Origin of the sequence: Methylobacterium marchantiae (assembly GCF_042679825.1) — a bacterium.
GTDB classification, from domain to species: domain Bacteria; phylum Pseudomonadota; class Alphaproteobacteria; order Rhizobiales; family Beijerinckiaceae; genus Methylobacterium; species Methylobacterium marchantiae.
The window spans coordinates 1-55,624 of record NZ_JBHTND010000021.1; the positions used below are offsets into that span (position 1 = coordinate 1).

General features: G+C 67.8%; 52 protein-coding genes and 2 pseudogenes (1 of these 54 cut by a window edge). 30 read left to right on the forward strand and 24 right to left on the reverse strand.

All coding sequences use genetic code 11. From position 1 onward, the window contains the following. Window positions 1-410: methyl-accepting chemotaxis protein (locus ACFQ4G_RS15165; RefSeq protein WP_379040506.1), on the forward strand; the 410-nt coding region annotated here is incomplete at its 5' end. Window positions 411-414: 4 nt separating this feature from the next. Here the strand turns inward: ACFQ4G_RS15165 and ACFQ4G_RS15170 are convergent. The 3 genes and pseudogenes from ACFQ4G_RS15170 to ACFQ4G_RS15180 all read right to left on the reverse strand — a co-directional run. After that, entirely contained in the window at window positions 415-1,083 is a 669-nt protein-coding gene (locus ACFQ4G_RS15170; protein ID WP_238205596.1) for a GntR family transcriptional regulator, read from the reverse strand. Window positions 1,084-1,237: 154 nt separating this feature from the next. After that, window positions 1,238-1,516 (reverse strand): annotated as a pseudogene (locus ACFQ4G_RS15175) (malonate transporter subunit MadM); the annotation flags it as partial. Further along, a pseudogene (locus ACFQ4G_RS15180) lies at window positions 1,513-1,611 on the reverse strand (malonate transporter subunit MadL); the annotation flags it as partial. The pseudogenes ACFQ4G_RS15180 and ACFQ4G_RS15175, both read right to left, overlap by 4 nt. Window positions 1,612-1,851: 240 nt before the next feature. On the opposite strand from ACFQ4G_RS15180, the gene mdcA reads away from it, so the two are divergent. The 10 genes from mdcA (at window position 1,852) to ACFQ4G_RS15230 (ending at window position 9,378) form a co-directional block, all read left to right on the forward strand. Further along, the gene (gene mdcA, locus ACFQ4G_RS15185; RefSeq protein ID WP_238205598.1) at window positions 1,852-3,498 is read left to right on the forward strand and encodes a malonate decarboxylase subunit alpha; all 1,647 of its coding nucleotides are present in this window, start codon (window positions 1,852-1,854) and stop codon (window positions 3,496-3,498) included. Window positions 3,499-3,512: 14 nt separating this feature from the next. Continuing rightward, complete coding sequence (gene mdcC / locus ACFQ4G_RS15190) at window positions 3,513-3,824, forward strand: malonate decarboxylase acyl carrier protein (protein WP_238205600.1); 312 nt, start codon at window positions 3,513-3,515, stop codon at window positions 3,822-3,824. Next, window positions 3,824-4,756, forward strand: a complete 933-nt coding sequence (locus ACFQ4G_RS15195) for a biotin-independent malonate decarboxylase subunit beta (RefSeq protein ID WP_238205609.1) — start codon at window positions 3,824-3,826, stop codon at window positions 4,754-4,756. The genes mdcC and ACFQ4G_RS15195 overlap by 1 nt, the downstream gene beginning before the upstream one ends. Next, the gene (gene mdcE / locus ACFQ4G_RS15200) at window positions 4,743-5,459 is read left to right on the forward strand and encodes a biotin-independent malonate decarboxylase subunit gamma (protein ID WP_238205611.1); all 717 of its coding nucleotides are present in this window, start codon (window positions 4,743-4,745) and stop codon (window positions 5,457-5,459) included. Before ACFQ4G_RS15195 ends, mdcE begins: the two co-directional genes overlap by 14 nt. Further along, window positions 5,452-6,123 (forward strand): malonate decarboxylase holo-[acyl-carrier-protein] synthase, encoded by a 672-nt coding sequence (gene mdcG / locus ACFQ4G_RS15205; protein ID WP_238205613.1) that lies wholly within the window; start codon window positions 5,452-5,454, stop codon window positions 6,121-6,123. Before mdcE ends, mdcG begins: the two co-directional genes overlap by 8 nt. A gap of 56 nt (window positions 6,124-6,179) precedes the next feature. Then, complete coding sequence (gene mdcB / locus ACFQ4G_RS15210; RefSeq protein ID WP_238205783.1) at window positions 6,180-6,998, forward strand: triphosphoribosyl-dephospho-CoA synthase MdcB; 819 nt, start codon at window positions 6,180-6,182, stop codon at window positions 6,996-6,998. Further along, on the forward strand, window positions 6,995-7,948 hold the full coding sequence (locus tag ACFQ4G_RS15215) for an acyl transferase (RefSeq protein ID WP_238205616.1): 954 nt from the start codon (window positions 6,995-6,997) through the stop codon (window positions 7,946-7,948). The genes mdcB and ACFQ4G_RS15215 overlap by 4 nt, the downstream gene beginning before the upstream one ends. An 87-nt stretch (window positions 7,949-8,035) precedes the next feature. Continuing rightward, window positions 8,036-8,287, forward strand: coding sequence for a hypothetical protein (locus ACFQ4G_RS15220; RefSeq protein ID WP_238205618.1), 252 nt, complete (start codon window positions 8,036-8,038; stop codon window positions 8,285-8,287). 260 nt (window positions 8,288-8,547) lie between these two features. Further along, window positions 8,548-8,997, forward strand: a complete 450-nt coding sequence (locus ACFQ4G_RS15225; protein ID WP_238205620.1) for a GNAT family N-acetyltransferase — start codon at window positions 8,548-8,550, stop codon at window positions 8,995-8,997. 87 nt (window positions 8,998-9,084) lie between these two features. Then, window positions 9,085-9,378, forward strand: a complete 294-nt coding sequence (locus ACFQ4G_RS15230) for a hypothetical protein (RefSeq protein ID WP_238205622.1) — start codon at window positions 9,085-9,087, stop codon at window positions 9,376-9,378. A 28-nt stretch (window positions 9,379-9,406) separates the two neighbouring features. On the opposite strand, the gene ACFQ4G_RS15235 is transcribed toward ACFQ4G_RS15230, so the two are convergent. Both ACFQ4G_RS15235 and ACFQ4G_RS15240 read right to left on the reverse strand, forming a co-directional pair. Next, window positions 9,407-10,636: an App1 family protein gene (locus tag ACFQ4G_RS15235; RefSeq protein WP_238205624.1), complete on the reverse strand. Its 1,230-nt coding sequence runs from the start codon at window positions 10,634-10,636 to the stop codon at window positions 9,407-9,409. Between the two features lie 102 nt (window positions 10,637-10,738). Further along, complete coding sequence (locus tag ACFQ4G_RS15240) at window positions 10,739-11,728, reverse strand: Ldh family oxidoreductase (protein ID WP_238205626.1); 990 nt, start codon at window positions 11,726-11,728, stop codon at window positions 10,739-10,741. Window positions 11,729-11,988: 260 nt separating this feature from the next. Between ACFQ4G_RS15240 and ACFQ4G_RS15245 the strand changes: the two genes are divergently transcribed. The 3 genes from ACFQ4G_RS15245 to ACFQ4G_RS15255 all read left to right on the forward strand — a co-directional run bounded on the left by ACFQ4G_RS15245 (window position 11,989) and on the right by ACFQ4G_RS15255 (window position 15,452). After that, complete coding sequence (locus ACFQ4G_RS15245) at window positions 11,989-12,291, forward strand: hypothetical protein (RefSeq protein ID WP_238205628.1); 303 nt, start codon at window positions 11,989-11,991, stop codon at window positions 12,289-12,291. Window positions 12,292-12,658: 367 nt separating this feature from the next. Next, the gene (locus ACFQ4G_RS15250; RefSeq protein ID WP_238205630.1) at window positions 12,659-13,744 is read left to right on the forward strand and encodes a tlde1 domain-containing protein; all 1,086 of its coding nucleotides are present in this window, start codon (window positions 12,659-12,661) and stop codon (window positions 13,742-13,744) included. A 535-nt stretch (window positions 13,745-14,279) separates the two neighbouring features. After that, entirely contained in the window at window positions 14,280-15,452 is a 1,173-nt protein-coding gene (locus tag ACFQ4G_RS15255; protein ID WP_238205631.1) for a zinc-dependent alcohol dehydrogenase, read from the forward strand. Window positions 15,453-15,514: 62 nt separating this feature from the next. Here ACFQ4G_RS15255 and ACFQ4G_RS15260 read toward each other — a convergent pair whose 3' ends face one another. Then, window positions 15,515-16,804, reverse strand: coding sequence for a D-serine ammonia-lyase (locus tag ACFQ4G_RS15260; RefSeq protein ID WP_238205633.1), 1,290 nt, complete (start codon window positions 16,802-16,804; stop codon window positions 15,515-15,517). A gap of 96 nt (window positions 16,805-16,900) precedes the next feature. Beyond that, window positions 16,901-17,365 (reverse strand): Lrp/AsnC family transcriptional regulator, encoded by a 465-nt coding sequence (locus tag ACFQ4G_RS15265; RefSeq protein WP_238205636.1) that lies wholly within the window; start codon window positions 17,363-17,365, stop codon window positions 16,901-16,903. Window positions 17,366-17,523: 158 nt separating this feature from the next. Here ACFQ4G_RS15265 and ACFQ4G_RS15270 point away from each other — a divergent pair, with 158 nt between their 5' ends. Further along, window positions 17,524-18,534: a 1-aminocyclopropane-1-carboxylate deaminase gene (locus ACFQ4G_RS15270; RefSeq protein WP_238205638.1), complete on the forward strand. Its 1,011-nt coding sequence runs from the start codon at window positions 17,524-17,526 to the stop codon at window positions 18,532-18,534. Between the two features lie 10 nt (window positions 18,535-18,544). On the opposite strand, the gene ACFQ4G_RS15275 is transcribed toward ACFQ4G_RS15270, so the two are convergent. Beyond that, window positions 18,545-19,453, reverse strand: a complete 909-nt coding sequence (locus ACFQ4G_RS15275; RefSeq protein WP_238205640.1) for a LysR family transcriptional regulator — start codon at window positions 19,451-19,453, stop codon at window positions 18,545-18,547. Between the two features lie 178 nt (window positions 19,454-19,631). Here ACFQ4G_RS15275 and ACFQ4G_RS15280 point away from each other — a divergent pair, with 178 nt between their 5' ends. The 5 genes from ACFQ4G_RS15280 to ACFQ4G_RS15300 all read left to right on the forward strand — a co-directional run bounded on the left by ACFQ4G_RS15280 (window position 19,632) and on the right by ACFQ4G_RS15300 (window position 26,430). Further along, window positions 19,632-21,158: an ABC transporter substrate-binding protein gene (locus ACFQ4G_RS15280; RefSeq protein ID WP_238205642.1), complete on the forward strand. Its 1,527-nt coding sequence runs from the start codon at window positions 19,632-19,634 to the stop codon at window positions 21,156-21,158. A gap of 191 nt (window positions 21,159-21,349) precedes the next feature. Beyond that, the gene (locus ACFQ4G_RS15285; RefSeq protein ID WP_238205644.1) at window positions 21,350-22,264 is read left to right on the forward strand and encodes an ABC transporter permease; all 915 of its coding nucleotides are present in this window, start codon (window positions 21,350-21,352) and stop codon (window positions 22,262-22,264) included. Further along, window positions 22,261-23,214, forward strand: a complete 954-nt coding sequence (locus tag ACFQ4G_RS15290; RefSeq protein WP_238205645.1) for an ABC transporter permease — start codon at window positions 22,261-22,263, stop codon at window positions 23,212-23,214. The genes ACFQ4G_RS15285 and ACFQ4G_RS15290 overlap by 4 nt, the downstream gene beginning before the upstream one ends. A 94-nt stretch (window positions 23,215-23,308) precedes the next feature. Continuing rightward, entirely contained in the window at window positions 23,309-24,736 is a 1,428-nt protein-coding gene (locus ACFQ4G_RS15295) for a M20 family metallopeptidase (protein WP_238205647.1), read from the forward strand. Continuing rightward, on the forward strand, window positions 24,733-26,430 hold the full coding sequence (locus ACFQ4G_RS15300) for an ABC transporter ATP-binding protein (RefSeq protein ID WP_238205649.1): 1,698 nt from the start codon (window positions 24,733-24,735) through the stop codon (window positions 26,428-26,430). Before ACFQ4G_RS15295 ends, ACFQ4G_RS15300 begins: the two co-directional genes overlap by 4 nt. Here the strand turns inward: ACFQ4G_RS15300 and ACFQ4G_RS15305 are convergent. Then, window positions 26,382-26,795, reverse strand: coding sequence for a hypothetical protein (locus ACFQ4G_RS15305; RefSeq protein WP_238205651.1), 414 nt, complete (start codon window positions 26,793-26,795; stop codon window positions 26,382-26,384). The two genes, ACFQ4G_RS15300 and ACFQ4G_RS15305, sit on opposite strands and share 49 nt — an antisense overlap. Then, window positions 26,785-26,964, reverse strand: a complete 180-nt coding sequence (locus tag ACFQ4G_RS15310; RefSeq protein ID WP_238205653.1) for a hypothetical protein — start codon at window positions 26,962-26,964, stop codon at window positions 26,785-26,787. Before ACFQ4G_RS15310 ends, ACFQ4G_RS15305 begins: the two co-directional genes overlap by 11 nt. Before the next feature lie 172 nt (window positions 26,965-27,136). Between ACFQ4G_RS15310 and ACFQ4G_RS15315 the strand changes: the two genes are divergently transcribed. After that, the gene (locus ACFQ4G_RS15315; RefSeq protein WP_238205654.1) at window positions 27,137-27,505 is read left to right on the forward strand and encodes a hypothetical protein; all 369 of its coding nucleotides are present in this window, start codon (window positions 27,137-27,139) and stop codon (window positions 27,503-27,505) included. Window positions 27,506-27,518: 13 nt separating this feature from the next. Here the strand turns inward: ACFQ4G_RS15315 and ACFQ4G_RS15320 are convergent, their stop codons facing one another. From ACFQ4G_RS15320 to ACFQ4G_RS15345, 6 genes are all read right to left on the reverse strand, one after another. Next, window positions 27,519-28,190 carry a biliverdin-producing heme oxygenase gene (locus ACFQ4G_RS15320; protein ID WP_238205656.1) on the reverse strand — a complete coding sequence of 224 codons (672 nt, stop codon included), beginning with the start codon at window positions 28,188-28,190 and terminating at the stop codon, window positions 27,519-27,521. Beyond that, a complete protein-coding gene (locus ACFQ4G_RS15325; RefSeq protein ID WP_238205658.1) occupies window positions 28,187-30,385 on the reverse strand; it encodes a histidine kinase dimerization/phosphoacceptor domain -containing protein in 2,199 nt (732 codons plus the stop codon). Before ACFQ4G_RS15325 ends, ACFQ4G_RS15320 begins: the two co-directional genes overlap by 4 nt. Window positions 30,386-30,768: 383 nt before the next feature. After that, window positions 30,769-31,695 carry a histone deacetylase family protein gene (locus ACFQ4G_RS15330; protein WP_238205660.1) on the reverse strand — a complete coding sequence of 309 codons (927 nt, stop codon included), beginning with the start codon at window positions 31,693-31,695 and terminating at the stop codon, window positions 30,769-30,771. A 203-nt stretch (window positions 31,696-31,898) separates the two neighbouring features. Next, complete coding sequence (locus ACFQ4G_RS15335; protein WP_238205661.1) at window positions 31,899-32,792, reverse strand: type II secretion system minor pseudopilin; 894 nt, start codon at window positions 32,790-32,792, stop codon at window positions 31,899-31,901. 489 nt (window positions 32,793-33,281) lie between these two features. Further along, entirely contained in the window at window positions 33,282-34,487 is a 1,206-nt protein-coding gene (locus ACFQ4G_RS15340; RefSeq protein WP_238205663.1) for an SGNH/GDSL hydrolase family protein, read from the reverse strand. Window positions 34,488-35,084: 597 nt separating this feature from the next. After that, window positions 35,085-35,495: a DUF2934 domain-containing protein gene (locus tag ACFQ4G_RS15345; protein WP_379040518.1), complete on the reverse strand. Its 411-nt coding sequence runs from the start codon at window positions 35,493-35,495 to the stop codon at window positions 35,085-35,087. A gap of 488 nt (window positions 35,496-35,983) precedes the next feature. On the opposite strand from ACFQ4G_RS15345, the gene ACFQ4G_RS15350 reads away from it, so the two are divergent. Then, window positions 35,984-36,388, forward strand: a complete 405-nt coding sequence (locus ACFQ4G_RS15350) for a hypothetical protein (protein ID WP_238205665.1) — start codon at window positions 35,984-35,986, stop codon at window positions 36,386-36,388. 480 nt (window positions 36,389-36,868) lie between these two features. Here ACFQ4G_RS15350 and ACFQ4G_RS15355 read toward each other — a convergent pair whose 3' ends face one another. Further along, window positions 36,869-37,156 carry a hypothetical protein gene (locus ACFQ4G_RS15355; RefSeq protein ID WP_238205668.1) on the reverse strand — a complete coding sequence of 96 codons (288 nt, stop codon included), beginning with the start codon at window positions 37,154-37,156 and terminating at the stop codon, window positions 36,869-36,871. A gap of 469 nt (window positions 37,157-37,625) precedes the next feature. On the opposite strand from ACFQ4G_RS15355, the gene ACFQ4G_RS15360 reads away from it, so the two are divergent. Then, entirely contained in the window at window positions 37,626-37,859 is a 234-nt protein-coding gene (locus ACFQ4G_RS15360) for a hypothetical protein (RefSeq protein WP_238205670.1), read from the forward strand. Window positions 37,860-37,889: 30 nt separating this feature from the next. Here the strand turns inward: ACFQ4G_RS15360 and ACFQ4G_RS15365 are convergent, their stop codons facing one another. From ACFQ4G_RS15365 to ACFQ4G_RS15385, 5 genes are all read right to left on the reverse strand, one after another. Further along, entirely contained in the window at window positions 37,890-39,134 is a 1,245-nt protein-coding gene (locus tag ACFQ4G_RS15365; RefSeq protein WP_238205672.1) for an MFS transporter, read from the reverse strand. Beyond that, entirely contained in the window at window positions 39,131-41,020 is a 1,890-nt protein-coding gene (locus ACFQ4G_RS15370; protein WP_238205673.1) for a glycoside hydrolase family 15 protein, read from the reverse strand. Before ACFQ4G_RS15370 ends, ACFQ4G_RS15365 begins: the two co-directional genes overlap by 4 nt. A gap of 63 nt (window positions 41,021-41,083) precedes the next feature. Further along, window positions 41,084-42,241, reverse strand: a complete 1,158-nt coding sequence (locus tag ACFQ4G_RS15375) for a Gfo/Idh/MocA family protein (protein ID WP_238205675.1) — start codon at window positions 42,239-42,241, stop codon at window positions 41,084-41,086. Window positions 42,242-42,490: 249 nt separating this feature from the next. Continuing rightward, window positions 42,491-44,896, reverse strand: a complete 2,406-nt coding sequence (locus ACFQ4G_RS15380) for a PAS domain S-box protein (protein ID WP_238205677.1) — start codon at window positions 44,894-44,896, stop codon at window positions 42,491-42,493. 143 nt (window positions 44,897-45,039) lie between these two features. Next, a complete protein-coding gene (locus tag ACFQ4G_RS15385) occupies window positions 45,040-45,189 on the reverse strand; it encodes a hypothetical protein (RefSeq protein WP_238205679.1) in 150 nt (49 codons plus the stop codon). Window positions 45,190-45,377: 188 nt separating this feature from the next. On the opposite strand from ACFQ4G_RS15385, the gene ACFQ4G_RS15390 reads away from it, so the two are divergent. Further along, complete coding sequence (locus ACFQ4G_RS15390; RefSeq protein WP_238205681.1) at window positions 45,378-45,521, forward strand: hypothetical protein; 144 nt, start codon at window positions 45,378-45,380, stop codon at window positions 45,519-45,521. 50 nt (window positions 45,522-45,571) lie between these two features. Here the strand turns inward: ACFQ4G_RS15390 and ACFQ4G_RS15395 are convergent, their stop codons facing one another. Further along, on the reverse strand, window positions 45,572-46,975 hold the full coding sequence (locus tag ACFQ4G_RS15395; protein WP_238205785.1) for a phosphatase PAP2 family protein: 1,404 nt from the start codon (window positions 46,973-46,975) through the stop codon (window positions 45,572-45,574). A 350-nt stretch (window positions 46,976-47,325) separates the two neighbouring features. Between ACFQ4G_RS15395 and ACFQ4G_RS15400 the strand changes: the two genes are divergently transcribed. Further along, complete coding sequence (locus tag ACFQ4G_RS15400; RefSeq protein WP_238205683.1) at window positions 47,326-50,010, forward strand: MGH1-like glycoside hydrolase domain-containing protein; 2,685 nt, start codon at window positions 47,326-47,328, stop codon at window positions 50,008-50,010. Between the two features lie 47 nt (window positions 50,011-50,057). Here ACFQ4G_RS15400 and ACFQ4G_RS15405 read toward each other — a convergent pair whose 3' ends face one another. Beyond that, complete coding sequence (locus tag ACFQ4G_RS15405; protein ID WP_238205685.1) at window positions 50,058-50,957, reverse strand: LysR family transcriptional regulator; 900 nt, start codon at window positions 50,955-50,957, stop codon at window positions 50,058-50,060. Between the two features lie 205 nt (window positions 50,958-51,162). On the opposite strand from ACFQ4G_RS15405, the gene ACFQ4G_RS15410 reads away from it, so the two are divergent. The 5 genes from ACFQ4G_RS15410 to ACFQ4G_RS15430 all read left to right on the forward strand — a co-directional run. Further along, complete coding sequence (locus ACFQ4G_RS15410; RefSeq protein WP_238205687.1) at window positions 51,163-52,473, forward strand: dicarboxylate/amino acid:cation symporter; 1,311 nt, start codon at window positions 51,163-51,165, stop codon at window positions 52,471-52,473. 118 nt (window positions 52,474-52,591) lie between these two features. After that, window positions 52,592-53,431, forward strand: a complete 840-nt coding sequence (locus ACFQ4G_RS15415) for a bifunctional allantoicase/(S)-ureidoglycine aminohydrolase (protein WP_238205688.1) — start codon at window positions 52,592-52,594, stop codon at window positions 53,429-53,431. Then, window positions 53,428-53,940 carry an ureidoglycolate lyase gene (locus ACFQ4G_RS15420; protein ID WP_238205690.1) on the forward strand — a complete coding sequence of 171 codons (513 nt, stop codon included), beginning with the start codon at window positions 53,428-53,430 and terminating at the stop codon, window positions 53,938-53,940. Before ACFQ4G_RS15415 ends, ACFQ4G_RS15420 begins: the two co-directional genes overlap by 4 nt. A gap of 141 nt (window positions 53,941-54,081) precedes the next feature. Beyond that, a complete protein-coding gene (gene nhaA / locus ACFQ4G_RS15425; protein ID WP_238205692.1) occupies window positions 54,082-55,281 on the forward strand; it encodes a Na+/H+ antiporter NhaA in 1,200 nt (399 codons plus the stop codon). Window positions 55,282-55,361: 80 nt separating this feature from the next. Continuing rightward, window positions 55,362-55,624, forward strand: the 5' end (the start) of a protein-coding gene (locus tag ACFQ4G_RS15430; protein WP_238205694.1) for a cytochrome-c peroxidase. Its footprint extends 787 nt past the window's final position; the window shows 263 of its 1,050 coding nt (coding positions 1-263); its start codon is at window positions 55,362-55,364; the stop codon falls past the right edge of the window.

Sequence of the window (55,624 nt, forward strand, 5' to 3'; positions counted from 1 at the left end):
AGACCAACCTGCTGGCGCTGAACGCCACCATCGAGGCGGCGCGGGCCGGCGAGGCGGGGCGGGGCTTCGCCGTGGTCGCCACCGAGGTCAAGGCGCTGGCCGCCCAGACCTCGAAGGCCACCGAGCAGATCAGCACCCAGATCCTCTCGACCCAGCAGGCGACCCAGCAGGCAGTGGGCGCGATCTCCTCGATCCAGAGCACGATCATGACCCTCAACGAGGTCGCCAGCGCCATCTCGGCCGCCGTGGAGGAGCAGACCGCCGTCACCCGCGAGATGTCTTCCAGCATGCAGACCGCCTCCAACGGCGTCTCCCTCATCACCGGAAGCCTCGACGAGATCGCCCGGTCCACCGAAGAGGTCGACACCGCAACCCAGAAGGTCAGAATCGCGTCGCAGGCCGCAGCCTGAGGCGTCACCCGCCGGCATGCTCGGCGATGTAATGGCCGATGGCGCTCGCCGCGTTGAGCATGTGGGCGCGCATCCGGCGTGCGGCGGCGTCGCCGTCGCCCTCTGCGATGGCGGTCAGGATCTCGCCGTGCTCGGCGCGCGAGATCCTGACCCGTTCGCCCTGGCGCAATTGCGTGCGGCGAAATCCCGACAGCCGTGTGCGCAGGGCGAGCGCCTGTTCCAGCAGGAAGCCGTTATGGGTGGCGCCGTAGAGCGCCTCGTGGAAATTGCGGTTCATCGTGTCGTAGGCATCGACGTCGCCCGCCTCCACCATCGCCTCCGATCGGGCATGCAGGTCCATGAGATGGCTGCGCTCGAGCGGCGTCATCCGATAGGTGGCGAGCCGGACGCACATCGCCTCGAACTCGGCGGTGGCCTCGAACATGTCCATGATCCGTTCCGGCGTCATCCGGGTGACGACGACGCCCCGGCGCGGACGCAGCTCCACGAGCCCGTTGAAGGCGAGTTGCCGCAACGCCTCCCGCACCGGCGTGCGCGACGCGCCGAAGCGATCCGCGAGGTCCTGCTCGTCCAGGGCCGTGCCGGCGCTCAGAGTGCCGGCCGCGATCTCGTCCGTCAGGGCGTTGCGGATCAGGTCGGAGAGAAGCCCGCGCTCCTCGGCGATGCCCTCCATGGTCTTCGTCCCCTTCCCGTCCACACCGCACCCATACGAGGCCTCGAAGAGTGTGACTCGTCGAGGCCTGCCCGCGCGACTGCGCGGCGGCGGCCGTCCGCCGGACCTCAGGGATCCCGAACCATGGGTCGCTGAGACTTGGTTGTAAGTCTTGTCATCCCACGATGGCCCGGATGGTCAAGTAGAAGATCGACGGACCGCCGAGGCAGCCGATGCCGGTATGGAAGGTGGCGGTGAGAGCGCCGTAGGGCACGAGCTTCGGATCGGTGGCGGCCAAGCCCCCGGAGACCCCGCTGACGATGCCCATCAATCCGCCGAAGGCCATGGCGGAACGAGGGTTGTCGAGGCCGATGAGCCGCGCCACCAGGGGCGTTCCCACCATCACCGCCTTGGTGACGCCGGTGGCGATGGACAGGGCCGTGACGGCCGAATCATTGCGAGGCCGACGCCTCCGACATTGGCCTTCACGCCGAGGAACACCCCGATCAAGGTGCAGAGCGCGAGGAGCGCGACGCCGAAGATGGTCATGCGACTCCTCCTCGATTCTCGTTGAAAGGTGCGTCGCCCCGCGCTGCGTATTCCCAGACCATGGTTTCCTCTCTATCCCGTATTTGTTGATTCGGCGATCATTCGATTTAGTATACATTCAATTGACTTTTGCGTAATTCGGGATACGCTGGCCTACAATTCGACGGTCTGCGGATGTGGAGCCGGGCGATTCCACGGGCTTCCGCATACGCGAGCCCCGGACGACGAAAGGCGGATCGGATGACCGATTGGCGAAGGCAGCGGAGTGCCAGGGACGAGCGGATCGAGCGCGGTCGCGCCCATGCGCAGGGCAAGGTCGTGGCCGCGGCGTCGGTCGTCGATCTGCTCGAGGCGGTGCTGCTGCCCGGCGACCGGGTCTGTCTCGAAGGCGACAACCAGAAGCAGGCCGATTGCCTGGCCAGAGGCTTGAGCGCCTGCGATCCGGCGCGGGTCCACGACCTGCACATGGTGCAGTCGGGAGTCGTGCTGCCAGAGCATCTCGACATCTTCGAGCAGGGGATCGCCCGGCGCCTGGACTATTCGTATTCGGGGCCGCAGGGCGCGCGCATCGCCCGGATGCTCTATGGCGGCCAGATCGCCCTCGGCGCGGTGCACACCTATCTCGAGCTCTTCGCCCGTTACTTCATCGACCTGACGCCCAACGTCGCCTTGATCGCCGGCGTCTCGGCGGACCGCGACGGCAATCTCTATACCGGTCCCAACACCGAGGACACGCCCACCGTGGTGGAAGCGACCGCCTTCAAGAACGGCGTCGTGATCGCGCAGGTGAACGAGATCGTCGACACGGTGCCACGGGTCGACATCCCGGGTGACCGGGTGGATTTCGTGGTCGAGGCCGACCGGCCGTTCTACGTGGAGCCGCTCTTCACCCGCGACCCGGCGGCGGTCACCGAGACGCAGATCCTGATGGCCATGATGGCGATCAAGGGCATCTATGCGGAATACGGCATCCGCCGCCTCAACCACGGCATCGGCTTCGGCACGGCGGCGATCGAATTGCTGCTGCCGACCTTCGCCGAGCGGCTCGGCCTGAAGGGCCGGATCGCCACCCATTGGGCGCTCAACCCGCATCCGAGCCTGATTCCCGCCATCGAATCGGGCTGGGTCGAGCAGATCCACTGCTTCGGCTCCGAGGTCGGGATGGATCGCTACATCCGAGAGCGGCCGGACGTGTTCTTCACCGGTTCCGACGGCTCGCTCCGATCCAACCGCGCCTTCTGCCAGACGGCGGGGCTCTATGCCTGCGACCTGTTCATCGGCTCGACCCTTCAGATCGATCTCCAGGGCAATTCCTCCACCGTCACCGCCAACCGGGTGGCGGGGTTCGGCGGCGCGCCGAACATGGGCTCGGATCCACATGGACGGCGCCACCCCTCCGATCCCTGGATGAAGGCCGGCGAGGAGGCCGGCGGCACGGGCGATCCCGCCCTGCGAAGGGGGCGCAAGCTCGTGGTCCAACTGGTCGAGACCTTCGGCGACAAGCTGGTCCCGGCCTTCGTCGAGAGGCTCGACGCCCTCGAACTGGCGCGCAAGCTCGATCTCGAACTGGCTCCGGTGATGGTCTACGCCGACGACGTGACCCACATCGTCACCGAAGAGGGCATCGCCAACCTGCTCCTGTGCCGGACGCTGGACGAGCGTGAGCAGGCGATCCGCGGAGTCGCCGGCTATACCGATATCGGACGCGGGCGCGATCACGCCATGGTCGAGACGCTGCGGTCTCGCGGCATCATCCGACGGCCGGAGGATCTCGGCATCGATCCCCTCGACGCCGACCGTTCGCTGCTGGCGGCGCGGTCGATCAAGGACCTCGTGCACTGGTCGGGCGGGCTCTACGAGCCGCCGGCCAAGTTCCGGAACTGGTGAGGGAGCGCCGTCCCATGGAAAAGCTGACCTTCCGCCACACCACGAACCGATCGCTCGCCGGCACGAAGGCCCAGGCGATCACCGGCGTGGTCGCCTCGGGCAACCTCGAAGTGCTGATGGAGCGCAGCCTCGCGCCGGACCAATGCACCGTCGAGATCGATACCGCGATCAACGGCTACGGCGACGTCTGGGAGGCCGTCATCTCCGACTTCGTGGCACGGCGCCAGCCCGGCGGGCTGCGCATCACCATCAATGACGGCGGGGCCCGGCCCGATACCGTCACCCTGCGCCTGCTCCAGGGTACCCGCCTGATGGAGGCCGTGTGATGGCGATGGTTCCCGTCTCCCTCTCGGCGGATCCCCTCGACCAGAGCTGGTACGAGGCCAGCGCCCGCGCGCGCCTCGACGGCCTCGTCGATCCCGGCACGTTCGAGGAGTTCATCGGCCCCGAACAGCGGGTGATGAGCCCGCACCTGCCCGCCTTCGACCTGCCGCGCGCCTTCGACGACGGCATCGTCGTCGGACGCGGTCGCCTCGATGGATCGATCGTCCTCGTGGCCGCCCAGGAGGGCCGCTTCATGGGGGGGGCCTTCGGCGAGATCCACGGCGCCAAGCTCGTCGGCCTGCTGCGCGCGGCCCTCGTGGCGAAGCCGGCGGCGGTGCTGATCCTGTTCGATACCGGCGGCGTCCGCCTGCAGGAAGCCAATGCCGGCGAGACCGCCATCGCCGAGATCATGCGCGCCATCGTCGAAGCGCGCATGGCGGGTGTGCCGGTGGTCGGGCTGATCGGTGGCCGTGCCGGCTGTTACGGCGGCGGCGGCCTCATCGCCGGCACCTGTTCGCGACTCGTGGTCTCGGAAGTCGGGCGCATCAGCGTCTCCGGACCGGAAGTGATCGAGACCAACAGGGGCGCGGAGGAATTCGATTCCCGCGACCGGGCCCTGGTGTGGCGCACCATGGGCGGCAAGCACCGGCGGCTGATCGGGGGAGCCGACGCCTTCGCGGACGACACGATCCGGGCGTTCCGCGACGCGGCACTCGACCAGATCGGCAGGGCTCCCGCCTTCGACCTCGCCACCTTGGAGGCAGAACAGGCCCGCCTCGAAACCCGCCTCGACCGGTTCGGCGATGCCCGGGACGCCACCGAGATCTGGGGCCGCCTCGGTTTGAACGACCCTGCCGCCGTGCCGGGCCTGGACACGGAGACGTTCGACGCCCTTCTCGTCCGCCTGCCGGAGGCGCCCCGTGACGCTCGCTGAGATCCTTCACTCGCTGTTCCCCGGAGGGCACGGCGTCGCGGTGACCGATGGGCTGATCGGCGGCGACGGCCCGCTCGGGACGGGCCGTCTCGCGGTGGTCGGGATCGACGGGAACACTCCGCTCGGGATCGAGGGGGCCTGCCTGCTCGCCGGGCGCGTGCTCGATGTGGTGCGCCGGGGCGGCGATACGCCGATCCTCGTAGCCATCGATTCCGACAGTCAGCGCATGAGCCGCCGCGACGAGCTTCTGGGCCTCAACGAGTATCTCGCCCATCTCGCCAAGGCACTGCTCCTCGCCGATGCGAGCGGCCATCCCACCATCGGCCTCGTCTACGGCCACACGGCGGCCGGCGCCTTCATCGCCACGGCCCTGGCGACGCGGGTGCTCGCCGCCCTGCCCGGCGCCCATCCGAGCGTGATGGACCTGCCCTCCGTGGCGCGCGTCACCAAGCTGCCCCTCGAGCGCCTGGAGGAGATGGCGAAATCCACCTCCGTCTTCGCGCCCGGCCTCGACAACATGGTCGCGGCCGGTGCGGTCCATGCGGTGCTCGATCCGGCACGACCGCTGGGTCCCCAGATCGAGGCCCTGATCGCCGGGAGTTCCCGGAAGGATGGTCGCGACGATCTCGGGCGGTCGCGCGGCGGCCGGCTCGTGGCTCACGACATCGCCGCGCGGGTGGTCCGGGCCGCCACCGGTGACTGACCAGGAGGCGGCCGGTCTCGCCCGCCACGATCTTCTCCGCGTGGATCCGGAGGCCTGGGCCGCCTGCCTCGCCGTGCGGCGCGACCTCGACAATGTCCCGCACCTCGCCGATTGGGCGCGCGTCGGGTGGCCGGTCATCGTCCGCCGTCGTGACCACGGGGAGTCTTCGGACGGCATCCCCGTCGGCCTGCCGCTGCCGCCCTCCGCCGGCAAACGAAGGATCGGGTTCACCCTGTCGCCCGCCGCCGTGAGCCGTCATCCGCCGGTCACGCTCGAACAGGCGCGAGAGACCGCTCCACCGGCATGGCGACCGAGCCTCGAAGCCCTGCTCGCCCTCGGCAGCGAGCACGGCTCCGTGCCGCGCGTATTCGGAAGTCTCCTTTGGCAGGCGCTGACCGACCTCCCCTATCTCGGGCCCGGCTCGGACCTCGATCTCCTCTGGCTGGCGACGGGCCGCGTCGATCGCCCGTTCCTGCAGTCCCTCGCACGGATCGAGGCGGGTGCAACGATGCGCATCGACGGCGACATCCTCCTGCCCGACGGGACCGGCATCAACTGGCGCGAGCTTCTGGACGCGCCTGCGGACGGGACCATCCTGTGCAAGGCGCGCGAGAGCCTCACCCTGCGTCCCGCGGGCCATTTCCTGTCGGAGGCATCCTCATGATCGCCCTCGCCCGACCTCATGGATCGAACGAACGGGCTTCGTTCTTCGTCGACCGGATGGCGGATCGTGTCTCCGGCCTCGCCGTCGAGGCCCTGAGACTCGAAGTCGAGACCTATCCCAAGCCCGGTCTCGTCAGCCACGTGGATAGCGGCAGCCATTCCGACATGGATGCCGGCACTTTTCGCGCGAGCGCGGTGGCCCTGGCGCCCTATTTCGCCGACCTCGCTCGTGCCGGAGCCGACGGTGCCGGGATGTCGGCCCTGCGCCGGATCGGCATCGAGGCCGAGGCGGCGATGCGGCGGGCGACGGGCGGGGTGAACACCCATCGCGGTGCCATTTTCGGCCTCGGCCTCCTCGCTGCCGCCGCAGGCGCCCTTTCCGACGGCACCGGCGGCCTCAAGGCGGGAGCGCTCGGGCGCCACGTCCGCGAGTGCTACGGCGATGCGATCCTGGCCGGCCCCGTCCTGCTCCACGCGCCGGGGGCGGTGGCACGGCGGCGCTACGGCGTCGGCGGTGCCCCGGCCGAGGCGGCTGCCGGTTTTCCGATTCTCTACGCGATCGGGCTTCCCGCCCTGCATCGGGCACGGCGGATCCGGCCGTGCGACGGGGAGGCCGCGCGCGTGGAAGCGTGCTTCGCTCTGATCGCGTATCTGGAGGACACCAACCTGCTCCATCGCGGCGGCGAGGAGGGATATGACTGGGCCCGCGCCTCGGCCGCCGGATTCCTCACCGAGGGTGGCGTCGCGCGGGACGATTGGCTGGCGCGTGCGGAGGCGATCCACCGCTCGTTCGTCGCCCGTCGCCTCAGCCCCGGCGGCAGTGCCGATCTCCTCGCGATGACGCTGTTCGTCGACGCCCTGGAGACGTCACGATGACCCTCGCTGTCCTGCTTTCGGGCCAGGGCGGCCAGCATCCCGGCATGTTCGACCTCACGGCCGACCATCCGCCGGCGCAGGACGTCTTCGAGGCGGCGAGACCGTTGCTGGGCGCCGACCCCCGCGACCTCGCCCGCACCGGCGGTCCGGCCCTGCACGAGAACCGCGCCGGCCAGATCCTGTGCTGCGTCGCCGGCCTCGCCGCCTGGACCGTCCTTCGCGAGATGAGGCCCGGCCGCGTCGTGCTGGCCGGCTACAGCATCGGCGATCTGGCGGCCTGGGGCTGCGCCGGCCGGTTCTCTCCCTCGACGATCCTTCACCTCGCGGCCGCGCGGGCCGAGGCGATGGATGCGGTGGCCGGACCGGGTTACGGGCTCGTCGGACTGCGCGGCCTGACTCGTGAGCGCGTGACGACGATGATCGAGGAGCACGGATGCCACCTCGCCATCGTCAACGCCGCCGATAGTGTGGTCGCTGGTGGCGCTGTGGTCGATCTGGAAAACCTGTGCGGCAACGCCCTCGCCTCGGGGGCGGCGCGTGCCGTGGTGCTGCCGGTCCATACGCCCTCGCATACGCCGCTGCTGGCGGCGGCGAGCCCACGATTTCGCGAAGAACTGGCGCGGGCCGACATCCTGACCCCGGTGCGTGAGGGATCGCTCCCGCCGCCGCGACTCCTCAGTGGTCTCGACGGTGCCTCGGTCTTCGATGCAGGGAAGGGGCTCGACAAGCTCGCCGCCGCATTGTCGCGGACCATCGATTGGGCGGCCTGTCTCGACGGCATCCGAGAGGCCGGGGCGCGGGCCGTCCTCGAACTCGGTCCCGGCCATGCGCTGACGACCATGGCGCGTGAGGCGCTGCCGGACGCGGGCATCCACGCGGTCGCCGATTTCCGCTCCCTGGCCGGAATCGAGGACTGGCTTCGGGGCATCGGCAGTGAGGACCGATGCTGATCGGCGAAGAGCTTTCCTCGCCCGGCGGGCTTCCCCGGTGAACCTCGTCCCCCGTGCATGCGTTGTGTGGCAGACGGAGGCTTGAGCATGTCGAGACGGTCCTACGGTGCCGGCATCCTGATCGCCGTCCTTTCGTCGGCTGGCCCCGGCTCGGCGCAGAACATGGCGCTCACCCCGCCCTTGCCTCAGACGAATCCCGTTCCGGCCGAGCCCGCGAAGTATCCCGAGCCTCCGCCGAGGCCCCAGCGCCACGCTTTCGGAGGCGAGCTTCCGAACCAGCGGACCGGGCCGACGAGACCTCGGGTGGTTCGCGACATCTGCATCGGCTGCGACCGCTGATCTCCAGGGTCGAGCGGGCCGCTCGGACAGATGGGGCGCCACCGGACATATTGTAGAAACGTAGCGGCGTGAGAAACGAAGGCCGCGCACCGATTGCCCCCAAGCGAGGCGCGGCGGGCGGATGGGGCAGCGTGCCGATGGTTCGCTGTCCCCTCCGCCTTCGCCCTGCCGATGTTCCGCGACAGCTGGTTCGAGGCGGGGTGTCCACGTTCCGGGCCGATGGGCTATGGATGTCGGAGCGACATCCGGCGGAGACGTGTTTGGCAAGCCGTTATGGGCTCGAAATCCGGGCCGTGACCGGCGCCGACGCTGCGGGCGTCGCCGCCCTGCTTCATGCATCCGGGCATTCCGTCGCCGCGAGCGATCTGGCCGAACGGCTGGATGCCCTGCGCTCGGCGACCGGTACGGCCCTGATCGCCGTCGAATGGGGACCGCCGAGCGGTCTCGTCGTCCTGCACTGGTATCGGTCGCCGATGGCGGCCCAGCCGGTGGCCCAGATCACCACCCTCCTCGTCGGTCCCGACGAGCGCCGCCGCGGGATAGGCCGCCTGCTCGTTAAGGCCGCCTCGCAGGCCGCCAGGTCGGCGGGGTGCGCGACCCTCGAACTCGCCGCCTCGCCCGATGAGGAGGCCATGCAGGCCTTCTGCGACAGTACCGGGTTCGAGCCGGTGGGGTCGCTCCTGGCCCGGCCGCTGCGCAAGAGAAGCTGAGTCTCCGCCGGGATGGGAACCGCCGGCTTGGCGAGGTCATTCTTCTCTCATCGATGGCTCGTTTCAGCATTGATCGAGGAGACCAGCATGACCGGGACTCTCATTCGCGCCGCGCTCGCATCGGGACTGATCCTCGGCCTCGCCGGTGCCGCCCAGGCGCGTGGCGGCAGCGGCGGCGGAGGCGACGGGCTGTCGCCCTATTCGGCCCTCAGCGGCAATGACCGCTCGGCCGGCGTGAACAACGGCAACTACCGTGATCCCCGCCTCGACCCGTATCTGCGGACCTATGGACGGCGCTACGTCGCTCCCCGCCCGTATTACGGGTCCGACGAGTACGGTTACCGGCCCTCGCGTCGAGGCTATTACGGCTACGGATACTGATTGGCCAGAACGGGCTCCGGCCGGTATATCACCCGTCGCGATCGCGTGACGCTGGCGCCATGGGTGCGTCGTCGAGTTCGGGCAGGTGAGCCCCGGCCCCGGTCTGGATGATGATCGGCTCGACCGAATCCGGCACGTCACGGGGGCCGCATTCTTCCAGGATCGCGGTCGCTCCCTCCGTGCCGATCAGGCCGAGCGAGAGGGCGTGATCGGCCATCACGGCGGTATCGGCTGCCAGGACGAGGCTGCTGCCCGCCTGAAGGATCGCCTGCGACAGGCGCTCGATCTCGACGGCGCGGCTCTGGTCGCGCGAGACGTTGCGGATATAGACCGCCAGCACCCGGCCGGGATTCTCGGCCACGATCTTGGCATAGACCTCGGGGTCGTGCTGGCCGCTGTCACCGATGAGCACGAAGGGCAGGTCGTCGTAGAGCGCGAGCATGTGGCGGATCAGGTCTCGCTTGTGGTCCTCGGCCCGGCGCGGCAGCGGATGGTGCCAGGAGAGACCCCATTCACGCAGGAACAGCACCGGCCCCGCCGGAATCGCGTGCTGCCGGAAGAATTCGCTGAGCATGTCGTAGATGCCCCAGGGCGCCCGCGAGACGTAGAGCATCGGGTTCGACTGGTCGCCCGTCGCACCGGCATGCAGCGCCTGGCACAGGGCCGCCGCTCCGGGGAAGGCGACGCGGTCCTCGGCATCCGCCACGAACAGCCGCCACAGCATCTTCAGCTTGTCGGCGACGCCGGTATGCATGATCGTATCGTCGATATCGCTGATGACGACGAAGCGGCGGCTATCGGGTGGGATGAACACCCTCCCCCGCGCCTGGACCGGCGGATCGGCCGCGAGTTCGAGATCGACATCGTGCCAGGGCCCCTCGCCGGAGGGCACGCCCGGCGGTTTGAGGCTGATCCGGAAATAGCCGTCGCGGTCGGTGATCGCGACGGTCTCCGCGCCGCCGAACCGCGCGATGATGGTCGCGCCGGCGACCTTGCGGCGGCGGATGCGCCGGGCGATGTCGCGCAGATCCGCGGCGATGTCGTCGGCCTTGGTATCGCGCTCGGGGCGGGCCTGCCGGAACACCCTGCCGATCAGGAAGATCTCCTTGGTGGAGCCGTAGCCGCGATAGGCCTCGACCACCGTCCCGCGCGTGCCCTGCGCCCTGCGGACGGGCCGGGCGGCAAGGGCCAGCAGGCGCCCGCACGCCCTGCGCCAGCGCGGCGTCGCCCGCGTCGGGGTCGAAGGAGACGATGTCACGAGAGGTAAAGTCCTGGAGCGGCCCGAAGCGATACGATCATGATCGCCGTCAAGCCGTTGGCGGGGCCGAAGGTTGCCATGCGCCGCTCGGAACGAACGGCCTCACAGGCGCTCGATCTCGGCCAGCAGCGTATCGGAGAGGGTGATCCCCTCCTCCGCGGCGCGTGCACGGGCGGCGAGACGGCGCGTGCCGGGCAGCCGTGCGCCGTCCTGTTCCGCGATCGACCGGGCCAGCAATGCGAAGCGTTCGAGCGCGTGGCCGGCAAAGGCAGTGGCGTCGATGGCGAGGATCAACTGTCCCGTCGCGGGAGGCTCGCCTTCGGCATCGAGGAAGGACGAGGCCTCCCCGGCAAAGCGCGCGCCGGTGAGACCGGCGGCGAGCAGCTCGACCATGAGCGCCAGGGCCGTGCCCTTGGCGTCGCCCAGCGGCACCATCGTGCCGGCAAGCGCGGCCGTGGGATCGGTGGTAGGATCGCCCTTCGCGTCGAGCGCCCAGCCTTCGGGGATCGCCTCGCCGCGTTGCTTGGCGGCGATGATGTTGCCGCGCGCCACTTTCGAAAGGGAAAGATCGACGATGATCGGCTCGTCTCCCGGCAGCGGGCAGGCGAAGGCGATCGGGTTGGTGCCGAAGACCGGCCGCGTTCCGCCCCAGGGCGCCATGGAGGCCGGGGCATTGGCGAACAGGATCGCCACGAGGCCGTGCGCGGCCAGGGCTTCCACCGGCCGTCCCGCCGCCCCGCAATGATGCGAACGGCGGATGGCGGCCGCGGCGATCCCCTGCTCGCGGGCGATCTCCGGCAGGAGCGCGACCGCCGCGTCGAGGGCCGGATAGGCGAAGCCATGGGCGGCATCGACGGCGAGCAGGCCCGGCTTCGGCCGCTCGCAGGAGACGACGGCGTCGCCGACGACCTTCCCCACCCGCACCTGTTCGCCATAGGCGAGGAGCCGCATGAGCCCGTGGGTTCGCAGCCCGTCGGCCTCCGCGCCCACGAGGGCACGGGCGACGCTCTCCGCATTCGCGGGAGCAGTTCCGCAACGGATCAGGGTGTCGGCGGCGAGACGATGGGCGGCGTCGAGGCGAAGGATCGGCATGGCTTGGCTTTGTCACAGCTCTCGGCAACGTGTCGAGGGAGAAGTCCGGTCCGGACGGGACGTCGCTCGTCGCGCCATACTTCGACGCTCTTCGAGTGCAACATCAAAGACGATTCATCGAGGTGACAAGCTGAGCCATTGTCATCGATCCGCTTATGTCAGGTATTCTCGCATAAAAATCATCGGATCGATCTTTCGATGAACCATGCGCGTCGTTCAACGTTGTTGAGTCAAACCGATAGGACGTGAGGAAACATATTATGCAGATCAAGACATTGGCTGTCGCCGCCGCACTCGCTGTCTCCGTTGGCGGTTCGGCCTTCGCCCAGACCGCCGCAGGCGGCGGCAGCGCGGAGGGCAACATGAACAGCCCGGGCAGCGTGAAAAGCAACAGCGAGAAGGGAATGGAGCGCATGGGCGGCTCGTCGACGGGCACCGGCGTGAATTCCACCGGTTCCACCATGTCGCGCGACGTTCCCTCGAACGCGACGCCGGGTGCGCCGGCCGGTTCGAACAGCGGTAACGCCGCCACCGGCAGCGGAGCCGCCCCCAGCGGGAAGTAAGGTGGTGCGAAGCTCTCGCCTCGCCGAGTGAGAGCCGCTCGTCGACGATACCGCCCCGCGCGCCGTCAGGCTCGCGGGGTTTTTCGTGCACAGTTCCCGCAGGACACGGCGTGGAGGACGGCGGCGTCGAGATTGGATTTCTGCGACCGGTTTGCAGGCCGAAGACGTACGCCGACTATCCGAACAAAAATCGTTCTGGCGGTTTATCGGCGATTAACCAAGTTCACGCTGAATGGGATCGATCAAAGTTGATGGTTCCCTAAACGGCAAATCCGATCTGTGCGGTTCTCTCGAAGCTCTTCCGGAGTTCGAGCGAGGCCTCATGACGGCCGCGCGGGCAGGGCACGCGTATCCGAGTACAGCCCGCATGATCGACGATGCGCCCTCCTATCGCCGCCGCTCCCACCGTCGCCGCCCGCGCAGCCGAGTCCTGCTGAAGACCGCCATCGTCGCGCTGTTCGTCGCGACATTTCCGCGGCTGACCGGATTGGAGGCACCGGTTCCCGCCGCCCTGCCCCAGCTCGCGAGCCGACCTGCAGCGCCCGAGGCTCCCGCTTCCGCCGCAACCGGCACCTATGCCTGGATGCTCGACCCCTCCCCCGCCATGGGCGCGCGGACGCCGGAATGGAGCGCTGCCGCTTCTGAGCCGATGCGGGTCGCGGCATTCGAGCCGGCGACCGCGCCGTCTACCCCCGCAGCGGTCGGAATCGTCTCGACCGATCCCGCTCCCACAACGACGCCCTTCCGGCAGACCGCCCGCCTCGTTCAGCCGATGCCCGCACCGGTGCCGCGCCCGCTCGACCTGAAGCCCTTGTCCCGCCAAGAGCCTCGCCTCGCCCTGCGCCGGCCTTCGTCGCGGACGGTTGTCGCTGCCCGGCAGAACGCCGAGGCCGAGCGCTCGTTCTTCGAGACGGTGTTCGGCCGCCGGACTCCGGACCAGACTCCCGCCCTCGCCTATGCATCCGCCGATACGGATGCCATCGACTCGTCCCAGCGGCGCGTTCTCGATCGCGTGCCCTCCAATGCCGGCGGCGGGACCGCGATCTACGACATCAGCGCGAGCACGGTGACGCTGCCGAGCGGCGAGCTGCTGGAGGCCCATTCCGGCCTCGGCCAGCACATGGACAACCCTCGCCTCGTCCACGTCCGGATGCGTGGCGCGACCCCGCCCGGCACCTACGATCTCACCGAGCGCGAAGCCCTGTTCCACGGCGTGCGGGCCTTGCGACTCACCCCCCAGGGCGGCAGCGCCGCGATCCACGGCCGCGACGGAATCCTGGCCCATACCTACATGCTCGGCCCGAGCGGCGCCTCGAACGGCTGCGTGGTGTTCAGGGATTACAATCGCTTCCTGCAGGCCTACCTGCGCGGCGAGGTGAGGCGCCTGGTGGTGGTGGCCGGCTACAAGGGCGATGCGCCGGCCTCGCTCACGGCGAAGCTGTTCGGCCGCTGATCGTCTCCTGGCCTGCGTCGGGCCGCCATCGCCCGGCAGGATTCGGCGCTCCGACGGCATTCGTCGATACGGGCCGTCATGTCCCGTGACGTCATCCTCCGCTTCCTTCGTTGAGGCCATGCAGGACGGTGCATCGGGCGAAATTCCCTCCGGAGGATCACGCCGCTGTCAGGGATGGATCGAGAGTCGCGCTCGGAATGACGCGCCCATGGTGTCGCTCCGATTCGCCCTGGACATCACAGGTTTCGACGCTCAAAAAATCGCATAGGTTCCAGACCTTAATGCAAAGTCCGAAAATAACTTATGTTCCATACGGTGATTATCACAGATGATTAGCTTGTGTTGATCGGCCCCGATCGATTTATGATAAGCTCAAGCTAAGTTTTGCTTGAGGCGATGCGCTCAGCATTCGGGAACTCATGGACTCGGCCGGTGTTTTCGCTTGGAGCCCTCGGCGAAAGGGTTCGGCCCCGCTGCCCTGGTGCGTCACGCGCTTCTGGGGATCGTCCTGGCATTTCGGTTTCGAGAGCGCGCGATGAAAGCATTGTGCTGGCACGGCAAGGGTGACATCCGCTGCGATACGGTACCCGATCCCCGGATCGAGGATGCGCGCGACGTCATCATCAAGGTCACGTCCTGCGCCATCTGTGGTTCGGATCTCCATCTCATGGACGGCCAGATGCCGACCATGGAGAGTGGTGACGTTCTCGGTCACGAGTTCATGGGCGAGGTGGTCGAGGTCGGCCAGGGTTTCACGAAGTTCAAGAAGGGCGACCGGATCGTCGTGCCCTTCAACATCAATTGCGGCGAGTGCCGTCAGTGCAAGCTCGGCAACTGGTCCGTCTGCCAGCGCTCGAACCGCAACGCCGAGATGGCGGCCGCGCAGTTCGGCTACACGACGGCGGGTCTGTTCGGGTATTCGCACCTCACCGGTGGCTACGGTGGCGGGCAGGCGGAATACGTGCGCGTCCCGATGGCCGACGTGGCACCGATGCTGGCACCCGAAGGCGTCGACGACGAGTCGCTCCTGTTCCTCACCGACATCCTGCCCACCGGCTGGCAGGGTGCCGAGCATTGCGAGGTCGAGGGCGGCGAGATCATCGCGGTCTGGGGCGCCGGCCCGGTGGGGCTGTTCGCGATTCAATCCGCCAAGATCATGGGCGCCGAGCGCATCATCGCCATCGACACGGTGCCCGAGCGCCTCGCCCTCGCCCGCACATACGGCGCCACCGACATCATCGATTTCATGCAAGAGGACGTGTTCGAGCGGATCAAGGAGATCAGCAAGGGCGAAGGTGCCGACGGGGTGATCGACTGCGTCGGCATGGAGGCCAGCGCCGGGCACGGCGTCGCCAGCCTCGTCAACACGATCCAGGAGAAGCTCACCTCGACCCAGCGCCCCTACGCCCTCATGGAGGCGATCAAGGCCGTCCGTCCCTGCGGGATCGTCTCGGTGCCCGGCGTCTATGGCGGCCCGATCCCGGTGAACATGGGATCGATCGTACAGAAGGGCCTGACCCTGAAGAGCGGCCAGACCCACGTGAAGCGCTATCTCGAGACGCTGACGAGGCTGATCCAGGAGGGCAAGATCGACATGACCTCCATGATCACCCATCGCTCCACCGACCTCGCCGACGGTCCGGAGCTCTACAAGACCTTCCGCGACAAGAAGGACGGCTGCGTGAAGGTGGTGTTCCACCCGAACTGACCAAGCCGACGAGGCGGATGTGGCCCGGGGCCATATCCGAACGACGGGTCCTTCCTGCTGCGCTAGCCGCGCGCGAGGGCAGCCTGGAACTCGGCCTCGGGCAGCAGTGCGCCACCGGTGGTCCAGACTACATGTGTCGCCTGCCCGGTTCCGGCCGCGGCGAGATAGGGTCGGACGGCGGCGAACCCCGCCGCCGCGGAGGGTTCGAGCCGCAGCCCCGGATCCGACCAGAGGCGCTTCATCCAGACGAACAGGTCGGCATCCGCCACGGTCACCACCGCCTCGATGAGGGAGCCTACGGTTTCCGCCACCAGCATCGAGGCGCCCGCGACCGCCAGCCCGTCCGCGGCGGTGCGGTTGTCGAGGCCGATCTCGTAGACGTCGACGGGGCGTGACAGGCCGGCGGCGAGTTGCACCAGCATGCAGGGCGAGGCCACCGGCTCCACGAAGATGCAGCGTAGCGCGTCGCCGAACAGCAGTTTCAGGCCGAAGGTGACGCCTCCGGGCGCACCGCCGACGCCGCAGGGCAGGAAGACGCAGAGCGGGTGCTCGGCATCGATTTGGATGCCGGCCGCTTCGATCTGGCGCCGCAGGTCGAAGGCCGCCGCCGCATAGCCGAGGAACAGGTCGACGGAGCTCTCGTCGTCGACGAAATGCGCGTCGGCCCGGCCCTCGAAAGCGACGCGCGCTGCGGCGACCGCGCTGCCGTAATCGCCCTGATGCTCGACCACGCGGGCGCCGAGGTCCCGCAGGCGCTGCTTCTTCCAGGCCTTGGCGTCGTGGGACATGTGGATTTCGACCGCGAAGCCCAGCGCCCGCGCCATCACGCCGACGCTGAAGCCGAGATTGCCGGTGCTGCCCACCGCCACGGTATGGGCACCGAACATCTCCCGCGCCTCCGCCCCGGCGAGACGGGTATAGGAATCCCCCGGCCGCAGCAGGCCCGTCTCCAGGCCGAGCCGCTCGGCATGGACCAGCACCTCGTAGACGCCGCCGCGCGCCTTGATGCAGCCCGTGACCGGCAGATCGTGATCGGCCTTGACCCAGACCGCACCGCCGTTCGGGCCGGAAATGGTCCGAGCGACCGCATCGGTCAGCGGTATCAGGGCAGAGTCGATGCGCCCGGTTTCGAGATCGTCGAAAAGGTGGCGCAGCAGCGGGTCGAAGCGGCGCCAGCGCGCCTCGGCCGCTTCCACATCGGCCAGGGACAAGGCGAGCGTCGGCAGGATCTCGGCGGCCGGCTCGATATGGGGATTGAGCCAGACGGTCGGCCGTCCCTCCCGGACGCCGGCGGGAATGGCGTCGAGGGAATTGGCGGGCGAGGTCTCTGAATCCGTGGTCTCGCTATCCATGCTCGGGCGCCCTTTCGTCTCTCGTGACCCGGATCGCCCGGACGATCGTGCGGCGCTCGATGGACCGATGGCGGAGCCGACCGCAAGGCCCCGTCGTCACAGATCCATCGGTGCGTTGTCGACGACTTCCTTCATGACGAAGAAGGTCCGTGTCTGGCGCACTCCCGGCAGCGCGATCAAGGTGTTGCTGTGGAGCCGGTTGAAATCCGCCATGTCGCGCACGCGGATCTTGAGGAAATAATCGAAATCGCCGGCGACCAGATGGCAGTCGAGCATGGTCGGCATCGCCTGGGCCGCGGCCTCGAAGGCGGCGAAGCTCTCCGGCGTCGAGCGGTCGAGCACGACCCCGACGATGACGAGGGAGCCCCGCCCGACCTTCTCCGGCGCGATCTGCGCATGGACGCCGCTGATATAGCCCTCGTCGAACAGGCGCTGCGTGCGGCGGTGGCAGGTGGCGGCACTCGTATTCACCCGCTTGGCGATCTCGGCATTGTTCATCCGCCCGTCGGCCTGGAGCAGACGCAGGATCTTCAGGTCGATCCGGTCGAGCGATGGCGACATGGAAGAAGCATTCAAATTCAAGCACATTTGCGGATGAGATGGGCGGATTTTCAGGAATAATGCAAGACAAGAGTGTTAAAATTCTCGGATATTCGAGAGCACCTTTCGCGCGTCGTTTGCTAGCGTTCGGTCCTCATCAGATCGAGGACGCCCTTTCCATGCTGTCGAAATTCGAGCGCTATCCCCTCACCTTCGGCCCGAGCCCGATCGAGAAGCTGTCGCGCCTGACCGCCCATCTCGGCGGCGATGTCGAGATCTATGCCAAGCGCGAGGACTGCAATTCCGGCCTCGCCTATGGCGGCAACAAGCTGCGCAAGCTCGAATACATCGTGCCCGATGCCATCGCGAGCGGAGCCGACACGCTGGTCTCCATCGGCGGCGTGCAGTCCAACCATACCCGCATGGTCGCGGCGGTGGCCGCCAAGATCGGGATGAAGTGCCGGCTGATCCAGGAAGCCTGGGTGCCGCACGAGGATGCGGTCTACGACCGGGTCGGCAACATCCTCTTGTCCCGCATCATGGGCGCCGAGACGCAGCTCGTGGATGACGGCTTCGACATCGGCATCCGCGAGAGCTGGAAGGCGGCCCTGGAGGATGTGAAGGCCAAGGGCGGGAAGCCCTACGCGATTCCCGCCGGCGCCTCGGTGCACAAGTTCGGCGGTCTCGGCTATGTGGGCTTCGCCGAGGAGGTCCGCGCGCAGGAGGCCGAGATGGGCGTGCATTTCGACTACATCGTCGTCTGCACCGTCACCGGCTCCACCCATGCGGGCATGGTGGTGGGCTTCGCCGCCGACGGGCGCGCCCGCAACGTCATCGGCATCGATGCGTCCTGCACCCCGGCCCAGACCAAGGCGCAGGTGCTCGACATCGCGCAGAAGACGGCCGCCCTCATCGGCGCCCCCGAGATCACCGCCGACGACGTCGTCCTCAACGAGGATTACGCCTACCCGGTCTACGGCGTGCCCTCGAAGGAGACGATCGAGGCGATCCGCCTCTCGGCGCGGCTGGAGGCCATGATTACCGACCCGGTCTACGAGGGGAAGTCGATGCAGGGCATGATCGATCTCACCCGCAAGGGCTTCTTCCCGAAGGGTTCGAAGGTGCTCTACGCCCATCTCGGCGGCGCACCGGCCCTGAACGGCTACAGCTACACCTTTCGGAACGGCTGAGCGGGGACGCTCACGCGCCGCCGGTCCCCACCGGCGGCAGGGCGGCCACGAGCTGGCGCAGGAACGCTTCGGCCGCGTGCGGCAGTTTTCGGTCCCGCATCAGCTGCACCTGGATGCCGCGCCGTAGGCTCGCCAGCGACTGGACCGGGATGCAGACCAGTTCGCCGAGCCGCACGGGTGTCTGCACCGAGAGGGCCGACATCAGCGCGATCCCCTTCGTCCGCCGCACGAACGGGAGGAGCGCGGTGAGGATGTTGGAGGTGAGCGTCGGCTCGATGAGGATGCCCTCCGCCCGGCAGGCCGCGTCGAACACGAGACGCGCCGTGGTGTCGAGGGGCGGCATCGCGATCGGATAGGCCTGTAGCTCGCCGATCCGGATCGAGGCCCTGCCGGCCAGCGGATGGTCGGGGGCTGCCAGCGCCACCATCTCGACCGTCGTGTCGTAGATCACGGTGACGAGGTTCGTCGGTGCCAGCGCGAAGGTGACGCCGATATCGGCGTCGCCCGCCGCCACCACCTGCGTCACCTGTGCCGGCGGCAGGACCCGGATCTCGAATCGGATGCCCGGGTAGCGCGCGTGGAATTCCGCGATGGCGTTCGGCAGTAGGTCGAGGGCGAACCCTTCCGCCGTGGCGATGCGGATGAAGCCGCGCGCCAACCCCTGCAGTTCCTGGATCTCGGCCGCCACCTGCTCGGCCCGCACCAGCGTCTGCCGCGCATGCTGGGCCAGAAGTTCCCCCGCTGGGCTCAGGACCATGCCGCGGGGACGGCGCTCGAACAGGACGCAATCGAGCTCCGCTTCGAGATTGGCGATCTGGCGGCTGATCGCAGAGGCCGCGACGTTCAACTGGGTCGATGCGGCGGCGATCGAACCCGTCCGGGCGACGGCGAGGAAGTAGCGCAGGCCGGACATCTGCATGGTCGGTCTCCCGAGCCCGAAACCGGGCGCCGCTATCATTGCCGAAACGGCACGGCAAACTTCGATAAATTCTACTTGTTGCGATGCAAAATGCACAACATCATGGCACGACGAAAAAAGCGGCAGTGCGGAGCGGGAATGTCCGTCGCGGTGCCGCTCAGCCGAAAGGGTGCAGATCATGGCGAGACAGGTTCCCGCGGCAGGCGTCGCGCTCGTTCTCCTGCTGACGACGTTCGTCGTGCCGGCCCTGGCCGGCAAGGCCGACGATACTCTGGTCTATGCCTCGGATACGGAGCCTGAGAACGTCAGCCCGTATCACAACAGCGCCCGAGAGGGCGTCATCCTGGCGCGCAACGTCTGGGACACGCTGCTCTACCGCGACCCGAAGACCGGCGCGTATCAGCCCATGCTGGCCACCGCCTGGAAATGGGTCGATCCGACCACCCTCGAACTGACCCTGCGCGAAGGGGTGACCTTCCATAACGGCGACGTGTTCGGTCCCGAGGACGTGGCCTTCACCTTCAACTACGTGCTGACGCCCGAGGCGCGCACGGTGACGAAGCAGAACGTCGACTGGATGAAGTCGACGGAAGTCGTGGACGCCAGGACGGTCCGCATCCACCTGAAGACCGCTTTTCCGGCGGCGCTCGAATACCTCGCCGGCCCGATGCCGATCTTCCCGGCCGCCTATTTCAGGAAGGTGGGCCTCGATGGTTTCGCCAAGGCCCCCATCGGCACCGGCCCCTACCGCATCGTCAGTGTCGATAACGGGCGCGGCGTGAAGATGGAGCGCAACGCCACGTACTGGCCGGGCAGCCCCATCGGCCAGCCGAAGATCGGCAAGCTCGAGTTCCGCGTCATCCCCGATGCCGACAGCCGCATGGCCGAGCTCGTCACCGGCGGCATCGACTGGATCTGGCGGGTGCCGAGCGATCAGGCCGACCAGTTGAATGCGGCCCCCAACGTCTCCGTGCTCAGTGCCGAGACCATGCGCGTCGGCTTCCTGCAATTCGACACTCTCGGTCGCGCCAGGGAGAACTCGCCCCTCAAGGATCCCCGCGTCCGCCAGGCGATCTCCTACGCCATCGACCGCAAGGCGATGGTCGACAATCTGGTTCGCGGCGGAAGCCGCGTCATGAACTCCGCCTGCTTCATCGATCAGTTCGGCTGCACCGACGAGGGCGTGCCGCGCTACGCCTACGACCCGGCCAAGGCCAAGGCGCTGCTCAAGGAAGCCGGCTACCCCAACGGGTTCGAGATCGATCTCGGCGCCTATCGCGAGCGCGACTATGCGGAAGCCGTGATCGGCTACCTGCGCGCGGTGGGGATCACCGCCCGGCTCAACTACCTGCGCTACGCGGCCCTGCGCGACATGATCCGCGGCGGCAAGGTCTCCATCGCCTTCCAGACCTGGGGCTCGTTCTCGGTGCTCGACGTCTCCGCCTTCACCGGCGTCTATCTCAAGGGCGGCGACGAAGACCTGACCAAGGATCCCGAGACCATCGCCGCCCTGCAGGCGGGCGACGGCGCCACCGATCCCGCTATGCGCAAGGTGAAGTACGCCGAGGCGCTCAAGCGCATCGCGGCCCAGGCCTACATCCTGCCGATGTTCTCCTACTCCACCAACTACGCCTTCACCTCCGACCTCGCCTTCACGGCACAGCCCGACGAGCTGCCGCGCTTCTACGCGGCGAGCTGGAAGTAAGGGTTCCAAAGGCGCCGGCTCTGTCAGCAGACCGCGTCCCTCTCCCCCTCGTGGGGAGAGGTTGGGAGTGGGGGTGGTTGGGCGACCCTCACTCGGCTGAGGCTGGCGGAGCGACCCCCACCTCCAACTCCTCCCCACAAGGGGAGGAGGGCCGCGTCGCGACTGGCCCAACCGAACGAGGACTACGGCCCATGCTCAGGTTCATGATCCAACGAAGTCTGGTGGCGGTCGCGGTCGCCGTGACGGTGTCGGTGGCGAGTTTCCTGCTGCTGCACCTCTCCGGCGATCTCGCCACCGCCATCGCGGGTCCCGAGGCGACCTCCACCCAGATCGAGGCGATCCGGATCCAGTACGGGCTGAACCAGCCGCTCCTGGCCCAGTTCACCGCCTGGGCGTGGAAGGCCCTGCATCTCGATTTCGGAAATTCGTTCTACTTCCGGGAAAGTGTGGTCGACCTGCTGGCCTCCCGCATGCCGATCACCCTGTTCCTCGGCGTGGTGGCTCTCGCCGTCGCTCTCTTTGTGGCGATTCCCCTCGGCGTGCTCGCGGCGGTGAAGCGCGACACCTGGATCGACCGGCTCGCCCTGTCGGTCTCGGTGCTGGGCCAGGCGATGCCGAGCTTCTGGTTCGGCCTGACCCTGATCATGGTCTTCTCGGTCAACCTGCGCTGGCTGCCGGTGTCGGGCAATACGACCTGGAAGCACTTCGTGCTGCCGGCCGTCGCGCTCGGCTACTACGCCATGCCCGCCGTGATGCGGCTCACCCGCAACGGCATGTTGGAGGTGCTGGCCTCGGACTACGTCCGCACCGCCCGTGCCAAGGGCCTGCCTCCGCGAAAAATCCTGATCCGGCATGCGCTCCGCAACGCCGTGATCCCGGTGATCGCGCTGGCCGCCGTGCAGTTCGGCTTCATGCTCGGCGGCTCCATCGTGATCGAGGCGGTGTTCTCGCTCCAGGGGCTCGGCCAGCTCGCCTGGGAATCCATCGCTCGCAACGACTTCCCCGTGGTGCAGGCGATCGTGCTGGTCCTGGCGATGATCTACATCGCCCTGACGTTGGCCGCCGACCTCCTCAACGCCTTCCTCGATCCCCGGCTGCGCCAATGACCCTCCAGCCATCCGCATCCCCGCTCAGTGCCGGACTGCCCGAGACGCCGGTGACCGTGCCGGCCGAACCGCAGGCGCCCCTCCCGGCCGCCCGCTCGCCCACCGCCCTCGCCCTCCGGCGCGGCCTCCACCATGGCGGCTTCATGATCGGGGCCGTGATCCTCGGAGTGATCGTCCTCGCCGCTCTGGCCGCTCCCCTGATCGCGCCGCACGATCCCTATGCCCAGGATGTCTCGCGCCGTCTGATCCCGCCGATCTGGAACGCGAAGGGCAGCTGGGACCACGTGCTCGGCACCGACAAGCTCGGGCGCGACTATCTCAGCCGTCTGATCTACGGCAGCCAGATCTCGCTGCTCATCGGGATCGCGGCGGCCTGCATCTCCGGCCTGATCGGCACCGTGCTCGGCATCTGCGCCGGCTATTTCGGCGGCAAGGTCGATGCGCTCGTGAGCTACGTCGTGACTACGCGCCTCGCCATGCCGGTGGTGCTGGTGGCGTTCGCCATGGCCTCCCTGGTCGGCGGCTCGCTGAAGGTCGTGGTGCTCGTGCTGGGGCTGCTGCTGTGGGATCGCTTCGCCGTGGTCACGCGGGCCGCGACCCGGCAGATCCGCGATCAGGACTTCGTCGCGGCGGCCCGGGCCGCCGGCTTCTCGAATGCGCGGATCCTCTTCCAGGAAATCCTGCCCAACATCTTCAACGCCCTCATCGTCGTGGCGACGCTGGAGATGGCGCACGCGATCCTGCTGGAGGCGGCCCTGTCGTTCCTCGGTCTCGGCGTCCAGCCGCCCCTGCCCTCCTGGGGGCTGATGATCGCCGAGGGCAAGCCGTACATGTTCTTCCAGCCCTGGGTCATCACCATCCCGGGTGTCGCGCTCCTCGTCCTCGTGCTGGCCATCAACCTCCTGGGCGACGGCCTGCGGGACGTCACGGCCCCGGAGGGGCGGCGCTAGGCGCCTCGTTCGCGCCCGCATTTTCCGAAGACCAGAGTCCCCTGTCCGGGCCCTCGCGCCGCGCGCGGCCCTGCCAACCAACCCGAGCGGATCCATGTCCCGACACGATGCCATCGCCCTGGCGACCCGCCATTACGACGAGGGCGGTTTCCTCGCCGCCCTGCAGGATGCCGTCGGACGGCGGACCGAGAGCCAGACCGAGAGCCAGGTCCCGCAGCTCCACGCCTATCTCGGCGATTTCCTCGTGCCCGCGATCGCGCCGCTGGGCTTCACGAGCAGCATCCTCGACAATCCCGACGGCGAGCACGGCCCCTTCCTCATCGCCGAGCGGCACGAGGGCGCCGACCTTCCCACCGTGCTGATCTACGGCCACGGCGACACCGTGCGCGGCTATCCCGAACAATGGCGCGCCGGCCTCGACCCGTGGACGATCGTCGTCGAGGGCGACCGCTGGTACGGCCGCGGTACCGCCGACAACAAGGGCCAGCACGTCATCAATCTCGGCGCGCTCGAGGCTGTGATGACGGCGAAGGGTGGTCGCCTCGGCTTCAACACCAGGCTCCTCATCGAGATGGGCGAGGAATCCGGTTCGCCGGGCCTGCGCGATCTCTGCCGGTCGGAAGCCGGGGCGCTCGCCGCCGACGTCCTCATCGCCTCGGACGGGCCACGGGTGAGCGCGGAGCGCCCCACGATCTTCCTCGGCTCGCGCGGCGGCTACACGTTCGAGCTCGTCGTGAACCTGCGCGAGGGCAGCCACCATTCCGGCAATTGGGGTGGCCTCCTGCGCAACCCCGGCACGGTGCTCGCCAACGCCATCGCGACCCTGGTGGACGGGCGCGGCAAGATCCTTCTCGATGCCCTGCGGCCGCCCGCGATCCCCGAGGGTGTACGGCAGGCGCTCGCCGACATCGCCGTGGGCACCGACCCCACCGCGCCGAAGATCGATGAGGATTGGGGCGAGCCCGGCCTATCCGCTGCCGAGCGCGTGTTCGGCTGGAACACCCTGGAAGTCCTCGCCTTCAAGACCGGCGACCCGGACGGTCCGCTCAACGCCGTGCCGCCCCACGCCAAGGCGACGCTGCAATTGCGCTTCGTCGTCGGCACCGATTGGGAAGGCCTGATCCCGGCCGTCCGCGCCCATCTCGACGCTCACGGTTTCCCGATGGTCGAGGTCCGTGCCGCCCGCTCCGAAGTGTTCCGCGCCACCCGGCTTCCCGTCGAGGATGCCTGGGTCGGCTGGGCGCTCGCCTCGATCGAGGCCAGCACCGGCAAGCGCCCGGCTTTGCTGCCCAATCTCGGCGGTTCGCTGCCCAACGACGCCTTCTCCGAGATCCTCGGCCTGCCGACCCTGTGGGTGCCGCATTCCTACCCGGCCTGCCTCCAGCACGGGCCGGACGAGCACCTGCTCGGTCCGATGAGCCGCGAGGCGCTGGCCCTGATGGCCGGCCTGTTCTGGGACCTGGGCGAGACCGGTCCCGCCATCGTGGCGGCACGCAACGCGACACGGGAGACCCGACCATGAGCGAGCCCGTCATCCGCATCCGCAACCTCACCCTGGCGCTGCCGAAGGGCGCGGACCGGCCCAACGCGGTGGAGGACCTCTCCCTCGACCTGATGCCGGGCAAGATTCTCTGCGTGGTCGGCGAATCGGGCTCCGGCAAGTCGATGAGCGCCTACGCCCTCACCGGTCTGCTCCCGCGCGCCCTGACGCCGATGGGCGGGCGCATCGAGTTCGAGGGTCGCGACCTCCTCGCTCTCGGCGAGCGCGACTGGCGGAGCCTGCGCGGGCGCCGCATCGCCATGGTGTTCCAGGAGCCGATGACGGCGCTCAACCCGGTGATGCGCATCGGCGACCAGATCGCCGAGATGTTCGAGGCACACGGTCTCCTCACCAAGCCCGAGCGGAAGGCCAAGGCCATCGCGCTCGCCGCCGAGGTCGGCCTGCCCGATCCGGCGCAGATCGTGCGCGCCTACCCGCACCAGCTCTCGGGCGGCCAGCGCCAGCGTGCGATGATCGCCATGGCCCTCGCCCTCGAACCCTCGATCCTGGTCGCGGACGAGCCGACCACGGCCCTCGACGTCACCACCCAGGCGCAGATCCTGAAACTGATCCGCGATTTGCAGCGGCGCCGGGGCATGAGCGTCCTGTTCATCACCCACGATTTCGGGGTCGTGGCCGACATCGCCGACCATGTGGCGGTGCTCCAGCGCGGCAAGCTGGTGGAATCGGGCTCTGCCGCCGATGTCCTGCGGAACCCGCAGCATCCCTATACCAAGGCCCTCCTTGCGGCGGTGCCGAGCATCGTGCCCCCGGAGCGCGAATCACGGGAGGGCGCGCCCATCGCCCTCTCGGCCATCGGCTTGACGAAAACCTACACCTCGCGCCGGGGCCTGTTCGGGCCGCCGCGCATCGTCCACGCGGTCAAGGAGGTGGCGTTCGACGTCCGTCGCGGCGAGACCCTGGGGTTGGTGGGTGAATCGGGCTCGGGCAAATCCACCACGGCGCGCCTGGCGATCCGGCTGATCGATCCCGACCGGGGCACAATCCGCCTCGGCGCGCTGGATTACACCGCGCTCGGAGGGAACCGCCTGCGCAGCGAACGCAAGCGCATCCAGATGATCTTCCAGGACCCCTTTGCATCTCTCAACCCACGCCGGACGGTGGAGCAGATCATCATCGCCGGGCCGATCGCCCATGGCATTCCGGCGCGCGAGGCGCGTGCACGGGCGCGGGAACTCCTCGACCTCGTGGGTCTCTCGCCGAGCGCCGCCGAGCGCTATCCCAACGCCTTCTCGGGTGGCCAGCGCCAGCGCATCGGCATCGCCCGGGCGCTCGCCATGGAGCCCGACGTGCTGGTCGCCGACGAGGCGGTCTCGGCGCTCGACGTCTCGGTGCAGGCGCAGGTACTCGACCTTCTCGAGGATCTGAAGCAGCGCCTCAACCTCGCGATGCTGTTCATCACGCACGACCTGCGCGTCGCGGCCAAGATCTGCGACCGGATCGCGGTGATGCATCGCGGCGAGATCGTGGAGCAGCGGCGGACCGCCGACCTGTTCCGCCAGCCCGAGCATCCCTATACCCGCGATCTTCTGTCGGCCGTCCCCGGCCTGCAGAGGGACGTGGCCTGCAGAGAGACTTGGCCTGAAGGACCGGCACCGGCCGGTTTTTATTTCCGCCAGGCGTCGATCCAGGAACTGACAGGCTCAACCACATAGGAGAGGAGCGAGGAGGCCCAGCCCCTCGCCTTGGCCCCGATCGATTGCTTGCCCCGCCGCCGGGCTTCCGCCTCGGCGGCCTGGGCCACCAGCATCGCCGAGACGTACTCGTTCTCAAGAGGCTTGCATTCGGCCAAAGCCGCCTTCTGCGCGGCATGGGTCGCCATGCCGGCGGGCTGTCCAGAGAAGGCCTGCCGCACGCATTTGTGCCACCGGCGTTCGAGGAAATCGAGATCGCCCGAAGCCGCCGATGCCTCCTGTGCCGCCGCGGCATGTCCGCATGACACGACGCCGAGGGAAGCCGCGGCACTCGCCATCAGGGCACCGGCGAGGAAAGCGGGAGGCCTCGCCTGTCTAACGGGCACCGGCCCGGGTCTCGTCGAGCACGGCTTCGACCGCGGCGATCGCATTCTCCAGCTCCGCGATGCGGCGCAGGGTGCTGTCGGCCGGCATCGTGTCGTGTTCCGCGGCCTCCAGGATCAGGGCGCGCTGGCGGGCTTTGAGACGGTCCAGGAGAGATTCGAGCTTAGGCATGCGCTGGACTTAAACGGGCCTTACCCGATCGACAACAAGTGTTTGCATCGAAAACACCGGGATGTTGCGCAAAACATCCCTCAAACTCAAGGAGAGATGTCCAGGGTCAAGATCGGATCGCGGCTCCGATCTGTCTTCTCGCCACCCTGCCGCAGGCCGCGAGAACGATGCCGTGCTGAACCTTTCCTCCGATCGAGGGTTCAACAAGCCCGTGGATGCTCCTGGAAACGTGATGATGTCGAAGACCATGTCCGCCGAATTCAAGAGCCGACGCGACGCCGAGACGGCGGTGGAACACCTCGTGCAGGAACACGGGATCGACCGGGGAGCCGTGACCATCCACGCGGCCGGGAGCGACAACAGCGCCGGAACCGAGGCGGCACGAGCCGATATCGAGGACGGCCGTCTCAAGGAAGGCACCGAAGGCGAGCCCGCTCTGGAAGGCGCCATTCGCGTCACCGTCGAGATCGAAGACGGGCTGACGGAGAAGGTCATGACGTCCTTCGAGACCTATGCCGGACGCTCGGTCGACGCCGGATGATCCGCAACCGGCCTCAGCGGGGCGTCGTCCCCGGTGGGGCATGACGGGACGGCTCGTCGCCACAGAGCCAGGTGGCGAGCGCCCGGAATGTCCAGCGTGCGCCGTCTATGACGTCGCCAGCCGGGCTGTCCTCGCCGGACCGGTCGAGGAAGGCCCGGAACGACGTCCACATGGCGGCTGTGTCCCGCTTCCCGTAGCCTTCGTAATAGGCACAGCCGCCCGAGGCGATCGTCTCGCCGAGGCTCCGCCGGACATGATGGGCGATGACCTGACCCCCGAGCGTCGAGCCTTCCGTGACGTAGAGGGCGCCGAGGATCGCCGCGCGGTCGTCGAAACCGGTGAACGGCGAGAAACGGGGCAGCGCCTCGATCGCCTCCCCGCTCATCCCGAAATGGCGGAGGTCCCGTTCGAGCAGGTGGCGTTTGCCGAGCGGCTGCGCGAAATCCGCGCCGAAGGCCGCGGCGACGGCGGGCTCGAAAACCCGGTGGAAGCCCCACCAGCGGGCGAGCAGGGAGCGGTAGCCCTCCTGGGTCGCCATCCGCTGCCGCCAATCGAGCCGGCGTTCCAGATCTTCGTGCTGGTCCCGCGTCTCGCTCCTGAGACGATCCGACAATGTCGGCCGCCGCTGCGGGCCGGCCAAATCCGTCCAGGCCGAATCGGTGGAAACGGGGTCCGCTCGGATCATGGCATCGACATCGGCTCGGGCGCCCCGATGGGGGCCGTCAGGATTACCCTCAATCCCGGTCGGTTGTTCGTGTTCTCGATCGTCCCGCCGAGCCGGTCCACCATGGCGTTGAGCATCCTCGTCCCGAAGCCGCTCCTGCTGTCCGTCTTGCCCTGGCCCTCATCGGCGACGATCAGGCGGAAGCGGGCGCGATGCTGTTCAAGGCTGATGACGATCGGCCCGGCGGCGCCGGCATAGGCGTATTTGTTGGCGTTGATGACGAGCTCGGTCAGGATCAGGCCGATATTCACCGCCGAGTCGGTGGGGATGAGGATGGGCGCGAAATCGGTGCTGAACTGCTCCGCCCAGTCGGGGCCCATCGACGATTTCATCTCGGAGACGAGGTCGTCGAGGTAGCGCGCGAGGTCGATCATCTCGACGTTGTCGTCGCTGTAGAGACGCCGATGCACCAGGGCCACGGCGGCCAGACGGCGCTGCGCTTCCGCGAGGGACTCGCTGAGGCCCTCGTTGCCTTCCGCCCTCGCCTGCAGCGCCAGGAAGGCCGAGACCAGCTGAAGGCTGTTCTGGACGCGGTGGTTCACCTCCTTGATCAGGTAATCCTTCTGGACCAGCAGACTTTCCTTGTCCGCCACGGTGGCGGCGAGCTCGCGGTTCAGGTCGCGGATGCGCCGGGTCTGGCGCGCCTCGTACAACTCGCGGACGATACGCTGGGCCGCTTCGATCTCGGGCAGACTCCACGGCCTCGCATGGCCGCGGACCTCCTCGGTCCAGGCCTCGAAGGAGGCGCGAGGGCTGAGGATGCCACCGGAGGCGTTCGCGGCCTTGTGCGGGTTGCCGGCCCAGTTGACGATCTCGATCTGCTCGGCCCTGAACCACATCAGGATGATCGGCTCCTCCCCCGACAGGACCACGCCGAGGAGGCCGCTCGCGAGGCTGCGATAGGCGGCAGCCGGAGGAAAGCGCTTGCTGAGAGAGTGGGTCTGAAAGGCTTGCGCCCCGCCCACCGTGCGGACCCATGCGGCGATCTCGCGCAGATCGATCTCATCGGCGCAGCGCCCGGTATGGTGGAGTTCCTTGCTCTGCAGGATCGCGAAACCGTCGGCGCCGAGCATGCGGCGCAGATCTTCGCTCGCCTCGATGAGGATATCGGCGAGGGGCGCTTCGCCGAGGACCTTACCGGAAACGACGTCTTCGGCGCTGCGAAGCAGGAGACGTTCCCGGTAATCCTCCGCGACCTCCCGCGCCCTCACCTGACGCGCGAGGCTGCCCGCCAGGGCCTGGCAGGCCGCCCGCTGTCCGAAAGCGAGAGTACGGGGCGATCGGTTGTGACAGGCGACGAGCCCCCACAGGATGCCGTCCTTGACGATCGAGACCGAGGCCGAGGCCGCGACGTCCATGTTGCGCAGATACTGGAGGTGGATCGGCGAGACGCTGCGCAGGTCGATATCGCTCAGGTCCAGCCGGGACAAGTCCGCCGGTCGAAGCGGTTGCGGCGTGTAGTCGACGTTCGGGATCACGCGGACTCGGTTGCGGATGTAGAGCGCCCGCGCCTGTTTCGGGATGTCCGATGCCGGGAAATGGTGGTGCAGGAAGCTGCCGAGTTCGGGCACCCGGCTCTCGGCGATGACCACGCCCGCATCGTCGTCGAGGAAGCGGTAGATCATCACCCGGTCGAAGCCGGTGAGTTCGCGGAACGAGATCGCCGCCCGTTCGCAGAGGGCCTTGAGATCGGCGGCTCGCTCCAGGGTGCCGCCGGCACGGTCGAGCCAGCCCAGCAGGCTGGCGGTATCGGTCCAGATCGACGCTTGCGGCTCGATCTGGATCAGCCATTGCCCGTCCTGCAGACGGGCCGTGGCATCCATCGTCGCATCGAGGCCCGTCACCGGGCCGATCACGATGGTCTCGTCATGCGGTGCGTCGTGAAGGCGGGCCACGCACGGTTCACCAAGGAGCTCCGACAGAGTCCGTCCGGACCATTCCGCGGCAAGCAGGCCCTCAATGTCGCCGGCGCCGCCGATCACCCGTAGGTCCCGGACGTCGGCGATCAGCAGGATGCCATGGGGCTGGATCGCGCCCGGAATATGGATCGGCTCGCGGTCGCAGACGGTCAGATCGGGGCCGAGATCGGACGGATCGGCATCCTGACCGGGATGCAGGGCAGGCTCGGCCGTCCGGGCGTCTCGCAATTGCGTCATGCGTCCATTCTGTACCGTATGCCGAACTCGGGCGACGTCGACGCCATCGGTCCAGTCGAACGGGTCCGCCGCCTTAGCAGAAGACCGACCCTCGTATCATCCGACCTGCATCACGAGAAAGCGATCGTTTTGCCAAATCAATCGAGCGCGAACCGCTCGGTGCTGACAAGGCAACCTTGAGGAAGCTGCATGCGGCAAGAAAGCCGCGACCCTCGGATGATGCGACGCCGCTTTATCTAGGAACTGCCGGGAGCTTTGCCATATCCGGCGCGAAGATCATTTTCAAACGATGAATGTATACTTTCATACATATGCGGTCGTACAGATGTGCGTCGGTCCGTTGCGTCCCTCGACGGCTCGGCGGATGAGCGTCCTGCCCGCCCTCACGCTCCCATCAGCACCGACACATGGGCGGCGACCGACTCGCCGAGTCCCTTGAGGTCGTAGCCGCCCTCCAGCAGCGAGACGATCCGGCCGTCGCATGTGCGGTCGGCGATCTCCATGACCTTGGCCGTGGCCCAGGCGAAGTCTTCCGCCTCCAGCATGAGGTTGGCCAGCGGGTCGCGCCAATGCGCGTCGAACCCGGCCGAGATGATGATGAGGTCGGGCCGAAACTCCTCGAGACGCGTCAGGACGCGGCTGTTCAGCGCTTCCTTGAAGGCGTCGCCGTCCGCGAAGGGTTTGAGCGGTGCATTGACGATCGTGTCGTGCTCGCCGCGTTCCGAGACCGCGCCGCTGCCCGGATAGAGCGGCATCTGGTGGGTCGAGCAGAACAGGACCGACGGGTCCGACCAGAAGATGTCCTGCGTGCCGTTGCCGTGATGCACGTCCCAGTCGACGATGGCGACCCGTTCCGCCCCATGGACCGCCTTCGCATGAAGCGCGGCGATCGCGGCGTTGTTGAAGACGCAGAAGCCCATCGCCTTGGTGCGTTCGGCATGGTGCCCCGGCGGCCTCATGGCGGAGAAAGTGTTCCTGGCCGTACCCGTCATCACCAGGTCGACGCCCTGCACCCCGGCTCCGACGCCGCGCAGCACGCAGTCGATCGTGCCCGGCGAGAGGACCGTATCCGAATCGAGATGGGCCACGCCCTCCGTGGGGACCGAGCGAAGGATCGCGCGAACCCATTCCTCGGGATGGGCGAGGAACACGGATTCGAGCGCCGCCGCTTCGGGCGACCTGCGGTCGAGGCCGGAGAAGTCCGGCATGCCGAGAGCTTCCTGCACCGCCTTCATGCGCTCGGGCCGCTCGGGATGGCCGTGCGGCGTGCGGTGCTCGAGCGCGGCCGCGTGATGGAACAGCACAGTCATCGGATATCACCCCTTCGTTCGAGATGGTATTCGATATACCATCTCGAACGAGATGACAGGTCGCAGACGTCAGGCGGCGCGAACCGCGGCGAGGAATCGGGTCACTTCCACTTGGTTCGTGGAGCGCTGGATGCGCGCGATCTGGTCGCCGATCTCTTGGGCCGCCCGCGTGGTCTGGTTCGCATACGGATCTCGGAACCGGATTAGTCCAGGCCGAGGCTGGCCGCGATGCGGGCACAAGCAGGATGCGGCGTCCCAGCCTGCGGGGCTGGGACTGACCGGACCCACTCGACGATCCCGATCCCGACGGGAGCGTTGCCCGTTGAGACCAGGGCGGAGCGGCCGGCCCTGGCTCCGGTGGCATCGGCGACCGAGACCTCGACGCGCAGGAACTGCCGCTGGGATGGGCGGGCGGGCTGCCTGATACCCTCGGCGGTCGCGACCTTGCGCAGGCGCGTCGTGTCGAGGCGCCCGTTGGGGTTGAACACCGTGACGACCGGCAGCAGGACAGCCGCCAGCGCCGGATTCATCGACGGCAGTTGCTCGATCTCGTCCGCCCGCACGAAGGGTCCGTTGCGCGGGCCGTGGGCGAGGCCGCGCGCCCGGTACTGAGCGGCCTCGGCCCCGCCGCCCGGCTCGGGCGTCTCGTCGGCATCGCGAAAATCCACGATCTCGGCGGCCAGCGTCCCGGCGTCCCGGTCGGGGACGCCCAGCGCCCGAAGGTCCTCTTCCATCTGCGGGCGTGGGGTGGTGTTCAGGTCGAGTAGGGCGCCCTGGTCGCGCAGGGCGATCCGGGCGCTGCGCCCCTTCGGCAACTGGCACAGGACCGGGCTACCTTCCTCCGGAAGGCCGAGGCGCGGCGCCCTATAGCTGCGCTCGACCACGAGCCCGAAGGCGACGAGCCGGGTGATCCCGTCCGCCAGCCCCTGAAGGCGCAGGCCGTCGGCGCGCTGGCCGGCGAGCCTGGTGTGCGTCTGCAGGCGCAGGGCCGCCGTGGCCGCCGCCGCCGACAGGACGATGAGGATGATCAAGACCGCCGGCAGTACGAAGCCGCCCTCCTCTGGTCCGGCGCGTGGGGCCAGGCTCCGCGTTGTCACGGCCGCACCGCGACGGGACTCAGCAACGGCTCCCGGCGCCGCCGGTCGTGAAGCCGATGCGCAACTTCACCAGGGCCGGGTATGCGTCCCGCCGCGACCGGTCCGGACGCCATCGTGGTAGCAGCCATCTTCGACGAGCCCAATTGTATGACAAAGACCAATCTAGACTGCGATGAGGATCGTCTTCGATGCTTCTTATACATATTGCGCGACAAGAAATTTGAGTAGAGCTTTTGATCGCTGTAGCGCTGCTCCGAACGCATGCGTGGACGTTGCGCGTCTGTGAAGAGCCTGTCCCATAACGCCTCGTGTGCGACGCCTTCACCAGAACCGATGCCACTCCACCGTGGGAAGGCGCGCTCGAACGAATCGGTCAGTGGGGACTCCGGATCGGGAGGGGGACGGACCCGAATGCCGGGCAAATCTCCGCGCCCCGTCGACATACCCCGGCGCGCCGTTCCGCATTGCACCGATCCACCGGCGACGGCCTCACGGCATCGGGGCAAACAGGTTCAAATTCACCTCGTCGCCCATCAGCCGATAGCCGTTGTCGTTGGGATGCAGGTGGTCGCCGGAATCGGAGTCGGGGCGCAACCAGGTCGTTGCGTACGGGTTGCGGACCGCGACATCGAAGTCGATCACGCCGTCGAACGCCCCCGAGAAGCGGATGAATTCGTTCACTTGGTTGCGCGTCATGTCCTTGTCGCCCCCAATGAGGCTGGAGCCGCCCGCAGGGGTCATCGTACCGGCGATGACCCGCAGGCCGAGGGAGCGGGCGCGCGTGATGAACTGGCGGTACCCGTTGATCAGATCTGGTGCGCTCGTGCCGGCCCACCCGATATCGTTGATTCCTTCTAGCAGCACGACATGCGTCGCGCCCGGTACCGACGCGACATCGCGCCAGAACCGATCCAGCCCCAGGATGCCGTTGCCCCGGGACAGGAGACGATTGCCCTGAATGCCCATGTTCACCACGCCGCAGCGGCGCTCCGGCGGCAGCAGCGCCATGCGTTCGGCGAGGCGGCCCGGCCAGCCGCGCACGGTCGGGGAAAATCCCAGATAACCGTCGGTGATCGAATCCCCGAACGCGACCACCGTGCAGCGCGCGGCTGGTTCGCGAACCGAAATCTGGGCGAGGTACGGCCGCACCTGCATGGTCTTGATGGGGCCGATGCCGTTGCCGACCGACGGCGCGAAGGCGACCGGAAGACCGATCGGATTCCAGGGCGGAAGAGTGGGAGTCGTGAAGGTCACGCTGATGATGAATTCCTGGCCGACATCCGTGGAGTAGGGCAGCGGGTCGGTCAGCACCGAGACGCCGATCGGCAGGGTGATGTTCGGTTGTCCGTTGAAGAAGAATTGGCGCAACGTCGTCGGATTGAATTCGAAGCCGGTCGTTCCCACGGCCGCCGCGATACCGACTACCGTGACCGTCGCCGGTGCGAGGCCTTCGGTATTGCTGAGGGTCAGCATGATCGCGTTCCCGCGCTGGGTCAGCTTCACACGATGGAAGTAGGTGCCCGGCGGTTGAAGTGGATCGACCCCCGGAATCCGTGGCGTCGTCGCATACCCCCAGGCGCCAGCCCAACGCTCTTGGGCGAAGAGCGGCGCGGCGCCCGCGAGCATCGCCGCCAGGAATGCCAGGAAGACGCAAAATGCCCTGCGCAGGCCGGTGCCTGATAAAATTTCGGCCATGCCCTGGTATTCCCGTATGACGCCGCTACCGCGGCAAGGTTTCACGAACGCCGTAGCCTGAGACGCGGGCACCGCCTGGAACTGCACAATCGCGACGACGCCACGCGCGTCGGAGCGACAAATTCGGCCACCGTCGTCGACAGACCCGGGCGAGCCTGCTTCTTGGAGGCCTCCGAAAATCCCACAGCGGCGACATCCTGCCTCGACAGGCGCAGCTCCGCGGTGGAACCGTTCGATATTTTGCTATATTGGATAAAGCGGCGACCTAACGCACAGTAACCTAGAGATCCGGCCTTAAAAATCCGTCTCTGTTTTCAAGGCGCGCCAAAAATCCAGGTGTGCTTTGCGTGGGGCCATCGCCGGCATCGGGCGCCCTACGGGTCAGTGACTCATGCCGACCCTCATTCATCGGGATCCATGCGCCCATTTGCGCAGTCCGATGGACGTGATGCGCCATGGCAGGGCGATCATCTGTTCCAGGCGTCGCGACAATGCACCGCTCCGGATAACCTGAAGCGGTTGAGCCAAGCCAAGTCATGCGCCCAGCCAAGTCACGGGCTCAATCAAGGGACGCCGATCACCGCCGCATCGACGGTTTCATGACCTTGCGGGCGTACGTTCGATCGTCCGCGCCGCGGGCGCGTCCTTGCCAAGTATCGCGTCTTTGCCAAGTATCGCTTCCTTGCCAAGTATCGCTTCCTTGCCAAGTATCGCTTCCTTGGCGTCGTGGGCCTCATCCGTCCTCTTCGTCTCCTCGAAAGCCCGCGTCTTCTCTGAGCCGTCGGCCTTGGTCGAGCGACCGCGCTCCGCCCGCAATTCTTTCTCCGCCATCAGCCAGAACTCGATCTCGAACCCCATCGGCTGGTGGTTGCGCTCCCAGAGTTCGTAGGCGCACTGACGGATCTGCTCGAACGTGGGACCCGATATCGCTCCCGTCGAATCTTGCCTCATCCGAATCCTGCCTCGTTCATGGATCGTCACCGGCCGCGCGTCGCGGCCTTCCTGCATCCTGCGGATGGGCCCGTCGCACGTTCCCGGCCGGTTCACATTCACACGGGGCAAGAGCCCGCATCGCGCATGGCAAACGCGAGATCATTCCGTGCCGATCCCGGCGAGGCCCTCCGCGGTGATAACGATCGCCGTCGAGCCAGGGGGCGCCGCCGTCGTTGTCGCAGGTGGGAAAGACGTGGGTCCGATCGAGTCCGCGGGAGGAGGCGAAGGAAGGTATGGTGCACCGCGAGACCGAAAGACCGCTCGGCCGATGCCGAGGAGGGACCGACCCGCTGCGGTGCCTGAAGGCGAGCCGGAGAAGGTGGATCGCCGCGCACCCGCAGAGGCGCACGACGACCGCATGACCGAGAAACCCGCAGAGGTTTCGTAACGGCCGATCTCCTATGCTCCGTCATTTGCGAAGCAGGTCCGCATATGGCCCTGCTTAAACCAGACGAGGGCCTTCAGTCGTGATGGAACGCCGTGCTGTTAGCGAGACCCGGGGGATGAAAGCTGTCTTCGCGATGGTACTGATGACGCTTTCATCACTATCGATCGCGTCTGCCAAGGACGAGCCTCCCGTCGATCTGACGCCGCCGAAAGACAGTGAAGCGGTGAGGCTGAGTGCGCTGAGATTGGAAAGGAGCTCGAAAGCGGATTTCATACTGAAGCGGAGTGCCGGTGTTCCGACGAGTTGGACATGCTCGTCGGATCATCCGGCCATCGTGGACGTGTCGGATCTGGGGTTGAGCCCGGTCACGCCACCTCCGCCGGGCATGGTCGGATTTCCGTTGATGCACAGATTCGCCCTCTCGGCTTCCGATCCAGGAAGAGCGACCGTGACGTGTCATCTCTCGTGGTTCGACGGGAAGATACTGGGCCGGTCTTCGATCGATGTGACCGTCGAATGAGATACCTGTGCGCCGGCTGGTCCCGCTGTGTTGGACAGGCTCGGGGTTCCGTTCCGATCAGCCGGTAATGTCCAATTCCGCCAGCAAAGGCAGGAGGCCGCAGGCGAGGCGGGCGTTCCTCGTCCGCACTGCGCCCATCCGCGTCACCGCCATGCCGGGGCGACGAAGATGTGGTCGATGCGGCGCAACGGCCAGCGGCTCGGAAAGCCGGCCGAGCCGGAAAGCCCTCCGGCGACGCGCCGCGCATCGGTGATGCTCGCGGCACTGCGTTGAAATCTCCCCGCAGGACGAAGGAAGGTGTGCAAGCCCGCGATCCCGCCCGGCCGGGTCCGAGAAGGGCTTTCGCTTGCCCCTGCCGCTCCCGGGCCGGGAGGCCGAGATGGCTGTCGACGATCTGGATCGGCCGTCCGTCGACTGCGATCTCCACCCACAGCTCTCCGCAGGCGAGCGATGTCCGTCGCGCCGGTCTTTGCGAGATCCTCAATCGTCGTCCGCATCCGCGGGCGATCCGGAGGGGACCGGGCTGCCGTTCTCGACGCCGTTCTCGAACATGCCCGGTGGGCCGTCGAAGCCGACGACGCCGTCCGGATTGTCAGGGCTCACGTTGGGATCCACCGGCGGCGGCATGTCCCGATCGAGCCGGCGCTCGATTCGCTCTTCGCGACGCAGATCCTGCGTGATTGGAACGTCGCGGGCATTCTGTGCCAGAGCCTCGGCGGCCGGGGATGCCGCGAAGACTCCGAGCAGGATAACGGATGCGCACTTCATCTCATGTCTCCGGAGCCGATGCCGACACACGCTGCATCGGCATCGCGAGCGTATGGGAAGAGCTTATTGATCCATGGGGAATAAACGACAGTAAATTTCTATGATGAAGAACGATTGATCTTGGGATCGATGAAGCGACGTGGCGCCAACTCGCGATCGAGCACTTTCGGATGATGGGAGACGGAAGGCCCGATCGATCGACGACTGTCCACATCGTGGGCGGGAAGCCGTCCGGGCCGGCGGGAAATCCGCACCGGTCGAGGGTCTGCCGCGGTCTGATCGTTATCCTCGTTCGGAGAAGACTACCGAGACATCTGGACGAAACACGGCCGTGGGACGTTGGCTGAGAGATGCCTCGGACGAGGTGGACGCCGTCCCGTGCAGGAGCGTGCGTGGACAATATGATCCGGAGCCGCCGGTCCGAAGCAATTGGGCCGGGCATGGCTCCCGGTGAAAGCGGGAGACCTGAATGGACACTGCCCTCATTGCGATGAACGACGAGGCCAACAGGCTCGGATCCGAGCGGCTCTTGACGCAGATGCGCGAGGAGGGGCTGGTCTATCGTCTCTGGGTGACGGGCACCTCGAAGGGAAGCCGTCTCCACATGCAGGTGAACGGGCTCGACGCCGATCTGGAGCATCGCCTCGTGCGCGTGCTGAGGGGACGCGGCATGCAGCTCGACATCCAGCCGCTGACGCCGTAGCGGCGTCAGGGCGCGGACGCCCGTAGGCGGTCAGACCGGGTTCGATTTCGACGAACTCGCCCCGGACCGATCGAGCGCCGCCGACGCCGCCCACAGCACCAATCCACCCAGCGCCAGCGCCACGCCGACCCACCCGGTCGCGGGCAGACCGTATCCGGCGGTGAGGGCGAGGCCGGCGAGCCACGGGCCGAGCGCATTGGCGAAGTTGAAGGCCGAGTGGTTCAGCGCGGCGGCCAGGGTCTGCGCATCCTCGGCCACGTCCATGAGCCGGGTCTGCAGGATGGTGGCGAGGCCGCCGCCGCAACCGATCAGGAACACCACCGGCGCCAGCGTCCAGACGCTGCCGACCGAGAACGGGTAGAGCGCCAGGGCCACCGCCGTCCAGACCAGGGTCAGCCCGGCGGCCGGCATCAGCGCGCGGTCGGCGGCCCAGGCGCAGACGAGGTTGCCGAGGGTCAGGCCAAGGCCGAACACGGCGAGAACCATCGGGATGGTCGCCGGCGAGGCATGGGTGACGTCGATCAGCGTCGAGGCGAGATAGGTATAGACCGAGAACAGGCCCCCGAAACCGATCGCGCCGATGGCGAGGGTCAGCCAGACCTGTCCGCGCCGGAGCGCTCCGAGTTCGCGGAGCGCGCTGGCGCCGACCGCCGGCCGTCCGAGGGGCGCCAGGATCCGTACCGACACGGCCGTCAGGAGGGCCGGGACGGCGACGAGCCCGAAGCTCCAGCGCCAGCCGACGAGTTGCCCGATCACGTTGGCGAGCGGCACGCCCGCCACCGTCGCGACGGTCAGCCCCAGGATCACCCGAGACACCGCCTGGCTGCGCCGTTCTCGCGGGACGAGCGAAGCGGCGACGAGGGCGGCCACGCCGAAATAGGCGCCGTGCGGCAGGCCGGCGAGAAAGCGGAACAGGAGCATCCCGTGGTAGCTCGGCGCGAGAGCCGAGAGGCCGTTGCCCAGCGCGAACAGAACCATGAGACCGACGAGGAGCGTCCTGCGCGCGACTTTCGCCGCGAGCACGGCGATGACCGGTGCGCCGACGACGACGCCGAGGGCATAGGCGCTGATGACGTGGCCGGCCGTCGGCGCGTCGATGCCGAGATCGGGGGCGAAGGCCGGGAGCAGGCTCATCGCCGCGAATTCGGTGGTGCCGATGGCAAAACCTCCCATGGCCAGCGCGGTCAGGACGAGGCCGGGATGCCGTCCGGGCGATGCGCCCGGCAACGCGGCGGCCGTCGGCGCGGTCTCGCCGAGGGTGGTGGTTCCGGTCATGAGGCCGCTTTCAGGGATCGTCCGCGGTCGCCGCGCAGGGAGCAGGCGGCATGGAGCAGGGCGAGGTGGCTCAAGCCCTGCGGTGTGTTGCCGAGATGGTCGCCGGTGGCGGGGTCCACCATCTCGCTCATCACGCCGACGCCCTTGGCGACGGCGCTCAGCGTCTCGGTGAATGTCGCCTCGGCCTCCTCCTGTCGGCCGAGTTCGGCCAGGGCTTCCACGAGCCAGAACGAGCAGGCGACGAAGGCGCCCTCTTCCTTCTCGGCACCGGAATAGCGGAAGAGAAGCGGGCCGCGCCCGAGCTCGTCGCGGATCGCATCGAGGGTCGAGGACAGGCGCTCGCGCCCGTCGAAGCCGAACCGCACCGCCAGGGTCAGCGAGGCGTCGAGCCGGTCGGTGCCGGGATAGAAGGTGTAGGCCCGGCGCGTCTCAGACCAGCAATGCTCCTCGATCCAAGCCTGGATGCGATCCCGCTCGCGCGACCAGCGCGGGACGCAGGTCGCCGAAATATGGCCCGCCTCCGCCAGTTCGACGGCACGGGCGAGAGCCTGCCAGGCGCTGATCTTCGACATCGTGTAGTGCTGCGGAACTTCCAGTTCCCAGATGCCGGCATCCTTCTGGCGCCAGCGGTCGGCGCATTCGTCGGCGAGGGCGGCCAGGACCTTGGCGCTCTTCTGGTCGAGGATGTTGCCGTCGGCGACGAACAGGGTCGCGGTCTCGAAGATGTCGCCGTAGATCCCGTGCTGGTGCTGGCGGGCCGCCGCGTTGCCGACCCGGACCGGGCGCGAGCCACGATAGCCTGCGAGGTCGAGGGACGTCTCTTCCGGCACCCGCCCGCCGCGCAGAGTGTAGAAGACTTGCGCCCCATGCGCGTCGAGATGCTTCATCAGCCACGAGAAAGCGGCCTTCGCCTCCGGCATCGCGCCGACGCGCAGGAACGCGTTGACCGTGTAACCGGCATCGCGGATCCAGGCGTAGCGGTAATCGTAGTTCTTCGGCCCGCCGATGCGCTCCGGCAGCGAGGTGGTCGCCGCTGCGGCGATCGCGCCGCTGGGCGAATACAGCAGCAGCTTGAGGGCGAGGCCGCTGCGCCGCACCTCGGACCGGTGCGGCCCGTCGTAATGCACCCCTTCCGCCCAATGCCGCCACGCCTCGTCGCTGACGTCGATGCGTGAATCGATCTCCGCGATGGTCGGTATCCCCAGGGGCTCGTCCTCGCCGGCGAGAAGCGCCACCAGCGCCCGCTCCCCCTCCGCCAGCGTCACCGCCGCGGCGATGGTGCGGTCTGTCTCCTCGACGATCCGGATGTTGTCGCTGAAGCGGACCACGCCGAGGACCGGGCCGACATGAAAGACGCAGCCATTCGGATTGGGCTGGAGCCAGGGTGAGACCGAGTCCCCGCGGGTGCCGAAGACGGCGCGAATCCGGAATGTGACCGTGCCCGAGACCCCCTCCAGGCGCCGCGCCAGCTCGCACCACGGCAATCGGCCGGCATGACTGCTGTTGAGGGATTCCGTCATCCGTGCCGTGCCGGTCTCTGTGGTGAAGACCGTCTCGAGTACGTTGCTGTCGCTGCGGTAGCGCCGCTGCATCGTATAGCTGGCCTCGGGGCAGACCTGAAAATAGCCGCCGCTCCCGGGCTCCAGCAGACGGTCGAACAGGGGCGGCGAATCCATCTCGGGCACGCACCACCAGGCCACCGCGCCGTCCGGCCCGACGAGGACGACGGAGCGGCCGTCGCCCAGGGGAGCGTAATCCTGGATCGGGTGCTCGATTCCCTCCGCGACGACGCGCGCGGATTCCTCCCGCGCGGATGAGGCGCCCTCGTCAGGGGGGTGCCGGGCATCGACGCCGAGGTCGGCCCCCATCTGGGCGCGTTCGTTCATGCTGGGTCTTGAGCGAGAGATGCGGGATCGAAACACGGAAAGGGACGGTCCCGGCGCTGAGCGTTAGTTCAGAGGAACCTTATCCTTGCCCTTGCCGGGGTTCGCGGTGTTGATCAGCTTCGGCGATTTTTGTGCCGTGAGCGTCTGCTCCTGCGCTTTCGTGTCGATGCGCTTCGCGCGGCTGAACGGTTCCAGGACCTGCGAGGTGCCGGTCTCCAGGGCGCGGACGATGCCCTCGATCACGCGCAGATCGGCATAGCCTTCCTCGCTATCCGGCTCGGGCTCATGATCGTCGAGGATGCAGTCGGAGAAATATTTGAGCTCGCCGCCGAAATGGTCGGTGTTCTTGAAGCTGTCGTGTCTCTTGTCCTCGCCGATGGTGAGGATGCGCTCCAGCGGCTTGCCGTACATGTAGCCGGGATTGACCTCGACACTGCCCTTGGTGCCGACCACCGTGTAGCTGTCCAGGGTGTTGCCGTAATACGAGATCACGAACTGGGCGAGGCGGTCTTTCGGGAAGCGCAGGGTCACGGCGACGGTATCGTCGAAACCGCCGAGGCCGGCCTGCGGGTGGCGGGTACCCACCGCCGAGACCACCTCCGTCGGCTCGTCGCCGAAGACATAGCGGGCGGCGTTGATGGGATATGGCCCCATATCGAAGATCGGGCCGGCCTCGATGCCGTTCTTCGCCCGATGGTTCTCGGGCGAGACCATCTGGGTGAAGGTCGACGAAAACGTCAGGAGTTCGCCGAGATCGCCGGCACGGATCAGATCGATCGTCGCGAGGGTGCAGGGCTCGAAATGCAGCCTGTAGGCCACCATCAGCTTGGCACCGGACGCCTTCTGCGCCGCGATGATCTCGTTGGACTTCTCGACCGAGATCTCCAGCGGCTTCTCGACCAGGACGTGGATGCCGGCCTTCAGCGCGGGTATCGCGAACTCGGCATGGCGCCAGTTCGGCGTGGCGAGGTAGATCGCGTCGATCGTGCCCGACGCGAGCAAGTCACCGAACTGCTCGTAGCTGTAGGAATCGGTGACGCCGTATTGCTCGCCGACGCCGCGCGCCTTCTCCGGGTCGCCGGTGACGAAGGCGACGATCTCGGAATTGCCGGTGTGCTTCACGCCCGGCAGCATCGCTTCCTGAGTGATGTCGCCGAGGGCGACGAAGGCGTAGCGGACCTTCCTGGAGGATGTCAGGCCGAGGGTGGAGGCGATGCTCATGCGGATGTCCGTTTGAGTGATGCGTGTCGGGCGGCTGGGTTCAACGGTCGGCGGCGGCGCATGTCGGGAGCGTCGAAGACCGGGAAGCCCAGCGGCCGGGCGGAACGGCGATGACGGGCTGCGCGGACGCGACCGGCCCGGCCTGACGGCGCGGTTCACCGCTCGCCGATATCCATGCCGGGGCAACGTTGCACTGCAGCTAAGGTTTCCGCGTCGGCCGGTCGCGGCCATCCGAGACCGGTTTGTGCCTCAGCGCGGAACGGCGAGCCGAAGGATGCGCGACAGGTCGGCCACCGAATAGGGTTTACGCAGCAGCTCGAAGCCGTGGCTTCCTTCCTCGGCGAGGACGTGACTGTAGCCGGAGGTGAGCACGACGGGCAAAGCAGGCCATCGACGCCCGATCGCATGGCCGAGCGCGATGCCGTTCATCCCCGGCATCACGACATCGGAGAAGACCACCTCGAACCCGGTGGGGTTGGAGGCCAGCGTGTCGAGGGCTCGCTGCGCATCCGTCACCCAATGCGTGATGTAGCCGAGCTCCTGCAGGGCCTGGGTCGCGAAGGCGCCGACTTCGGCGTTGTCCTCCACCACCAGGACGCGGGTGCCGTGGCTCTCGGCCAGCGGCGGCGGCTCCTGCACCGGCTCGGCCGCGACGGCCTCGCCCGGCGCGCGCGGGAGATAGAGGGTGAAGGTCGTCCCCTGGCCGAGATGGCTCTCGACCACGACCTCGCCGCCCGATTGCTTGGCGAAGCCGAAGACCTGGGACAGGCCGAGGCCGGTGCCCTGACCGACACCCTTGGTGGTGAAGAACGGCTCGAAGATCCGGTCGAGCATCTCGGGCGCCATGCCGGTGCCCGTATCGGAGACCGAGACAGCGACGAAATCGCCCCGGATGCGAGGATGGGCCCGGACGGCCGGGATGATCGAGGCGCGACGGACGCGGATCGTCAGCCTGCCCTCCCCGTCCATGGCGTCGCGGGCATTGACGACCATGTTGACGAGCGCGGTGTCGAACTGGCTCGGATCGGCGTCGATGAGACAGGAGAGCGGCTGCCCCGCAGCGTCGCGGCCGGTGTCGATCTGGGTCTCGACCCGGATGCGTGCGCCGGTGAGCGTGCCCACCATGTCGGCCACCGAGGCCACGCTCTTGGCGACGTCGAAGACCTCGGGCGACAGGGATTGGCGCCGGGCGAAGGCCAGGAGCTGGCCGGTGAGCTTGGCCGCCCGCGTCACCGTGTCGGAGATGGCGTCGACGTAGCGGCGGCGGCGTTCCTCCGGGAGGTCGGGCCGGCGCAGGAGGTCGGTGGACGAGCGGATCACGGTCAACAGGTTGTTGAAGTCGTGCGCGACGCCGCCGGTGAGCTGGCCCACGGCTTCGAGCTTCTGGGATTGGCGAAGCTGCTCTTCCAGGGCCTTGCGCTCGGTCACGTCGCGGCCGGCCGCGTAGAAGTGATCTCCCTGCGGGATCGCGTTCCAGGAGATCCAGCGTTCGCTGCCATCCGCGGCTCTCTGCCGGATGTCGAGATTGTCGAGGACCGCCCCGCCGAGCAGCACCTTCATCGCATTGTCGGCCGCTTCCCGGTCGTCGGGATGGACGAACGCGTCGAACCGCGCGCCGATCAGCGCGTCGGCCGGCCAGCCGAGCATCTCGGTCCATGCCGGATTGACCGCGCGGTAACGCCCGTCGAACCCGCAGATCACGAGGAGATCGCGGCTCGCACGCCAGACGAGGTCGCGCTCGGTGGTCCGTTCGCGGGCCGTGGTCCTCAGCACGGTCTCGGCCTCGCGCCGGTCGGTGATGTCGTTGAACAGAATCGCGACGCGACGCTGCACCGGCTCCCCGATGCGCAGGGCGTGGACGTCGAACCAGCGGCCGAGGGCCACCGCCCCACTCTCGAACCGGACCGGATTGCCGGTCAGGGCGACGTCGCCGTAGGTCTCAAGCCAGCGCGGCTCGATGTCGGGAAGGACGTCGCTGATCCAGCGGCCTTCCACGTCACCGAGGCCGGACTGGCGCTCGAAGGCCGGATTGACCTCGACGAAGCGATAATCGATGGGGCGCCCGGCCGTATTGAAACGCATCTCCACGATGCAGAACCCGGCATCGATGGCATCGAACAGGGTCCGGTATCGCGCCTCGCTCTCGGCGAGCTTGCCTTCCTCCGTGCGAAAGCGCGTGACGTCGAGCTGACTGCCGAAGAAGTAGCGCAGGTGCCCGTCGGCATCGAAGACCGGGCTGACGTAGAGCTCGTTGCGGAACGGCGACCCGTCCCGGTGATAGTTGACGATCTCCACCACCACGTCGCGCCGCGCCGCGATGGAATCGCGAAGGCGCGCCACGTCGGCGGGGTCGGTCGCCGGCCCCTGCAGGAAGCGGCAATTGCGCCCGACGAGTTCCTCTGCGGAATAGCCGCACAGATCGAGGAAGGCACGGTTGGCGAAGACGATCGGATTGTCGGGCAGGTTCGGGTCGGTGATGATCTGCGGCATGCGGGTCTTTTCCGCCGCCGTGAACAGCAGTTCGGACCCCGCCGCCGAGGTCCGCTGGCCCGCACGCGGCGAATGGATGCCGGAGGCGATCTCGGCTCTCAGCCGGGAGATCTCGACTTCGAGATCATCCGCGCGCCGCCGCAGCCGATCGATGTCGTCCTCCATGCCGCCCGTTCCCATTCGCCCCCGCGCTCATTCGGGCTTCGTGGCTTTCAACGGGCGAGATGACGGTCGGCTCCCTGACCCGGATCGGGCGCGGGAGAGCACCGACCGCATGGATGTTCGAGGTCGCGGATCGATCGGCGCGATCAGCCGCGGACGTCCTCGTCCCACTCGACGCGCGGATGGGTGACGGATGGCTGGCGGAGGGCCGCGAGCGCCAGGCAGCTCACGGCACAGATCGAGGCACTGGTGTAGAAGATGAGGTCGAGCACGAACGGGGTCCTCGCGGCACGCAAGTGATCCCAACACTCCGACGGCGTGGCTAAGAAAGCCTGAACGACGCCGCGGAAAGTCGCCCGTCAAACCCTTCGTTCACCATGTCGGCGCGCTTGCCGGGGCCGGTCCGGTCGTCTGTGCGCCGGCGCAGCTCGTCGGTGCCCGCCCGGACGTAGAGCCCTCGCCTCCCCAACGAGGAACGAGGGCAATGGCCTCCAAGATCGTCCTGGCGCTGACCGTTCTGGTCTTTCTGACCACGGGCCGTGCTCCGGGAATGCGCGAATTGCGGAACCCCGACGCGGAAGCCGGCCACGCCCGCATCGTCCATATGGTCAAGCGCGTTTCCGGGTGATCGCTCTCGATACCCGCCGACGCGATTTCCGTAGGTCGCCGAAGGGTCGCCTATCGCGCTGTCCGGCTCGCTGCGAAAGACGCCGCCTTGCCCGCGGCCGCGTAGAGGTCGAGGCGGGAATACAGGCCGAAGGCCGAGCCGTCATCGAGGAAGCCGCCCGCCGGACCGAGGGTGGCGGTCAGGATGTCGTTGGCCTCGGCGAGGGTCAGTGCCGGGAAGGCGACCGTGAGGAGATATCCGGCTTCCGGCGCGGCCTGCCCGACATCCACCGTCTGGCCCGACCGGGCCGGATGCACCACCGGCAGGCCGTAGGTCTGGGTGGAGGCGTACATCGCCGCGTTGGCAGCGGGATCCTTGAACCGGCTCCGGTCTGCGGCGGCGCAGGCGGCGACCGTGTCGCCACAACGCTCGCGGAGGAAGGCCTGGAGTTCCGCGCGCGCCACCTTCAAGGCCTCCGGATAGTCCGTGATGGTCACTGCGGTGTCCGTGGCCCGGCTCATCTCGTTGTCGATGGCCGGGTTCGCGCGGGTCTGTCCGACATAGGCGGGGTCGTTGGCGAGGAGGTGGGCGACGGCGTGGAGCGCGACGGCACGGCCGCCGAGCACGTCCATGGCGTAATGGGCACCGACCACGATCCGGTTGTTGCCGTACTCGGCCCCGCGCGCGATCATCTGTTGGTAGCGCTCCGGGACCAGCAGGGCGAGGAGCAGCGATTCCGTGTAGCCGTAGGTGGTGTGGCCGCTCGGATAGGACGGGCTGTCGCTCAGGTTCTGTTTCGGCCCGCGCAGCCAGTCCATGCTGTGCGAGGCGGCGCCGAAGTAGTCCTGGCCCCGGTACGAGAGCAAGGTCGGCTCGGTCTGGAACGGGCGGGAATTGCCGAAGGCGTCGGCACCCGGCGTTCCGGCAGGGCGGCCATAGGCCTTGCCGAAGACATCGGTCGTGCCGCCGATCGCGTCGAAGATCGCGCGGGCTGCCTCGGAGGCGGGCTTTTCGCCGTTCGTCGTCGCGTTGGCGAAGAAGTATTTCCCGGCATTCGAATCCGACTTCGTGATGTTGTTGGTGTAGCCGATCAGCCTGGCGAGGCCGCCCGAGACGTTGGTGAAGGTCTTGGAATCCTCGTAGCGGGCCTTGGCCTGGTAGGCGTCTCCCAGCGACGTGCCGAGACCGTCGGCGAGTTCGGCCGCATTGCCGTCGGTGATGAAACAGTCGCGCAGGGCGAGCTGCTGCTGCTCGGCGAAGGGCAGCAGGAGCGGCTGGCTATGCCGCCCCGTCTGGATGTCGCCGGTCACCGTCAGGTTCGCGGCCAGCGCCGCCTTGCCCTCCGGCGTCGCCGCCAAAGCGCTCACCGGCGCCAGCCCGCGCAGGGCCGCGAGGTTCGTCGCCGATTGCGCCAGGGCGTGGGCGGGGGCGAGGGTGCAGAGGGCGATGAGCCCGAGCTTGATGGCGTGGGTCATGGTGGCGTGGCTCATGATGGTTTCGCTCATGGCACCGGAATCAGGCTGTTGGCGTGGCGGCGGAGGCTAGCAGAGTGATCCCCCGGCCGCCGCCATCGCTCATGGTCAAGAGCACCAATCCGTGACGTCCGCATGAACCCTCGGCGGGTCGTTTCCCGAGGCCGGGTGCGCGCCCGACTCCGAGCTTGGCGCCGATGGTGCATCTCCGCCCCGACTGAGCCAAAGCCATCGGGACCGATGACCGTCCATCCGCCGCTTCACGTGCCCCAACGCACGCCCCCTTGCCCCTCGGGGCTTCATGTGTCCGCTTACCGAACCGAGGCCGTCCCGCCCGGTCTCGCACGAGGGACATGGGCGTGAGCGAACTCGACGCCTGGGCGGAGCGACGCCGCATCGCCGAGCAGGCGCGCGGCGAGCGCGCATGGTCGCTGTGGGGGCCGTATCTCGCCGAGCGCCAATGGGGGACGGTGCGCGAGGATTACAGTCGCGACGGCAATGCCTGGCGCTCGCTGCCTCACGAGGAGGCACGCTCGCGCGCCTATCGCTGGGGCGAGGACGGCCTGGCCGGGATCTGCGACGAGCGTGGGCAGATGTGCCTGTCGCTCGCCCTGTGGAACGGCCGCGACCACATCCTCAAGGAGCGCCTGTTCGGCCTGACCAACGAGGAGGGCAACCACGGCGAGGACGTCAAGGAGGTCTATCACTACCTCGACGCGACCCCGAGCCACGCCTACCTCAAGTTCCTCTATCGCTATCCGCAGGCCGCCTATCCCTACGACGATCTCGTCCGCGAGGGGCTGCGCCGCGGCCGCGATCAGCCGGAATACGAGATCGAGGAGACGGGCGCCTTCGCCGAGGACCGCTTCTTCGACGTCACCGTGGAATACGCCAAGGAGGATATCGACGACATCCACGCGGTGATCACGGCGACCAACCGTGGTCCGGAGGCGGCCGATCTGCGCCTCGTGCCGCAGCTCTGGTTCCGCAACATCTGGTCGTGGCGCGAGGGATCGCCCGAATCGCGTCCGAAGATGGCGGTCCAGATCGATGGAAGCATCGCCTGCGAGCATCCGCGCCTCGGTCGCTACCGCCTCTCCTTCGATGGCGAGCCGGAGGTGCTTTTCTGCGAGAACGACACCAATCTCCGCCTGCACGGCTGGCAGCCGGATGCCGCCGGCCCGTTCAAGGACGGGCTCCATGCCGCGATCGTCGGCGGCGACGAATCCGCCGTGCGGAGAGATGCCGGGACCAAGCTCGGCCTGCATTACACGTTCCGTCTGGAGCCCGGGGAATCGAGGCGGGTCAGCCTGCGGCTGTCGGCGGGCGCGCGGCCCCGCCCGGTCGACCGCGAGGGCGCCATCCTGCTGCGCCGCATCGCCGAGGCGGATGCGTTCTACGACGCCCTGCAGGACGGTATCGCGGATGCGGATTCCCGCACGATCTTTAGGCAAGCCGCCGCCGGCCTGATCTGGTCGAAGCAGCTCTACTGCTTCGACGTGCGGCTCTGGCTGAAGGGCGATCCGCTCCAGCCCGCTCCTCCGCGCGAGCGGGACGGCGGACGCAACGTCCATTGGCGCCACTTCGCCGGGTCCGACGTGCTCTCCATGCCCGACAAATGGGAATATCCCTGGTTCGCGGCCTGGGACCTCGCCTTCCACTGCATCCCGCTGGCGCTGCTGGACCCGGATTTCGCCAAGAAGCAGCTGCTGCTCCTCACCCGCGAATGGTACATGCACCCGAACGGCCAGCTGCCGGCCTATGAATGGGAGTTCGGCGACGCCAACCCGCCGGTCCATGCCTGGGCCACCTACCGGGTGTTCGAGATCGACCGCGACCGGCGCGGCGGACGCGGCGATCTCGCCTTCCTGGAAGGCGTGTTCCACAAGCTCCTCATCAACTTCACCTGGTGGGTGAACCGGAAGGATGCGGACGGCCGCAACGTCTTCCAGGGCGGCTTCCTCGGGCTCGACAATGTCGGCGTGTTCGACCGGTCACGCCCGCCCCCCGGCTTCGGCCGCATCCACCAGGCCGACGGCACCGCCTGGATGGCGATGTACTCGCTCAACATGATGCGCATCGCCCTAGAGCTCGCGCTCCACAACGACGTCTACGAGAGCACCGCCTCGAAGTTCTTCGAGCATTTCCTGCTCATCGCCGAGGCGATGACCGATATGGGCGGCGAGGGGTTCGGCCTGTGGGACGAGGAGGACGAGTTCTACTACGACGAGGTCGACATTCCGGGCGGCGGGATGCTGCCCCTGCGCGTCCGCTCCGTCGTCGGGCTGGTGCCGCTCTTCGCGGTGGAGGTGATCGAGCCCTCGGTGCTCCAGCGCCTGCCGGATTTCGCCCGCCGCCTGAACTGGCTCCTCGAGAACCGCCCCCACCTCGCCTGTCTCGTCTCGCGCTGGGACGAGGGCGGTGTCGGCGACCGCAAGCTCCTGTCGCTGCTGCGCGGACACCGGATGAAGGCCTTGCTGCGGCGCATGCTCGACGAGGCCGAGTTCCTCTCGGCCCATGGCGTGCGCTCCCTGTCGAAGGCGCATCTCGAACGGCCCTATTCCCTCAACGGGTTCGGCGACGCCTTCACGGTGCGCTACGACCCGGCCGATTCGACCTCGAACATGTTCGGCGGCAACTCGAACTGGCGCGGCCCTGTCTGGATGCCGGTCAATTATCTCGTCGTGGAGGCGCTGCGGCGCTTCCACTCCTATTACGGTGACGATTTCATCGTGGAATATCCGACGGGATCGGGGACGTTCCTCACCCTCGACGCCATCGCCGACGCCCTCACCGACCGCCTGATCGCCCTCTTCGCCAAGGGCGAGGACGGGCGGCGACCGGCCTTCGGGACACGCGAACCGATCGCGTCTGCGCCCGGCGCCGAGGAGGCCCTGCTGTTCCACGAGTTCTTCGACGGCGATACCGGCCGCGGCCTCGGCGCCTCGCACCAGACCGGCTGGACGGCGCTGATCCTCAACCTGCTGCATCAGCGGGCGCAGCGAACGGACCTGGATGGGACCGGAGCGGAGGGATAGGCCGATGCGGGAGGCCGACCTTCGGGTCCGTCCGCGAACCGGCGACGTCACTCCAGTCTCAACTGTGCCGCCAGGTCTTCCGCGCCGCTTCTCATCCTGGCGAGGAAGTTCTGCGCGATCGGTCCTGATCCGTGATGGTACAGGGCATGGACATCCGCAGACAGGCAGGAGGACACGACGGGCCGGTATCTGACTTTCGGGTGAGCCAGCTTCGAGACGAATTCGGGGATCAGGGCGACGCCGAACCCTGCAGCCACGAGGCTGGTCAGCGAGGCCGCCTCGACGGCCTGCTGTGAGATTCTCGGCGAGAACCCGCTGCCGATGCAGCATTGCAGGATGTGCCGGGCGAAGAGCGAGTCGCGCAACCGCAGGAAGACGAAATTCTCCTCCGCCAGCTGGCTCAGCGTGACCGTGTCCGTGACGATGGCGTGTCCGGCCGGCAGGACGACCTTGATCCCCTCCTTCCACGCCAATTCGCTGACGAGATCCGGGTCCTCCGGCGGCGTGCGGAGGAAGTTGATGTCCGTCTGCCCCGATTTCAGCGCGGCGATCTGCCTGTCCGGCGACATCTCGTGGATCTGGATGTCGACGCCGGGGAACGTGCCCTGGAAATCATGGATGAGCCTGCCGAGCGGTCCGGCGAGCATCGATCCGGTCAGGCCGACATTGAGGATACCGATGCTGCCACGACCGATGGCGTGAGCCCGTTCGGCGGCGTCGTGCGCGCCGTGGAGAACGGCCTTGGCCCTGACGAAAAAGTCCCGGCCCGCCTGCGTGAGCGAGACGCGACGGGTGGTCCGCTCGAACAGGGGCGTTCCGATCTCGCCCTCCAGGTCGCGGATCTGCTGACTCAGGGGCGGCTGGGCCACGCCAAGAGCTTTCGCCGCTGCAGTAAAGCTGAGATGTTCTGCGACGGCCACGAAGTACCGTAGGTGACGGAGTTCCATGGCACCATTCATATGCAGCATGTCTTAATGGCGATGAAATATATATTTGACGCCTGCATCGGGGCGCACAATGGTGCGTCCCGCGATGGTCGGCGGCATGGCGCGCATCGTGCAGGTCGCATCCTTTGCAGCGGCCGACCTTCCGATGCACCAGGGCCGGGCACGCGGGGCGAAGAACGGCCTTTAACGTCGGAGGTAGGTTCGCATGCGCGGCTTTTTTGCGTCCCTGTTCGGTCAGGTGATCACGGCCCTCGTCCTCGGCATCGGTCTCGGGATGGCGTGGCCGGATTTCGCCGTCTCCCTCAAGCCCCTGGGCGACGCGTTCATCAAGCTGATCAAGATGGCGATCGCGCCCCTCGTCTTCGGCGTCGTCGTCCACGGCATCGTCGGCGCGGGTGACCTGCGCAAGGTGGGCCGGGTCGGTCTCAAGGCCCTGATCTACTTCGAGGCCGTCACGACGCTGGCCCTGGTCCTCGGCATCGTGCTCGCCTACGTCTTCGCGCCCGGCGCCGGAATGAACGTCGATCCGGCCACCCTCGATGCCAAGGCCATCGCCGGCTACACCGACCGTGTCGGGCAGGTCACCGGCACCGTCGACTTCCTGATGAAGATCATCCCGACCACCATCGTCGACGCCTTCGCCAAGGGCGACATCCTCCAGGTCCTCATCATCGCGGTCCTGTTCGGCTCGGGCCTGTCCCTGCTCGGGGAACACGGTCAGCCCCTGGCGCAGAGCATCGAGCGGATCACGGCGGTCCTGTTCAAGATCATCGGTTTCATCGTGCGGCTGGCGCCCCTCGGCGTTCTCGGCGCCGTGGCCTTCACCGTCGGCAAGTACGGGATCGGCTCCCTCCGGCAACTCGGGATGCTGGTCGTCCTGTTCTATGCCGGCGTCGCCTTCTTCGTCTTCGTCGTGCTGGGCACGATCCTGCGCGCCGCCGGCTTCAGCATCCTGAAGCTGCTGGCCTATCTGCGCGAGGAACTCCTCGTGGTCGCGGGGACGGCCTCCTCCGACAGCGTCCTGCCGCAGGTGATGCGCAAGCTCGAACGCCTCGGCATCCGCGATTCCACCGTCGGCCTCGTGATACCCACCGGCTACTCGTTCAACCTCGACGCCTTCTCCCTCTACCTGACCCTCGCCACCGTGTTCATCGCCCAGGCGACCAACACGCCCCTGTCCTTCGGACACCTGCTGCTGATCCTCGGGATCGCTCTCCTGACCTCCAAGGGCGCGCACGGCATCCCCGGATCGGCCATCGTCGTCCTGGCGGCGACCCTGTCGGCGGTGCCGGAAATCCCGGTGATCGGACTGGTGCTGGTGCTGTCCATCGACTGGTTCGTCGGCATCGCCCGGGCGCTGGGCAACCTCATCGGCAATTGCGTGGCGACCGTGGTCGTCGCCGCCTGGGAGGGCGACATCGACCGCGCGCAGGCCCACCGCGTGCTGAACGGCGACATCACCACCGACACGGCTTCGGTGCTCGCCATGCCCGTCGCGGAGAATCGCCCGGCCTGACGGCGCGCCGCGCGCCGGGGCCCGATATGCTGAGCCGAACCCGGCCCCCGGCACGATCCGCGCTTCGCCGCCGCGCCGAGTGCCGCAAGGCCACGAACGAGATGCCGGAGACGAGCCCATGACCGCCTCTTCCTACAACCCGCCCTGCGGGGGGCTGCCGCCCCAGACGGCCCTGATGACCGGCCGGGCCGTGTTCACGGAAGCCTACGCCGTCATCCCGAAGGGCGTGATGAGCGACATCGTCACCAGCGTGCTGCCGTTCTGGGACGGGACCCGGGCCTGGATCCTGTCCCGGCCGCTCTCCGGCTTCTCGGAGACCTTCGCCCAGTACCTGATGGAGGTCGCGCCCGGCGGCGGCAGCGACCGCCCGGAACCCGACGCCCGAGCCGAGGGCGTCCTGTTCGTGGTCGGCGGCCATGCCGCTCTGGTCCTCGATGGCACCACGCACGATCTGCGACCCGGCAGCTATGCCTACCTCCCATCCGGCTGTGCCTGGACGTTGCGAAACCGCGGCGCCGAGCCCGCGCGTTTCCACTGGATCCGCAAGACCTACGAACCGGTCCCCGGCATCGATGTCCCGCCAGCCTTCGTCAGCCACGATTCCGAGGTCGATCCCCTCGCCATGAAGGACACGAACGGCGTCTGGGCCACGACACGCTTCGTCGCGCCGGACGATGTCCGCCACGACATGCACGTCAACATCGTGACCCTCCAGCCCGGCGCCTCGATCCCGTTCGAGGAGACCCACGTGATGGAGCACGGACTCTTCGTCCTCGAGGGCAAGGCGGTCTACCGGCTCAACCGCGACTGGGTGGAAGTGGAGGCCGGGGATTTCATGTGGCTGCGCGCCTTCTGCCCGCAGGCCTGCTACGCGGGTGGCCCCGGTCCGTTCCGCTACCTGCTCTACAAGAACGTCAATCGCCACCCCTCCCTCACCTTCCACAGGGTCGCCAGATGACCGGCCGCCACATCGTCGCGCGGGCCCTCACCGCCGACGCCTTCGCGCCGTTCGGCAGAATCATCGACAAGGCGGGCATTGATCCGCGCTCCATGAATGCCGGGATGGCGCGGCGCTTCCACGACGTGGCGGAGATCCGCGCCATCGGCGAGGATGCGCGGGTGGTGATCGGGCTCGTGGAGGCCCAGCCCTATTCCCTCCCGTTGAGTGTGGGCCTGGTCGAGCGTCACCCCCTCGGCGCACAGGCTTTCGTGCCGTTGAACACCGCCCCGTTCCTCGTCGTGGTCTGCCCCGATGACGGTGGGAGACCGGGCCCGCCGCAGGCCTTCGTCACGGCACCGGGCCAGGGGATCTGCTACGATCTCGGCATCTGGCACGGCGTGCTGGCTCCCTTCGGCGCTCCGCAGGAATTCCTGGTGATCGATCGCGGCGGAGGGGGCGTGAATCTCGAGGAGGTCAGGTTCGACGAGCCCTGGACCGTCGCGCTGCCGGAGATGCTCGCGAGATAGGTCGTCCTCGGAAAGGCGCCGCCGTTCGCCGCCATCCGGCCTTCGCGTCTCTCGCATGGCCGCCGGAGGAATTCCCGAACGCTCCGACACCCTGGCTCACGAGCGGTTGCCCTCGTCCGCGATCGCTGGCAGGCGTGAGCCATGCTCGACACCTCTCCCACCCGTCGCCCCCTCTCCGCCCTGCGCAACGCGCTCAAGAGCGACGCCGGTGGCGGGTTGGTCCTGATGGCGAGTGCCGTCCTCGCCCTGATCGTCGCCAACTCGCCGCTCGCGCCGGGCTATTTCGCCCTTTTGAAGGCCTATATCGGCGGCCTCTCCGTCCTGCACTGGGTCAATGATGGCCTAATGGCCGTGTTCTTCCTGCTGGTCGGCCTGGAGATCAAGCGCGAGGTGCTCGACGGGCGGCTGCGCACCTGGCCGGATCGAATCCTGCCGGGCGTCGCGGCGCTCGGCGGCATGGTCGTCCCGGCCCTGATCTATGTCCTGGTCAACCGCTCCTCGCCCGAGACCCTGCGCGGCTGGGCGATTCCCACCGCCACCGACATCGCCTTCGCGCTCGGCGTCCTCGCCCTGCTCGGATCGCGCGTTCCGGTCTCGCTCAAGGTGTTCCTCACCGCGCTCGCCATCATCGACGATCTCGGCGCGGTCCTCGTCATCGCGGTCTTCTACACCGCCGACCTCTCCCTGCCGATGCTGGCGGGGGCGGCCCTCACCGTCGCGATCCTGTCCGGCCTCAACAGAGCCGGCGTCACCCGGCTGACGCCCTACCTCGTCCTCGGTGCGGTCCTGTGGTTCCTCGTGCTGAAATCCGGCATCCACGCCACCATCGCGGGGGTGCTGCTCGCCCTGACCATTCCGCTGCGGACCAGCCCGGCCAGACCCGACGATCCGGCCTCGCCGCTGCACAGGCTGGAACATGCGATCCATCCCTGGTCGGCCTATCTCGTCCTTCCGATCTTCGGATTCGCCAATGCCGGCGTCGCGCTCGGCGGCATGTCGCTGCGGATGCTCCTCGACCCAGTGACCCTCGGCGTGGCGCTCGGCCTGTTCGCCGGCAAGCAGATCGGCGTGTTCGGCGCCGTGTTCGCCGCCGTGAAACTCGGTCTCGCCCAGCGCCCCGCCCATGCCGGCTGGTGGCAGATCTACGGCCTGTCGCTGGTCTGCGGCGTCGGCTTCACCATGAGCCTGTTCATCGGCCTGCTCGCCTTCGCGGACAATCCAGACCTCGAGACCGAGACCAAGATCGGCGTGCTCGTCGGATCGGTGATCTGCATGATCGCCGGCGCCCTCGTCCTGATGTTCGCGCCCCGGCCGGTTCGGGAGACGCGCCCCGCCCCGTGACGTCACGCCTCTGTGGGGGCACCGGCCATGGCAACACAATCTTAATCCTGGCGCCCTAGCCCGGATGGCTGGAGAGCAGGATGACCCGAAAGGCAGGCTCAGCGTTCGTCCGGGTGGCAGCGATGGTTTCGGTCGCGGCGGCGGCCGTCGTCGGCGTGTTCGCGGCCCAGGGCATGAGCGATGAGGCCGCCGGCTGGCGCAGCGCCTTCGGGCGGCCTTCCGAGATTCCCGTGCCCGAGGGCGGTCCCGATACGGCGGCGCATATCGAGCTCGGCCGGCAATTGTTCTTCGATCCGGTCCTGTCGCGCTCGCGCGGCATCGCCTGCGCCTCCTGCCACGACCC

Excerpts from the sequence above, each read along its gene's own strand:
- ACFQ4G_RS15310 (WP_238205653.1), bottom strand. The coding sequence starts at position 26,964 with ATGCCTAAGCTCGAATCTCTCCTGGACCGTCTCAAAGCCCGCCAGCGC.
- mdcB (WP_238205783.1), top strand. The coding sequence starts at position 6,180 with ATGGCGGATCGTGTCTCCGGCCTCGCCGTCGAGGCCCTGAGACTCGAA.
- ACFQ4G_RS15290 (WP_238205645.1), top strand. The coding sequence starts at position 22,261 with ATGACCCTCCAGCCATCCGCATCCCCGCTCAGTGCCGGACTGCCCGAG.
- ACFQ4G_RS15375 (WP_238205675.1), bottom strand. The coding sequence starts at position 42,241 with ATGAGCATCGCCTCCACCCTCGGCCTGACATCCTCCAGGAAGGTCCGC.
- ACFQ4G_RS15240 (WP_238205626.1), bottom strand. The coding sequence starts at position 11,728 with ATGCCGATCCTTCGCCTCGACGCCGCCCATCGTCTCGCCGCCGACACC.
- ACFQ4G_RS15295 (WP_238205647.1), top strand. The coding sequence starts at position 23,309 with ATGTCCCGACACGATGCCATCGCCCTGGCGACCCGCCATTACGACGAG.
- ACFQ4G_RS15370 (WP_238205673.1), bottom strand. The coding sequence starts at position 41,020 with ATGAACGAACGCGCCCAGATGGGGGCCGACCTCGGCGTCGATGCCCGG.
- ACFQ4G_RS15400 (WP_238205683.1), top strand. The coding sequence starts at position 47,326 with ATGGGCGTGAGCGAACTCGACGCCTGGGCGGAGCGACGCCGCATCGCC.
- ACFQ4G_RS15275 (WP_238205640.1), bottom strand. The coding sequence starts at position 19,453 with ATGCAGATGTCCGGCCTGCGCTACTTCCTCGCCGTCGCCCGGACGGGT.
- ACFQ4G_RS15345 (WP_379040518.1), bottom strand. The coding sequence starts at position 35,495 with ATGCAGGAAGGCCGCGACGCGCGGCCGGTGACGATCCATGAACGAGGC.
- mdcA (WP_238205598.1), top strand. The coding sequence starts at position 1,852 with ATGACCGATTGGCGAAGGCAGCGGAGTGCCAGGGACGAGCGGATCGAG.
- ACFQ4G_RS15380 (WP_238205677.1), bottom strand. The coding sequence starts at position 44,896 with ATGGAGGACGACATCGATCGGCTGCGGCGGCGCGCGGATGATCTCGAA.
- ACFQ4G_RS15410 (WP_238205687.1), top strand. The coding sequence starts at position 51,163 with ATGCGCGGCTTTTTTGCGTCCCTGTTCGGTCAGGTGATCACGGCCCTC.
- ACFQ4G_RS15355 (WP_238205668.1), bottom strand. The coding sequence starts at position 37,156 with ATGAAGTGCGCATCCGTTATCCTGCTCGGAGTCTTCGCGGCATCCCCG.
- ACFQ4G_RS15330 (WP_238205660.1), bottom strand. The coding sequence starts at position 31,695 with ATGACTGTGCTGTTCCATCACGCGGCCGCGCTCGAGCACCGCACGCCG.
- ACFQ4G_RS15395 (WP_238205785.1), bottom strand. The coding sequence starts at position 46,975 with ATGACCCACGCCATCAAGCTCGGGCTCATCGCCCTCTGCACCCTCGCC.
- ACFQ4G_RS15420 (WP_238205690.1), top strand. The coding sequence starts at position 53,428 with ATGACCGGCCGCCACATCGTCGCGCGGGCCCTCACCGCCGACGCCTTC.
- ACFQ4G_RS15265 (WP_238205636.1), bottom strand. The coding sequence starts at position 17,365 with ATGTCGCCATCGCTCGACCGGATCGACCTGAAGATCCTGCGTCTGCTC.
- ACFQ4G_RS15195 (WP_238205609.1), top strand. The coding sequence starts at position 3,824 with ATGGCGATGGTTCCCGTCTCCCTCTCGGCGGATCCCCTCGACCAGAGC.
- ACFQ4G_RS15365 (WP_238205672.1), bottom strand. The coding sequence starts at position 39,134 with ATGACCGGAACCACCACCCTCGGCGAGACCGCGCCGACGGCCGCCGCG.
- mdcC (WP_238205600.1), top strand. The coding sequence starts at position 3,513 with ATGGAAAAGCTGACCTTCCGCCACACCACGAACCGATCGCTCGCCGGC.
- ACFQ4G_RS15285 (WP_238205644.1), top strand. The coding sequence starts at position 21,350 with ATGCTCAGGTTCATGATCCAACGAAGTCTGGTGGCGGTCGCGGTCGCC.
- ACFQ4G_RS15260 (WP_238205633.1), bottom strand. The coding sequence starts at position 16,804 with ATGGATAGCGAGACCACGGATTCAGAGACCTCGCCCGCCAATTCCCTC.
- ACFQ4G_RS15300 (WP_238205649.1), top strand. The coding sequence starts at position 24,733 with ATGAGCGAGCCCGTCATCCGCATCCGCAACCTCACCCTGGCGCTGCCG.
- ACFQ4G_RS15390 (WP_238205681.1), top strand. The coding sequence starts at position 45,378 with ATGGCCTCCAAGATCGTCCTGGCGCTGACCGTTCTGGTCTTTCTGACC.
- ACFQ4G_RS15415 (WP_238205688.1), top strand. The coding sequence starts at position 52,592 with ATGACCGCCTCTTCCTACAACCCGCCCTGCGGGGGGCTGCCGCCCCAG.
- ACFQ4G_RS15250 (WP_238205630.1), top strand. The coding sequence starts at position 12,659 with ATGATCGACGATGCGCCCTCCTATCGCCGCCGCTCCCACCGTCGCCGC.
- ACFQ4G_RS15230 (WP_238205622.1), top strand. The coding sequence starts at position 9,085 with ATGACCGGGACTCTCATTCGCGCCGCGCTCGCATCGGGACTGATCCTC.
- ACFQ4G_RS15170 (WP_238205596.1), bottom strand. The coding sequence starts at position 1,083 with ATGGAGGGCATCGCCGAGGAGCGCGGGCTTCTCTCCGACCTGATCCGC.
- ACFQ4G_RS15280 (WP_238205642.1), top strand. The coding sequence starts at position 19,632 with ATGGCGAGACAGGTTCCCGCGGCAGGCGTCGCGCTCGTTCTCCTGCTG.
- ACFQ4G_RS15405 (WP_238205685.1), bottom strand. The coding sequence starts at position 50,957 with ATGGAACTCCGTCACCTACGGTACTTCGTGGCCGTCGCAGAACATCTC.
- ACFQ4G_RS15320 (WP_238205656.1), bottom strand. The coding sequence starts at position 28,190 with ATGATCCGAGCGGACCCCGTTTCCACCGATTCGGCCTGGACGGATTTG.
- ACFQ4G_RS15325 (WP_238205658.1), bottom strand. The coding sequence starts at position 30,385 with ATGACGCAATTGCGAGACGCCCGGACGGCCGAGCCTGCCCTGCATCCC.
- ACFQ4G_RS15220 (WP_238205618.1), top strand. The coding sequence starts at position 8,036 with ATGTCGAGACGGTCCTACGGTGCCGGCATCCTGATCGCCGTCCTTTCG.
- ACFQ4G_RS15270 (WP_238205638.1), top strand. The coding sequence starts at position 17,524 with ATGCTGTCGAAATTCGAGCGCTATCCCCTCACCTTCGGCCCGAGCCCG.
- ACFQ4G_RS15360 (WP_238205670.1), top strand. The coding sequence starts at position 37,626 with ATGGACACTGCCCTCATTGCGATGAACGACGAGGCCAACAGGCTCGGA.
- ACFQ4G_RS15255 (WP_238205631.1), top strand. The coding sequence starts at position 14,280 with ATGAAAGCATTGTGCTGGCACGGCAAGGGTGACATCCGCTGCGATACG.
- ACFQ4G_RS15350 (WP_238205665.1), top strand. The coding sequence starts at position 35,984 with ATGAAAGCTGTCTTCGCGATGGTACTGATGACGCTTTCATCACTATCG.
- ACFQ4G_RS15215 (WP_238205616.1), top strand. The coding sequence starts at position 6,995 with ATGACCCTCGCTGTCCTGCTTTCGGGCCAGGGCGGCCAGCATCCCGGC.
- ACFQ4G_RS15340 (WP_238205663.1), bottom strand. The coding sequence starts at position 34,487 with ATGGCCGAAATTTTATCAGGCACCGGCCTGCGCAGGGCATTTTGCGTC.
- ACFQ4G_RS15245 (WP_238205628.1), top strand. The coding sequence starts at position 11,989 with ATGCAGATCAAGACATTGGCTGTCGCCGCCGCACTCGCTGTCTCCGTT.
- nhaA (WP_238205692.1), top strand. The coding sequence starts at position 54,082 with ATGCTCGACACCTCTCCCACCCGTCGCCCCCTCTCCGCCCTGCGCAAC.